Below are 55403 nucleotides of genomic sequence, written 5' to 3'. Positions count from 1 at the left end.
ACGTGGAACACGTCGGGCGCAACGTCAGTCACCCGGCCGACGCAGGAGGGACCCAGGATGAGCGGCACGGGCAGGCCGCCGCGGTTGCCCTTCACCACCATTTTCGTGTACGCCGGCAGGTGCGCGGCGAGCACCTCCACGAGCACGCCACCGCCCTGAAGGGTCGGCGAGGCAACATCGGAAAGCTGTACGTCGTCGTCTTCTGAAGCAACAGTCCAAGCACGCATGGGACAAGCCTGACGACTCGTTAGAGTGGTATCCAGAGCCGCTTTATTCTGGTATTGGAGGTCCCAGGGTGAGCAAGGAGCTGGGCACGTTCCTTCGCAGCCGGCGCGAGCGGATAGCCCCAGCCGATGCGGGTCTGCCGGTCACGCGGCGCCGCCGCACACCAGGGTTACGCCGGGAGGAACTGGCCCTGCTGGCCGGTATCAGTGCCACCTGGCTCACCTATCTCGAGCAGGGCCGCGATGTCCGCCCCTCCGGCCAGGTGCTCGACGCCCTCGCCCGAGCGCTGCGGTTGACCGACGCCGAGCAGGAACACCTGCACCACCTCGCCGGCGCAGGAGCCGCGCCGGAGCAGGACGTCTCCGAGGAGGCGACACCCGAGATCGCCGGTGTTCCGGCGTTGCTCGGCAACAACCCCGCGTACGTCACCGGCATCTGCTACGACGTACTCGCGACCAACCACGCCGCAGCGGAGCTGTTCCAGGGCGTGGGGCCGGGTGGCAACGTCGTACGCTGGGTATTCACCGAGCCCGCCGCCCGCCAGGTGCTGGTCGACTGGGAACAGGAGGCGCGCAGCATCCTGGCCCGGCTGCGGGCGATCGCCGGACAGCATCCCGGTCACCCGCGGGTAACCCGGCTCGTGGCCGAACTCACCGAGATCAGCCCCGAGGTACGCCAGTGGTGGCCGCAGTACGACATCCAGTTCAGCCACGCGGGCCGCAAACGCCTCCGGCATCCCCGACTGGGTGTGATCGCCGTATCGCACGCCGCGTTCCACGTCGCCGAGCGACCCGAACAGACGCTGGTGGTCTACCACCTGCCGGACAGCACCGACCTCTCTGCGAAAGCGACAGTTCCCGCGTGAGCCGTCATGTGTAGGCCGCCGACAGGACTTCAAGCCCGACCGGACCGGCGAGGCCGCCGGGCCTGGGACAACCACCCGAGGAACCTGGCGTGCATCGCCGGCAGGTTCGGGCGCAACCCCAGGCCGTACGCGTCGTCGACCGCATCGTGCATCGACGCGGCCAGGTAGAACGCCAAGGCGACGGAGTGGCCGTAGAACTCGGCCGCGAGAGTGAGCTGGGCCGGGCCGCACGGCCAGGGTGCGGCGCAGTTGCGGCACAGCCGCCTCGGACGCATCGGCAGGTGCGGGCGGGGGCGGGCGTTCATCCGATCCGCACCGTGCCTCGCCGATGTCCGGCCGGCAGGGCCTGCGCCCACCCGCCCGCCCGTCGCACGTACAACTCGCGCCGCGCGACCGCGTCGCCCGCCGCGTTGAGCTGGTAACCCTCGATCCAGACCCACCCGTCGTACGTGTGCCGCTCGGGCAACTCGCGGATCACGCATAAATCTGCCTGGCATCGTCGGCGTACGGGACAGCAAAGACCCTGCTGGTCCGGCACTGACCTTCGGTCCGTCGGCTTGGCGGGCGTTCGTCACTCAGGTCGCCGCGCGTCCGTAACCCGCGACCGTTTCAGGTCGCGCGATGCCGACGGATGTGGGCGCCGCATCGGCCGCCGTCTCAAGGTGCCGTGCGACCGTCAGCAGGTTGAAAGCCCGGTAGTAGGCGCGCGAGTCATCGCGCCACGTCTCAGGTCCCATCCGCTGCCGTAGCGCTTCGACGATTGCGCTCAACATTTCTCGTTGGGCGGGAAGCAGTGCGCCGCCGGCTTCCAGGGACGCGGTGACGCAGGCGGCCAGCTCCAAGGTGGTCGAATCCGGCTCTGCCAGCAGCGCAGGTGCCTCATGACGTTGCCAGTACCGCACGGCGTGCAGGGCAGCCGGTCCGGGGGCGCCGTACCAACAGCGAGGAGAGCCGTTCGGGTTCGGCTCAGTCGGACGAAGGCTCCGCTGGCCCCGGTGCTTGGCGAGCTTCCGTTCGGCGGTGTAGTCGCGGAGATCGGCATGCCAGCCCGCACGGCTCGCCACGAGAGCGTCCAACGCGCGCAGCAACGCGGCCTCGTCGCGGTGAAACGGTCCAGCGATCTCCTCGAGAAAACTCAGCGTGGCGTGGAAGCCGATCGGTCGGTACAACTGCACGCACGACCTCAACGCGCCAACCCGGTGCCGGTACGGCAGCGCAGCGTCGCGCACGCGGCGGGCGTAGGTGCCGAAGCTCACCCCGGGACGCTACCGCCCTCACGTCGAATACGCCGACATCACTACTTCCGACCAGGTGCTCTTCTAGTTTCGTCGACGTTGTTGTTAAACCTGTCCCGGAGTCGGGTTCCAAACTTTTCATCGCCGTCGTAGGACAAATGGGCCGTCCCAGTCATTTGCATCGAGGCCAATTCCACGAAGGCGGATGTTCCGATCTTGGCCTTCTCGCGCAAGCCGACCCTACGGCCGAGGTCTCCGCTGGCGGCAGCCTCACCTTGCGACCGCGACGGCTCGATATCGTGCTGCGCCGACGGTCGGTGATATTTGTCGTGGACGAGTTGTGGAGAGTGCAGTTTATAGAACGCTTCAATCTTCTGGAACGTTGGCCCACTCGTCGGGTAATCACGCACGTTGACGCGAAGGTACCACATCATGTTGAATGCATGATCAGCATTCCGTGGAGGCGTTCCCGCATCCATCTTTCCCACTAGCCTACCCAGATCATTCCGTTGATATTCTTGCAGCCCTGGATCCGAACCCCTCTTGACCGCGTCCTTCAACTCTTTCAGGGCTTTCCGGTACTCACGCGATTTGATGGGCGGGGCCGAGAATCGGATGGCCGCGCCCATCTCGACGGGACGATAGAACGTGCTGGGGTTCGAAACAAAATCAGAAGGCCCGTTGTACGAGTCGGCATTTGACATGTATTCAAGGCCGACAGTTCCCGAGTTGTTCATCAGCGCTGGCCCTCCCGGAGACTACCGATGCAGATGCCTGTCGGCACTCCAACGGGACGAGCGGCGTTATGGTTCACCGGCCGGGCGACCTTTTTCCCTGGAGCGTTGAGCTCAGAGCCTCGATCACGGCCCTGAGCTGGTGGGCGACGGACGAGTCGACCCTGTACGCCGGTTTATGAACGCGAAACGTGCCCTGAGCAGGCGCTTCGTTCGCCTGACACCTCGTTAGGGCGTGGCCAGGGCGTCCGAGTCGATGGCCGGACGATCGCGCAATCCCGGGGGAAGGGCCGGCCAGGACTCGTCGCCCAGCAGCCCTCGCACCCGCGCCGCGGCGCGCTCATCACCCTTGGTGGCCGCCGCGATCAGCCTCTCAATCTCGATAAAACGCACGTAGGCATCACGCATCAGCTTGGCCTTGAAGGGAGGGTTAGGGAAACCGGCGCTTGCCCCAAATGCCCCATCGGTATAGAACTGCCACCAACTATTCTTCCGCACACCATCGCGAACATAGGAGATCGCCGACTGCCTGCACGAGAACTCCGGCATGATGTCGTGGCATTGCCGGCACAGTGGCACCAAGTTGTACGGCTCATTTGATCCACCGAGCGCCCAGTCGTGCAGATGCGCTCTCTCCAGCCATCCACCTGCCGAACCCCATACCGCAGCAAGGCTCCCCTGCGTGTCGTCAACGGGTGCTAGCCAGCTGCACCTGAAGCAGAACGGCTCACCCCAACCGATGTAGGTGGCGTAGAGATCAGGGAAGACGACCTCGTATCGCGACATCCAGTACTCCGCTACCCGGTAAAGGCTGGGCATCACTCCGCGACTCTGCCCCATCCAGTCCTCCCCATGTGCGTCCATCGCCCGGCGGGAGGTTAGCCCACGCCTACGACGAAATTCGGCCAGCGAACATCCTGTGGCAGTGGCCGGCGGGAGCGCGCCTGCTCACAATCCGTTACCGAACAGAGTGTCGATCGCGTTTCGGGTGCGTTCCTCGCTGACCGGCATCAGGTGCGTGTAGACCCGGAGGGTGAACCCGGGATCAGCGTGGCCGAGGTACGACGCGAGCGCCTTGATGCTCTCCCCTGCGTCGAGCAGCGACGAGGCGTAGCGCGTGCATGCCGCTGGCCCGGGTCGGCGTGATGCTGGCCGACACCACGGCGGGGCGCCAACTCTTGTTGTCGAAGGTGCGCCGGTTGATCGCACCTCGCCGGGTGCTGGTAAACAGAAGCGGCCGCTGACCCGCTCGTCGTCGGCTGGGTTCTCCCACGGCAGGGTGAACGTCACCGGCTCGCAGTCCTTGATGTGCTGCCGCAGCACCTGGGCGACGGAGTCCGGCAGCGGCACCCGGCGGTCCCGGTCGTTCTTGGGTAGGCCGAGGACGAGCCGGGAGCGGCCGCTTGACCTGATGTGAGACGTGTACCCATCCCGCGTCGAGGTCGATGTCGTCGACACCGAGCCCCAGAATCTCGCCCCGCCGCAGCCCGCAGCCGGCGCCCAGGTCAACCATCGCGCGATACCGCTGGACAAGGCCACCGCGGATTGCCGAAACCTCGTCGTACGTCCACGGCACCACCCGGCGCTGCACCGGTCGCGGAGGCTTGACCGACTTTGCCGAACACGGATTCTTGACGATCCGCTCGTCGTCGACGGCCGCACCAAGGATGGCCCGCAGGTGGGCGAAGACCACGGCCCGGGTCGCCGGGGCCAGCTTGCCGACCATGTTCGCGTCCCACTCACGGATGTGGCCCGGCAGAGTCCTACGGTCACAGCATGGACGACCCGATCGAGCTGCGTCTCGACCTCGCCACCGCCGAGGACCTTCGCATCGCGCTCTACGACCTGGGCGAGCATCAGGCCGCAGGCAGACCGATCCCCTCCATGGACGCCGAGACCAGCAGACGGCTCGGCGCCCTCCTGCGAGACCTGGACATCCGGTTGGGCGGCACCGGGAGATTCGCGTAGCCGGTTTGCCAGCGAGCGGTACGGAAGCCGGCACCTCGACTGCCATCGGGGGCAGGGCTTCCGACTGCCGCGCCAGTCCAACCCCGGGACAGGCTTGCCACCGCATCACCGGGTCGCGGCACCGGCTCCACCGCCAGGACGTGCTCGCCCCTCCCCACAGCCGCCGGCCCCAACCTCAGGACCACCGAGCGCCGGCCGCTTCGGCCGCTGGTGGCGCGCCGCTCGCGGGCCCGTGGTCCGGCCGGATCGGAGCCACCCGCTCCATTGAGCGTGATGCCTGTGAGTCATCTTGATGACTCACAGGCATCACGCTCAATGTGGTGTCCGCCCTCGGCCGTCAGCGCCGTCCGCCGTCGACCCGCAGGGGCGCGGCCCGCCCCCGCGAGGCCCCACAGCGGCACAGCCAGCCCAACGCGAAAGGGGGTCAACTGAGCTCGCGCTCAGGGCGTCTCCAGGGCGTCAAACGCCGCCCGATGTTGACCATGAATGACCATCGACGCCCGAACATAGAACCAGCTCAGAGCCTTGATCAGGCCTCTGAGCTGGTGGGCGACGGACGAGTCGACCTGTACGCCGGATTTTGTGCGCGGCGCGTACCCCGAGGGGTTTCACGCCGGCGGCGGCCATCCATCTCGGCCTGCCGTTGCCGGCAGGCTCTAGCGGCCTACCCGCAGACATTGGGCGGGCAGCCCTCAAGCGTCTGCGCCGGGTCGTCATCTTGCGGTGACGGCCCTTGCTTGGCCTTGCTCCGGGTGGGGTTTACCGAGCCACCCCGGTCGCCCGGGGTGCTGGTGGGCTCTTACCCCACCGTTTCACCCTTACCGTCCCCAATGGGGTCGGCGGTCTGTTTTCTGTGGCACTGTCCCGCGGGTCGCCCCGGGTTGCCATTAACAACCACCCTGCCCTGTGGAGTCCGGACGTTCCTCGGCGGCGGGCCGAAGCCCGCCGACGCGACCGCCCGGTCGACTCGTCCGTCGCGCCCCCATCCTAACGGCGTGGCGGGGATACCCTGTTCCGCCCCGGCTCAGCCGATGACGCTGGCGGGCCGGTGCGGCCGACGAGGGCGAGACGGCGGCGCTCAGGCCCCCAGGCGCGCCGTCCATGACACCACGTCGGCGACCGTCGAGTTGCCGCCGCAGAGCACGAGACCCAACCGGGCGTCGTCACCTACCCGCTCCCGTACCTGGCGGGCGGCCGGCAGCAGGCATCCGGCGGCCGGCTCGGCCCAGACCTTCGCATGCTCGGCCAACTCCACCGTCCCCCGTACCGCCTCGGCGTCGGAGACCACGAGCACGTCGCTGACCAGGGCGACCACGTGGTCGTAGGTGAGCGGCGAGACGGTCGGCGCGCTGAGCGTGGTGACGATCGACGACAGCGGCACCTCGACCGGCCCACCCTTGGCCAGGGCCAGCGACATCGCCTGCGCGCCCTCGGTCTCCACGCCCCAGACGCGTACCCCCGGTCGGCGTGCCCGTAGCGCAGCAGCCACTCCGGAGATCAGCGCCCCACCGCCGACGCTGACCAGCACGTCGGTCAACTCACCGGCGTCGTCGGCGAACTCCAGTCCGACCGTGCCCTGCCCGGCGAGCACCACCGGGTCGTCGAACGGGTGCAGCAGGGTCAGTCCGTCCTCCCGCAGCCGGGACATGAGCGCGAACGCGGCGGACATGCCGTCGGTCAGATGGACGTCGGCACCGGCCGCGCGGGCCACCTCGATGGCACGCGCCGGCGCCGTCCGGGGCATCACGACGGTCGCCGCCACACCCAGGGCGCCGGCCATCACGGCGACCGCGATGCCGTGGTTGCCACCACTGACCGCCAGCACGCCCGCCGCCCGCTCGGCATCGTCCAGGACGAGCAGCTTCGCCGCCGCGCCGCGCGCCTTGAACGACCCGGTACGTTGCAGCAGCTCCAGCTTGGCGGTGACAGGCACGCCGAGCAGCTCGGACAGGCCGGGGCTGGGAACGGTGGGTGTGTGAATCACGTGGCCGGCGATCCGGCCGGCGGCCGCCTCGATGTCCGCGAGTTCGATCATCGCTGAAGCGTGCCACAGCGGCGGCACGCTACCCCGGTCGCCCGGGGTGCGCGCCGGGCTGACCTGCTGAACGGGGTCACGACGGCCAACCCAGTGAGGTTTGGCGTCGGCGAGCGGGCGATTAGCCAGCCGATCGTGCGGGGGTTAAGTCGGCCGGGCTAGCCTCGTGGGGCTATGGATCTCTCCCACGCCGCGCTGCTGCTCGCCGCCGGTCTCGCCGCGGGCACTGTCAACGCGGTGGCCGGCGGTGGTTCGTTGATCACGTTTCCGGCGATGATCGCGGTCGGGTTGCCGCCGGTGCCGGCGAACGTCAGCAACTCCGTCGCCGTCTTTCCCGGGTACGTCGCCAGTGTGGCGGGCAGCCGCCAGGACCTGCCGCGCCCCCGCGCGCTCGCCACGTTGGTGCCCACCACGATCGTCGGCACGATCGTCGGGGCGCTGCTGTTGCTGGCGACCCCGGCCCGTGCGTTCGAGCTGGTCGTACCCTTTCTGGTTCTCGGCGCGACCGCGGTCCTGGCCTTCCAGGACCCGCTACGCCGGCTGGTCGGTCACCCCCGGGACCTGTCGCCACGCCAGCGGACGGTCGCGGTCCAGACGATGGTCGCGCTCGGTGCGGTGTACGGCGGGTACTTCGGCGCGGCGCTCGGGGTGATGCTGGTCGCCGGCCTGGCGCTGGTGCTCGACGCGACCCTGGCGCGGGTGAGCGCGATCAAGAATCTGCTCTCGGCCGTGGTGGGGTTGACCACGCTCGTGATTTTCGCCCTGTTCGGCCCGCTGAACTGGGCGGTGGTCGCGGTGGTCGCGCCCGCCACTCTCCTTGGGGGGTACGTGGGCGCCCGGCTGGTCCGCCGGCTGCCGGCGGTGGTGCTCAAGACGCTGATCGTGGTGTTCGGTACGACGATCGGCCTCTACCTGCTCTACCGCGCCCTGCGCTGACCCGCCGGACGCCAGCCCTCAGTACGCCTCGCCCACCGGCTCCTCGGGGGCGTGCTCGGTGTCGACGGCGGCGCGGTTCCAGCGGGACCAGAGGACCCGCTCGCCGTAGCCGGCGGCCATCATGTGCGCGAACGCCAGGTACACCAGCACCCCGACGGCGAGCACCCCGAACCCGACCCAGAACGGCAGCGCCAGGGACTGCTCGGCGAGCTTGCCGGAGATGATCGGGGCGGGCGCGGCGGCACCCCAGCGGACCAGGTTGAACGCGCCGGTGGCGAGCCGGCGGTCGCTGGAGCCGAGGCCGAGCGCCAGGTCGGTGAGGTTGGCGTTGGCGAGGCCCATGCACAGGCCGGCGAGCACCAGCACCACGAGCGCCTCGGCGGTGCTGGTCGAGGTCGCGAAGAGGACCATGCAGACCAGCAGCCCGGCGATGGCCACGCCGACGGTCTGCACCGCGCCGATCCGGTGGGCGAGCCGGTGGCCGATCACCAGGATGCCGGTGGCCAGGCCGAGGCCCCAGCCGGTGAAGGCGAGCCCCAGCGGGACGACGTCCAGGCCGAGGAAGAGCGGCGTGTAGCCGAGCACGACGAAGAACACGAAGTTGTACGCGGCGGTGACCACGCAGAGCGCGATGAACGCCGGGCGGCGGTAGGTGGCGAAGATCTGGCCGACGCGTACCGGGGCCTGGCGGTTGGTGGGCTCGCGCAGCTTGCGGGCGGCGACACCGAGGGCGAGGACCATGAACACGCCGCAGACGAAGAACGGCAGCCGCCAGGAGACCTGGCCGAGCAGGCCACCGATCAGTGGGCCGACGGCGAACCCGAGGCCGAGGGCGGTCTCGAAGAGGCCGACCACCCACTCCCGGTCGACGGCCAGGTTGACCAGCACCACCATGGCGGTGGCGAAGAACATCGCGTTGCCGAGGCCCCACACGCCGCGCAGCACGGAGAGCTGCACGATGTTGCCGCTGAACGAGGCGAGGATGGCGGCCAGGCCGACCACCGAGACACCGGCGACCAGCACCGGCTTGAAACCGAACCGGCCGCTGGCGAGCGTCGCCGGGATCATGCCCAGAGCCATGACCGCGATGTACGCGGTGAACAGCAACTCGACCTGCCAGGCGGTGACCCCGATCGCCTCGCCGATGGCGGGCAGGATCGGGTCGACGACGGCGATGCCGGCGATGGCGAGGAACGCCACCAGCGTGGTGGCGTAGATGGCACTGCGGTTTGGTTCGGATGACCGATCCACTCCGACTCCCCAATTAGCTGTATCGTACAGGTATTTACCCTGTATCCTACAGCTATGAGCGACGACGACGAGAGCACCCTCGGACTGATCGAGACCGAGGTGGCCCTGCTGATGCGCTTCGGCGAGGCCACCCGGCGGGCCACCGGGTCCGCCGAGCACCGGGTGCTCGACCGCGCGGCGTACGTCATCCTGCGGCACCTCGACGCCGCCGGCCCGCAGAACGTCTCCGCGCTCGCCGCGCGGCTCAACCTGGACGGCTCGACGGTGACCCGGCAGGTCTCCGCCCTGCAACGCGACGGCCTCATCGCCCGCGCCCCCGACCCCAGCGACGGGCGCGGCACGGTCATCTCCCCCACGACCGCCGGCCTCCAACGGATGGCCGCCGTGCAGGCCGCCCGCACCCGGCTCTACGGCGACATGCTCTCCGACTGGAGCCAAGAGGACCGCTCCACCCTGGCAGCCCTGCTGGGCCGCCTCAACCAGGCCCTGGTAAACCGCAACCGCCCCCGCTAACCCGCCAAGCGCCGCACCCGCTCAACGTCAAGATCCACGCAACTTCACCGATACTGCGGTCTCCGACGCAGTTGAGGCAGCAACATCCCTGATGTTGCGCACACCCCACCCCGGCCTGACCTGGGCGGACCCCGGCCCACCCCTCCCTACCCTGCCCCTCCGACCCGACCCTGCCCAGCCCGCCCCTGCCCGTCCCGGCCCAGCCCAGCCCGGCCAGGCCAGACCCGACCCGACCCGACCCGACCCGACCCTGTCGATCATGGAGTTGTGGTGGAGTACGAACCGGCGCAGTTAGTCATCATCCGGGCACCAGAACTCCATGATCGACGCGGGAGGTCGGGGCGCGGCCCCTTTCACCGCCACCGCCCGGCCGCGGGCGCTGCGCCGCACCCGTTCGCCGCCAAGATCGCGCAACATCCTGGATGTAGTGGCATCCCCGCCGCCCGACACCACTACAACAAGGATCGAGCACGATCTTGATGGTGGTAACGCGCGACCGGCGCACACAACAGGCGACGGGCAAGTGCGACCCGCGACCGGCGAGGGGCGAGGGGCGACGGGCAAGGGGCGACGGGCAAGGGGCGAGGGGCGGCAGGCGAGGGGCGGCGGGCGGGACTGCTGAGCGGCCCCGGGCGCCGGCCTCGCGGCGGGCGCCCGGGGAACGGGAACGGCAACGGGAACGGGAACAGGGAACGGGGGTCAGGCGACTGGTTCGCGGGCCGCCTCGGCGTCGCGGTCGGCGCCGGGGGTGACGCGCGGGTCGCCCTCGTCGGCGAAGTAGTCATCCGGTTCGGTGCCGTCGACTCCCTCGGGCGTCTTGACGGCCCGCAGGATCAGCGTCAGCAGGGCGGCGACGGCCAGGTTGACCAGCACCGCCACGATGCCCACGTAGATCGTCTTGGGCGTGTCGAAGCCGAACTTCTCCAGCGGGAAGTTAGAGCCGGCGAAGTGCGCCTTACCGGTCTGCTTGTTCCCGACCTGGTACAGCATCCACATGCCGAGGCCCATGCCGGCGACCCAGCCGGCGATCAGGGCGGTCCGGTGGAACCAGCGGGTGTAGAGGCCCAGGGCCACCGCCGGCAGCGTCTGGAGAATGATGACGCCGCCGATGAGCTGGAGATCGATCGAGAACTGCGGGTCGAGGAAGACGATGCAGGCAACCGCGCCGACCTTGACCACCAGTGAGGTGATCTTCGAGACGTTCGCTTCCTGAGCCGGGGAGGCGTCCTTCTTCAGGTACTCCTTGTAGATGTTGCGGGTGAACAGGTTCGCCGCCGCGATCGACATGATGGCCGCCGGCACCAGCGCGCCGATGCCGATGGCCGCGTACGCGACGCCGGCGAACCAGTCCGGGAACTGCTGGTCGAACAGCAGCGGCACGATCGTGTTGTTGTCCACGCTGCCGGCCGAAGCCCCCGGCAGCGGCTTCACGCCGGCCGCGATGGCCATGTAGCCGAGCAGCGCGATCAACCCGAGCAGCAGGCTGTACGCGGGCAGCGCCGACATGTTGCGCTTGATCACGTCACGGTTCCGGCTGGCCAGGACGCCGGTGATGCTGTGCGGGTAGAGGAACAGGGCCAGCGCCGAACCGAGCGCCAACGTGACGTACTGCAACTGGTTGTTGCCGTTGAGCAGGATGCCGTCGTTCGGGTTCGGTGACGCCTGGAACTTCGCGTCCGCCGCGTCGAAGATGTCGCCCCAACCGCCGAGCTTGTACGGCAGGTAGATGACCGCCACCAGGATCACGATGTAGATCAGGCTGTCCTTGACGAACGCGATCAGCGCGGGCGCGCGCAGCCCCGACTGGTAGGTGTACGCGGCGAGGATGGCGAACGCGATGATGATCGGCAGGTGCCGGGCCAGGGTGCTGTCACCCGTCACGCCCATCGTCTTGAGCACGGCCTCGATGCCCACCAGTTGCAGCGCGATGTACGGCATGGTGGCGACGATCCCGGTGATCGCGATGAGCAGCGCCAGCACGGGCGAGTCGAACCGCCGGCGGACGAAGTCGGCCGGGGTGACGAAGCCGTGCCGGTGCGAGACGGACCAGAGCCGGATCAGCACCAGGAAGACCAGCGGGTAGATGACGATCGTGTACGGCACGGCGAAGAACCCGGCCGCCCCGGCCCCGAACATCAGGGCCGGCACCGCCACGAAGGTGTACGCCGTGTAGAGGTCACCGCCGACCAGGAACCAGGTGATCCAGCCGCCGAAGCTGCGCCCGCCCAGGCCCCACTCGTCGAGGTGCGCCATGTCCTTTGGCGCGCGCCAGCGGGCGGCCACGAAGCCCATCGCGCTGACCAGCAGGAACAGCAACGAGAAAACGATGATCTCGGTGAGATGGTCGCGCCACATCAGCAAACCCCCTTCGTTCGCGACTGCGGGGCTCGCAAAACCGGCTCACTCCTCGCGCTCACCGCACACCCCGCTTCTTCGTCATCTGGTAGACGAGCGTCGTGGTGGCGACGCCGAGCAGGATCCAGGCCAGTTGCAGCCAGTAGTAGCGCGGGAATCCGAAGATCCGGGGCGCGTCACTGTTGAAGAACGCCGGGACCAGCGGCACCACGATGGGGATCAGGAGCAACCAGTTCCAGGGGCTGTGGTCCTTCGCCCTGGATGACGCCGTGGTAGGCGCCTCCGGTTCGGGTGCAGCCATCTGACACACCTCCGGGGAGTCGAGGCACTCGATGTAACGGCCGGAGGCTACGACTCTGTGACCGCCGTCACGATCAGGGCGCGGACGGCTCTGCGCCGAACGGCGCATCGGCTGCGCCGAACGGCGGGGGGCGCGCTGCTCAGGCGGCGGGCAGGTGCGCGGTGTCGTTGACCGTGCGGACGGCGATGCCGCCGTCGGGCCACAGGTCGAGCACCGAGATGCCGGCCGCGTCCAGGAAGAGCCGGTGCAGGAAGCCGTCGGTGGCGGCGAGGGCGTCGCGCAGCGCCAGCTTGATCGGCGAGACGTGCGAGACGACCACCACGGTCTCTCCGGGGTACGCCTTCGGCAGCGCCTCGACGACCCGACGCACCCGTTCGGCCACCTGGGTGAACGACTCGCCGCCCGGCGGGGCGATCCGCGCCGACGCGAGCCAGGCGTCCATCTCCCCCGGCCACTGCTGGCGTACCTCGGCGAAGGTACGCCCCTCCCACTGCCCGAAGTCGCACTCGATCAGGTCGGCCTCGGTGCGGACCGGCACGTCGCCGATCGCGTCGGCGATCGCCGCCGCGGTGGCCGTACACCGGGAAAGGGGTGAGCTGAGCACGGCCGCGACGGACGGGGCCAGCGCGGCCACGCGCGTGCCGGTGGCGGCGGCCTGGGCCCGGCCGCGCTCCGAGAGCGGCACGTCGCCGCGGCCGGAGTAGCGGCCCTGCTCGGTGTACGCGGTCTCGCCGTGCCGCACGAGGATCAGCCGGGTGGCGGTGAAGCTCGGACGGGGCTCCCAGGAGGCCGGCGCGGTCGCCGGGTCGCTGCCCGTCGACGTGCCTCCGGCCGGTGCGCTGGCCGAGGCCGGTGCGCTCGGGGACGCCGTTGGGGTGGGTCGGCCGGCGGCGGCGTCCATCGCGGCGTTGGCGAGCGCGTCGGCGTGCCGGTTCTCCTCGCGGGGGATCCAGGTGAAGCGGACCGCGCCGAAGCGGCCCACCAGCGCGGCCGCCTGCGCGGCGAGCGGACGCAGGCCGGGGTGCTTGATCTGCCACCGGCCGCACATCTGCTCGACCACCAGCTTGGAGTCCATCCGGACGTCCACCTCGGTGGCGGCCAGCTCGGCGGCGGCCCGCAGACCGGCGATCAGGCCCTGGTACTCGGCGACGTTGTTGGTCGCCGTACCCAACGACTCGGCGCGCTCGGCGAGCACCTCGCCGGTCTCCGGGTCGCGCACCACCGCGCCGTAGCCGGCCGGCCCGGGGTTGCCCCGGGACCCGCCGTCGGCCTCGACGACGACCACGCGCGGCGCCACGACCTACAGGCCCGACTCGTTGGTACGGACCATGATCCGCCGGCAGTCCTCGCAGCGGACCACGTCGTCCGGGGCGGCCTTGCGGATGCGGGCCAGGTCGGCGCCGGAGAGGTCCAGTCGGCAGCCGCCGCAGCGGCCGGCGGTGAGCAGCGCCGCGCCCAGCCCGGTGTCCTCGCGGATCTTGTCGTAGAGGGTGACCAGTTCGGCGGGGAGGTCGGCCGCGAGCGGCTGCCGGGCGCCCCGCTTGAACTCCTCGTCCTTGGCGATCTCGGCCAGCGCGTCGTCCCGGCGCTGCTCGGTGGCGGCCCGCTTCTCCCGGGCGTCAGCCAGCCGCTGCTCCACACCGTCGAGGACGCCCTGGGCGGTCTCCCGCTGCTCCATCAACTCCAGCTCGGCGTCCTCCAGGTCACCCTGACGCCGGTTCAGTGAGGCCAGCTCGTGCTGGAGCGCCTCCAGTTCCCGGGCCGGACCGGTGCCGGCGGCGAGCCGGTTCTGGTCCTTCTCCTTGCGGGCGCGGACCTGCTCGACGTCCTTTTCCAGGCGGGCGATGTCCCGGTCCAGGTCGTCGACCGCCACCTGGGCGCGTACCCGCTCGTCCTCCAGCGACGACAGTTCCCGGGCCAGTGCCTCCAGTTCGGCCCGCTCCGGCAGCGACCGGCGGCGGTGCGCGAGCTGGGCGAGGTTGGTGTCGAGCGCCTGAAGGTCGAGCAGGCGGCGCTGGACCTGGGGGTCAGCCTTCACGGTCGGGCTCCTTGTCGTCCACAACGGGTGCGGCGGCGTGCACGGTCCACGGGTCGGTGTCCAGGTCGGACACCAGCGTCTCGACGCCCGGCGCCTCCCGCAGGAAGGCGGCCAGGTCGTCCAGCCACGGTCGTTCGGTCGCCCAGTGGGCGGCCTCGATCAGGGCGGGACCATCGGCGGCGACGTGCTCGCTGGCCGGGTGGTGCCGCAGGTCGGAGGTGAGAAACGCGTCCACCCCGGCGGCGGTCGCGGCGCCGAGGAAGCTGTCTCCCGACCCGCCGCTGACGGCGAGGGTACGAACCATACGCCGGGGATCGCCTGCGGCGCGAACTCCCCAGGACGTGACGGGAAGCACGGCGGCGGCGTGCCGGGTCAGCTCGGCGAGGGTCATCGGGTGGGGCAGGTCGCCGATCCGGCCGAATCCACGGTCGTCACCGTGGGCGGGAGAGCCGGGCGCGGGCCGTTGCAGCGGGCGCAGCCCGGTCAGGCCGAACCGGGCGGCGAGCGCGTCGGAGACGCCCGGGGAGGCCACGTCGGCGTTGGTGTGCGCCGCGTAGAGCGCCACGCCGGCCCGGATCAGGTCGTGGACGATCCGCCCCTTGACGGTGGTCGGCGCGACCGACGACACCCCGCGCAGCAGCAGCGGATGGTGCGCGACGATCATGTCGGCCTCGACGGCGAGCGCCTCGGCGACCGTCTCGGGCACCACGTCGACCACGCACAGCACCCGGCGGACCGGGGCGGTCGGCTCACCGAGCACCAGGCCGACACGATCCCACTCTTGCGCCCAGACGGGCGGATAGCGGCGCTCCAACTCGGCCACCACGTCGCTCACCGTGGCGGCGGATCGGCTTGTGCTCACGGCGGGCCAGCTTACCGGCGTAGTGGCCATCGGGCGGTGACACCCGGCCCCGGCCGCGTCGGCCAGCGGTCCGGCCGCCCCTCGCCGGCCGCGAGCTGGCGACGCCGTGCGAGCCGCAGGTCTGACCGCGCGGCGCGCACCGCCGGTTGGGCGACACCGCGCCGGCTGCCGGTGCGGCAGCGCCGTCGACCCGCCGCCAACGCGCCGGGCCGGCTCAGGCCGCGCGGTACGCGACGGTCCGCAGCGCGGCGAGCGGCATCGCCCAGGGGAAGGCGTGCATGTGCTGCTCCCCCGTACCGGGTGGGTGCAGGGCCACCACGTGGTCACCGAAGAGCACGGTGATCCCCCAGTCCGCCAGCCGGGCCACGCCGGCCCGGAACGCCGGGTGGGCGGCCATCGCGACGTTGGTGTACGGCACGGCGACGATCGGGATGCCCTTGCCCTGTGCCTCGACGAGGAGGCCGAGCGCGAGGGTGTCGGCGATGCCGGCCGCCCACTTGTTGACCGTGTTCACGGTCGCCGGGCAGACGACCATGGCGTCGGCGGGCGGCAGCACGTCCGGGTCGCCGGGGTTCTTGTAGTGCGTCCGTACCGGGTGGCCGGTCTGTCGGTGAAGGGCCGCCTGGTCGACGAACTTCGCGCCGTCCGGCGTGGTGACCACGCAGACGTCCCAGCCGTCGGCCTGGGCCAACTCGACCAGGCGGCCGACGTGACGGGCCAACGGCGAACCGCAGGCGATGACGTAGAGCACCGCACGGTGCTCGCTGGTGTGTGGTTGGCCGGTCGTCACACCGGCTCCGCGCTCATACCCCTACTCCCATCTGCTCAGCCAACTCCGCTACCGGAGAAGGCGGCGCACCCCGTGTGCGACGAAGGACGTCGGACATCACCTCGTGGGCGATCGGCCGGCAGCGGATCTCCGACGGCGCGAGCCGGTCGCCGAGCAGCAGCATCTCGCCGGCGTTGGCCACGTCGCCGATCTGGGCGTACCCGCGGGCGATGTCGAGCAGGTGGTGGGCCCGGCGTTCGGGCAGCAGCGCGTTGAAGTCGGGCTCGGCGATGCGCAGTTGGTGGACCTCCACGGCGCGGCCCCCGTCGCCCAGCTCGACGGCGGCGGCGGCCCGGTGCAGCTCGACGTTCGTCGGGCCGAACGACGTCCAGTAGTGGTTGTGGTCGCCGCCGAGCAGGGTGGCGGCCTCCTGCGCACAGTTGATCAGGTCGTCGACGCTGGCCGAGTCGCCGATCCGGGACGCGGCCATCGCACCCTGCAACAGCAGCATCCCGTAGACGGACAGCCGGGCCGGCGAAACCTCGTTGCTGCCGCCCGGGGCCAACCGGTTGGCGATCTGGACGTTCAGCTCCAGCGCCGGCCGGGCCCGACCCATGGCGACCAGGGCGTTGCAGACGCGGGTGGTGGCGATGCCGGCCAGCAGCGGGTCGTCGGCGCGCTGGGCGACCGCCATCGACCGGTCGGCGGCCAGCCAGGCCAGCTCGAACTCGCCGAGCTTGCGCAGCACCGAGGAGGCGATCTGGTAGACCTGCCCGAGCAGGTGCGCCGCCTCCGGCGCCTGCGCCCCGCTGTAGGCGGCGTCGGCGGCCTGCGCGTCCCGCAGCAGCTTGGGCAGCGCGCGGGTGAGCATCCCGTAGCGGCCGTACTGGTAGGTGAGCCAGGCGTGGTTGACGGCCTTGCGCATGTCGTCCAGCGGCGGCGGGTACGGCACGGCGTCGAAGTACGCGCTCATCGAGTCGTACCGCTCCAGGGCGGCCCGGATCTCCTGCACCTCGATCTGGTCGATGCAGTTCAAGGCGTCCGTACGCCGCTCCGGGTCGCGGCCCAGCAGAAGCTGCACGTCCATCTGCAGGATGTCGGCGATCTCGTAGAGGACCGAGAACTTGTCCAGCCGGCGGACGCCCCGCTCGACCTTGTCGACCCAGCTCTTCGACTTGCCCAGGCGGTCCGCGAAGACCTGCTGCGACATCTTGCGTCGCCCCCGCCAGTAGGCCACTCGCCGGCCAATGGGTAGCTCGTCCATCTCCCCATCCCTCCCCTGCCACCGCCGAAGGGCGGGGCGCTGTCCGCGGGTGCGGCGATCAGTCGTTCGTCTTGCAGTTTTCGCTGGTCGCACAGCCTGTACGTCAGCCGGACAGCCAGTCCTCGTACTTTTCGTGCAAGTTGCATGAGCCGTTCGTCAACCTCAACGATCGTGGGTTACGGCAGTGACGGCGCTCGAACTGCGACCTGGCGTCCGCCGGGCCCGACCGAGGGGAGATGGCACACATGTGGGGGAACGTCGGACCACGCGTCGCCGAACTGTCGCCGCTGGAACGCGTCCGGCTGCGCCGGGTCGCCATCCGGTACGCCGTACACGGGTGGGAGGTGACGCCCGGCGCCTGCCTCGCCCGCAGCAGGTTCGTGTGCGGTCGGGCCGGCTGTCCCACCGTGGGTTGCCACCCGGCGCTGGAGAACTGGGAACTGGCGGCCACCACCGACCCGGCCCGGGTGGCCACCTGGTGGCGGACCCGACCACACGGTGTGCTGCTGCCCACCGGGCGGACCTTCGACGTGCTGGAGGTGCCGGCGCACCTCGGCCGGCACGTGCTCGACGCCGTGCAGACCCATCCCGCCGGCACCGGCGTACGCGGGCCCGTGCTGGTGACCCCCACCGGCCGGTGGATGTTCCTGGTGCGTCCCGGTGACCCGCTGCGGCCCGAGTTGGAGCACTGCTTCCACGTGGTCCGGCACGGGCCGGGCTCGTGGATCCCCGCGCCGCCGACCCGGCTGCCGGAGGGGACCGTCCGCTGGGCGGTCGCGCCGGAGCAGGCCCGCTGGCAGCTCCCCGACTCGTACCTGGTGCAGAACACCCTGATCGAGGCGCTGCGCGCCAGCGGGGTGACGCTCACCCACGACCTGCTCCCCGGGCACCTGCCGCTGCCCCGCCGGGGAAGGTGAGCCGGGGCCGGCCGACGATCCGATCCGGTGACCGACAGCGTCGCCGGGCCACCGGTCCTCGTTGAGCAGGTGACCGCGCGAACGCGCGCCACGAACGGGGGAACGATGTCCACACACGACCGGTCGCCGTATCCCGGCGGCACCGAGCCGCCCCGGCGCGGCCAACGAGGGCACCGCTGGGCCGGCACCCGCCCAACCAGCTCGCGCCCCGGCCGCCCCCGCCCCACCGGCACCCGCCCCGCCACCACCCACCGCCCCCTCCGCTAGACCCGTCACCCCCCCACCCCCGCCCCACCCAACCTCGTCGATCTTGCACTTTGTGTCGCGGCATTCCCCATCACAAGGGGCGGATCGGCAACCGAAACTGCAAGATCGCGGGGGCAGGGCGCGGGCGCAAGATCGCGGAGAGTGGTGCGGGGCGGGGTCCGGTCAGGCCGTTTGCGGGAGGGCGGCGGAGTGGAACTGGCGGGCGTCGTCGGTGACCACTGCGTAGGTGTGGTCGGTCAGCCGGTCCAGCCAGCCGATCCCGGCCGCGCCCATGGCCAGGGCGGCGGTGGCGTAGGCGTCCGCGACACCCAGGTCGCTGCCGACCACGGTCACCGAGCGCAGTCCGGTGGCCGGCGCGCCCCGGCGAGGGTCCCGCACGTGCCGGCCCCGCTCGTAGACGCCGGAGGTGGCCACCGCCAGGTCGGTGCCGGCGAGCACCAGGCAGGTCGCCATCTCGTCCCACGGGTGCCGGATGCCGATGCGCCACGGCTCGCCGGTGGGCGAGAAGCCGCGTACGCGGACGTCGCCGCCGGCGTTGACGCAGTGGTTCGCCGCCCCGGCGGCGAGGAGCCGGTCGGAGGCGACCTGCGCTGCCCAGCCCTTCACGTACCCGGACGGGTCGAGCCCGCCGGTGGCGTACGCGTCGAAGAACCCGTCGGTGACGCCCCACAGGTCGGCGCAGGCCTCCAGCACGAAGCGTAGGTCCGCCGACGCCTCGGAGAGCAGCACCTCGCCCCGGTCGAACCGGCACACCTCGCTGTCCGACTGGTACGTGCTGAACCGGGCGTCCACCTCGTGCATCCAGGTGAAGACGTCGTCGGCCAGCTCCCGCAGTCGCGCCGGAGACAGGTCGTCGGCGAGGTCCAGGGTGATCGTCGTACCCATGATGTGCTCGACCCGGCACAACCCGGGCCGGGTCATCGCGGCCGGCACGTCAGAACGCCTGCTCGATGGCGGCCCGCAGGGAGGTCTTGTACGCGTTGCTGGTGGCGGTGGCGCCGGAGACGGTGTTGAGGTTGGCGCTCTGCTTCCGCACCACCTCACTGGGGGTGCCGGGAGCGCCGGTGCCGTTGTACGCGTCCCGCACGTCACCGCTGTGGATGTCGGACTCGCCGCCGCTCGGCAACGCCAGGGTGGTGGCTTCGATGATCTTGTTGCCGGAGACCACGATCTGCACCTGCACGTACCCGTAGTCGTCCGCCGTGTCCACCGGCGGCCCGGTGACCCGTCGGGTGGTCGACTGCGGCGCCTTGGTGGTGGTCTTCGGCGCGGTCGGCGCCTTCGCGGTGGTCTTCGTGCCGGACGGCCGGGCGGTGGTCTTGCCGGGCTTGGGCGACACCGACGCGTCGGCGGTCACCGACGGCTTCGGCGCCGCACCCGACGGGTCGGCGGCCGGGGCGACGCTCGGGTCGACGCCCGGCCCGCTGGGGTTGACCGGCTGCGCGGTCGGCAGGTTCTGGGCGACCTGGGTGGTGCCCGGCGAGCCCTTGAGCACCACCAGGGCGGTGGTGCTGGCGGCCAGACCGGTGATCGCGAGCAACGCGCGACGCATGCGATGCCTTCCTACAGTTCGAAGGTGGCCAGGTGGATCTGCCGGCGGGGCACGCCGGCGCGGCGCAGCGCGCGCACCGACTGCTCGACGAGCCCGGACGGTCCGCACAGGTAGACGTCCCGTCGGGCCACGTCGGGCACCAGTTGGCGCAGCCCGTCGGGGCTCATGAGCTGGCGGGGGCCGGGGTCGTCGCGGGAGCCGATGACGTACCAGATCGACGTGTCGCGTTCCTGGGCCAGCCAGTCCAGCTCGCGGCTGAGCAGCACGTCGGCGGGGGTGCGGGCCCGGTAGATCAGGGCCGCGCCCGGCGGCAGCTCCTCGAGCATGGCCCGGATGGGCGTGATGCCGCTGCCACCGGCGATCAGCAGCGCCCGTTCGCGCACCCGGTGCGCGGCGGTGAAGGTGCCCGACGGGCCCTGCGCCCACACCCGGGTGCCCGGTTCGAGGTCGCGCAGGTCGGCGGTGTGCCGGCCGACGACCTTGACGGTGAGCCGCAGCCAGCGGCCGTTCGCGGCGGCGGAGACGGAGAACGGGTGCGACTGCCACCAGCAGCCGGGGGCGAGGAAACGCCAGCGGAAGTACTGCCCGCCGAGCATCGCGAGCCGGCCCAGCCGCTCGCCCGTGAGGTAGATGGAGATCGTGTCGGGGCTCTCGGCGACCACGTCGGCGACGCGCAGCTTGTAGCGCAGGTTGAACGCCAGCGGCGCGATCACCCGTCCCCAGAGCAGCGCGGCGACCACCAGCAGGTAGAGCGCGATCCAGCCGGTGCGTACCGGGCCCGGCTTGTAGAGCTGCGCGCCGTGGCTGAACTGGTGCCCGTAGCCCAGCAGCAGCACCAGGTAGCTGGACCGGTGCAGCAGGTGCCACAGCTCGTAGGGCAGCGCGCGCCGGATGGCCCGGACGCTGCTGAACCCGACCACCATCATGATGCCGGTGGCGACGAAGGCCGAGAGCATGTCCTCGTAGCTGCCGAGCAGCGTGCCCACCTCGGCGAACACCGAGTGGTTCCGCAGGTCGGCGTACCCGACGAGGATCAACGACAGGTGCGCCAGCACGGTGACCAGCAGCGTCGCGCCGATGTCGCGGTGCCAGCGGCCGATCTGCTCGCCGCCGATCCACCGTTCCAGCGCCGGCAGGCGACTCATCATCAGCACCTGCACGAGCAGCAGGTAACCGGCGATCAGGCCGGTGATCCGGCCCGCCGAGGTGAGGGTCGCGGCGCTGCTGCGCAGCGACCCGGCGGGGGTGCCCAGCCACCACGGCAGCACGCTGGCCAGCAGCCCGACCAGCAGCAGCGCGGCCAGCAACCGTCGGCCGCCGGCTCCGCGCCGGTCCGGGACCTGCGGGGGTACGGGAGCAGCCGACCGGCCGCCGTGCCGGGACGAGGTCCCGGTGCGGCGGCCGGCGGCGTGGGTGCCCGGGTAGGTCACGCGTACAGCTTCATGGGGGCGTACTTCATGCGCGGGAACACCTTCTGCACCTCGGCGTTGGTGAGCCCGAAGCGGCCCTGCGCCAGGGAGCCGTAGACGTTGAACATGTTGTTGTATTCCGGCACGTCGCCGGAGTCCAACTTGCTGAGCCCGTTCCAGGTGCCGAGCAGCGAACCGGCCAGCTTCTTGCCGGACAGCACGGTGACCACGCCGCCGTGGCCGTGGTCGGTGCCGCCGGTGTTCGAGCCGACCCGGCGGCCGAACTCGCTGGACACCATGATCGTCACGTCGGCGGCCTGCGGGCCGAGGTCGGTGAAGAACGCCGCCATCGCGCTGGCCAGCTCGTTCAGCCGGCGGTGCAGCTGACCACCGCTCTGGGTGCCCTGGTTCTCGTGGGTGTCGTAGCCGCCCATGCCGACGGTGGCGACCCGGACGTTGGCGCCGCCCTTGATGAGCTGGGCGAGCTGCTGGAACGCGTTGCCGACGCCCTCGTACTTGACGCCCGCGGCGGGCTGGTACGGCTTGGCGGCGAGCTTCTGGGCGGTGGCGAGCGCGCCCATGCCCTCCTGCACGGCCTCCTCCACCGGGTGGTTGATCCCGGTGAAGAGCCCCTTGATGGCCTTCTCGGTGGCGGCCCGGAACTTGTCGTCGCCGTTGAGGCGCAGCGAGCCGACGCTGTTGAGCGAGAGCGCGCCGTTGTTGCCGACCAGCGAGCGGGGCAGCGTGCTGCCGATGCCGACGCTGCGGAACGCGGTGCCCTTGCCGAGGTTGTCGACCAGGCCGTCGAGCCAGCCCCGGCCGCCGGTCTCGTTGGGCAGGCCACCCAGGTTGCAGGCGTCGGCGGCCTGGAAGTGGCTGCGGGACAGCCGCTCGTCGGAGACCGCCGGGATGAAGCCGAGCTGGCCGGCCTTGAGGAAGCTCTCCAGCGGCTTGAACGCGCTGGTCAGCTTGAAGCCGCGGCTCAGGGCCAGCGAGTCGTTGCCGAGCAGCAGGTCGGGCCGGGCCTTGGCGAGCACCGCGTCGCCGTCCGGCGCGACGAGGCTCAGCCCGTCGAGACCGCCGTAGAGGAAGACGTGGATCAGCGTGCCGGTCTTGGTGGCCGCGAACGACGCCGAGGTGGTGACGAACTGGGAGGTGGCCAGCGCGGTGGCGGTGGCCGCCGCGCCGGCGACGAACGTCCGTCGGGTGACGCCGCGCCCGTCCTGCTGGGCCTCCTCCAGGTCCTCCAGCCGGCGGTAGCGGTCGGCCTCGGCGGCGTTCTCGGCGGCCACGAGGTCGGCCTCGGCGCGCAGCAGCGCCTCGGCCGGGTTGTCGGCCAGCCGTCGTACGTCGGGGCATTCGGGGTGCAGGGGGAAAGAGTTGTACACAGTCTTCTCCATCGGGTGCCTCACCGGAGGTGGTGCTGGGGGGAAGCGAGGATCGCCCGCGCGACGGCGGTGATGGCCCCGTTGAACGTGGCGTCGACCTTGGCGGTCGCCGCCACACCGGCCACGCCGAGGATCAGGTTCTTCTCCCGGGTGCTCAGCTTCTGGCCCACGAGCCGCAGGGACAGCGCGTCCACGTACGCCCCGGCGGTGGCCGGCGCCTTGACCAGCTTCTCCGGCGCGGTGTACGTGAAGACGGTGCGGTAACCGGCCACGATCTCGCCGGCCTCGTTCCAGCCGTTGACCATCGTGCCCGCCGAGGTCCACGCGACGTAGACGTCGGGGTAGCCGTCCGGGGTGGGCTGACCCATCGGGTACTGGCCCAGCTCGCGCAGCTTGTCGTGGATCTGCCGCAGGCCCCGGGCGAACGGGGTGCGCTTGTTGTCGCCGTTGTTGTTCTTCGGCGACGCCTCGGGCGAGACGCCCAGCGTGCGGTACGTGGCGACCAGGTACTCCATGGGCCGGCGGACCTTCTGACCCACGGCCGCCCAGAACTCCGACGAGCTGAACAGCGTCATCAGCACCGGCTTGATCATGCCGTTGTTGCTGCTGTACGTCTTGGCCAGCCGGTCCACGAGGGACTTCGGCGGGGTGTCCGAGACGAACCGGGTCGCCAGGCTCTGCGCCACGTACTTCGCGGTCGAGGGGTGCAGCGCGATGTAGGTGATGTACTTGTCGATCGCCGCGTCGACGGCGGCGATCTCCTTGGCCGTCGGGTTGTTGACGTCCTTGATGCTGAACGTGTTGGCGTGGGTGAAGCCGAGGATCTTCACCTTGCCCATGTAGTGCTGGTTGACGCGCAGGACGTACTGGCCCTTGTCGTCGACGGCACGGCCGGTCTGGAGCATGGCGGCCTGCCGGACGTCACCCTCCTTGTAGCCGCCGTCGACGCCGACCGAGTACAGCTCGAGGTTCTCCCGGGCGAGGTTCTCGTTGATGGCGTCCTTGCGGGAGTCCTTCTGGTTCAGGTAGATCAGCAGCGCGGGGTGCTTGTTCGCCGCGACCAGCATCTCGGGGTAGCTGCCCAGCGCGTGCTTGCGCACGACGTCCTTGTCGAACGAGGTCCGGTAGACCTCCCCGCCGTCGAAGTCGGCGGCGACGTGCAGGAAGTCGTTCCAGAAGTCGACCATCACCTCGAAGAGCTGACGCTTCGACCAGATCTGCCGGGCCAGGGTGGCGTCGACCACCTCCCGCTCGGGCTGGGCGCCCTGGTCGTTGAGCTTGTCCCGCTGGTCACGGAGCTGCTGCACGGAGAGCGACTGGGTGGGCAGCTCGGCGAGCTTCAGCTCGGCCTTGCTCGGCTCGATCTTGTCCGGGTCGAGCTGCGTCCGGATCCAGGCGTCGATGCCCTGCTTCTTGATGTCGGCGACGACGGCGGGCGTCGCCCCGAAGGTGGCCCGCCGGGCCAGGTGCAGGATCGGGTCCTTGGCGAGCACCGTCTTGACGGTCACCTCGGTCGCCGCGGCGGCCGCCGCCGGGCCGGAGAAGGTACGGCCACCGGCGGGCGCGTTCTTCTTCAGCGCCTCACCGGCGCGCGAGCCCATGTAGCTCTCGTTCTGCTCGGTGTAGGTACGCACCGTGCTGGGCTGCTGGCCGCTGGGGCGCGCCGCGGTCCCGTCGGTCACCGTGCTGCCGGTCGCGTCGGCCGCCGCCTCGTCACCGAAGAGGTCGCGGAACTGCGGGGTCATGGCGAGCGCCGCGCCGCCGGCCACGACGGCGGCGGTGCCACCGAGCGCGGCCATGGCCTTACGCCGGCCGACCTTGCGGCCCGGCTCGCTGTCGTCGTCCAGGGTGGGCAGTCCGACGCCGGCCGGGCCGGACGGGGCGGGCCGACCGAGGCCCTCGGGGCCGACCCACTGCGGCCCACGCGGGGCGGGGGCGGGCTGCGCGTTGTACGCGTACCCGTCGACGTACTGCTCGCGCGGGTCGCCCTGCGCCGGGTAGCCGCCCTGGTAGGGGTGGGGCGAGTCGTATCCGTACGACGCGGGCGCGGTGGGGTCGCCGTACGTGTCCGAGGTGTGGTGCTGGCGTCCGTCCCAGCCGCGGTCGTCCCGCGGTCGACGTGGTGGCACATTCTGGTCGGCCATGTACCAATCCCGATTTCTGATGAGCGCCGGAAAGCTGCGACCGGGCAGGTGCGGCAGGTGCGGCGACTGTTGCCTGAGGGGGTTGCTACGGCAAGGTAACCAAGCGCTCAGGTGCCTTCAAGGTGGGCCGAACACGCCCGTGAGGGCACTTAAGACAGCCCTCACCACGGCATTCAAGGCCGACGGGTCGGCGCGGGCGGGTTCCAACCTTCCCAGCAGGGCGGACGCGCGTCAGCCGGGTACGGATCGGACCACGCGGCCGTACGCGCCACGTTCACCGCTGCTCACCACCACAGGCAAACTTAAGGTTCGGATAAGCCGGACGTGAAGTGCTCTCACGCTGGGGAAAAGTAGGAAGAGCAGGAGCGTGAGCCGCCGTCGCAGCGGGTATGCCGCCGAACCGCTGAACGCGTGAGGGGAAGGCAGCGCCATGCTCAGCAAAGAGGATCAGCGCAGGTTCGACCAGATCACCCGTCAGCTCCGGGAGAGTGACCCGGCGTTCTTCGCCCGGCTCGACCATCGGGTCCGGGCCCGTCGGGGCCGTTATCTGATGTTGTTGACCATCGTGCTGTGGGCGTCGCTCCCGGCGATGGCCGTGTTCGCCGGCCGGCTGGCCGGCGCGATCTGCGCGGTGGTGCTGGTCGCCAACGCGGCGATCATGTGGCGGTTCCGCCGCCGCTGGACGTGACGACTCACCCCGGGCCGAAGGCCCGGTACGCGCGGCGCAGCCGCTCCAGCAGGCCCGGCCCACCGATGGCCGGTGCCGGCGGACCGAGCTGGCGCAGCAGGAGGTCCGGCCCGGTCGCCAGCCGGGGTGGCCGGTCGGGCAGCGGCACGGGCGCCGTCCAGAAACGGTCCACCGCGTCCGCGACGGGCGTGGCGGCCAACCCGGCGAGCGCCCGGGACGCGCCGGCCGGTGGCAGCACGTCGACCGCCGACGGGCTCGGGTCCACGATGGAGGCCGGCGCGGGCGACGCCGGTGTGCCGGCTGCCTCGGCGCGGCGGGCGCGCAGCCGGTCCAGCAGGTCCGTCCGGGATCGGCCACGCCAGTGCAGCAGCTCGAACGGGTCCGCGTCGAACGCCTCGGCGAGCAGGTAGAACGTGGCCGCCAGGTGCTTGCACGGGACCGCGAAGTCGGGGCAGTTGCAGCGCTGCGTCAGCTCGTCGACGGCGGCGGGAAAGAGTGGGGCGCCCGCCGTGGCGAACAACTCCTCCAACTCGTCGGGCAGGTCCCCGGCGAGCAGTCGGGCGCTGAAGAACGCCTGACCGGCCAACTCGTCCTCGATCCGGGACCAGAGCGCCTCCGGGAACGCCGCCAGCGCGATGGAGACCTCGTACGGGCGGGGCCGGGAGCCCTGCACCTGGGCGGTGACCCGGCCGGGCGTGACGTCGAGCCGGAGCACCTGACCGGCCCGCGCGTACGACCGGCCCCGGGTCAGCCGGGTGCCGAGCGCGAACGACTCCAGCACCTCCAGGAAGCGCCGGGACCACCAGGACCGTCCGATCGCGCCTCGGGCGCTGCGCGCCTTCAGCCCTCCGTCGACCTTGCGGGGGCGGCCGTAGTCGGCGAATCGGTCGGTCACTCCACCACCGCCCCGGCCTCCAGGGCGAACAGGTCCCGGAGCTGACCCGTGGACAGCTCGGTGATCCACTGCTCGCCGGTGCCGACCACGCGCTGGGCGAGGCTGCGCTTGTCGGCGATCAGCGCGGCCACCTTCTCCTCGACGGTGCCCGCGCACACGAACTTGCGGACCTGCACGCGTCGCCGCTGCCCGATCCGGAACGCCCGGTCGGTCGCCTGGTCCTCCACGGCCGGGTTCCACCACCGGTCCACGTGCACCACGTGGTTGGCGGCGGTCAGGGTGAGGCCGGTGCCGCCGGCCTTGAGGGACAGCACGAACAGCGGTGGACCGTCGGCGGACTGGAAGCGCTGCACCAGGGCGTCCCGCTCGGCCTTGCCGAGCCCACCGTGCAGGAACAGCACCTCCCGGCCGAACCGCGCCGACAGGTGACCGCGCAACATCGCGCCGAACTCGGCGTACTGGGTGAACAGCAGCGCCCGCTCCCCCGCTGCCAGCACCTCCTCCAGGATCTCGGTGAGCCGGGCCAGCTTGCCCGAGCGCCCGTCCAGCGGGGAGCCGTCGCGCAGCAACTGGGCCGGATGGTTGCAGACCTGCTTGAGTCGGGTCATGGTGGCCAGCACCAACCCGCGTCGCTCGATGCCGTCGCTGGTCTCGATCCGGGCGAGCATGTCGTCGACCACCACCTGGTAGAGGGCGGCCTGCTCCGCGGTGAGGTTGCAGAGCACCTCCATCTCCAGCTTCTCCGGCAGGTCCGAGATGATCGACGAGTCGGTCTTGAGCCGGCGCAGCACGAACGGGCCGGTGATCCGGCGCAGCCGCTCGGCGGCCTCGGCGTCGCCGTTGCGCTCGATCGGCTCGGCGAACCGCTTCCGGAACGTCGCGGCCGGACCGAGCAGCCCCGGATTGGCGAACTGCATGATCGACCAGAGGTCGGCGAGCCGGTTCTCCACCGGCGTACCCGTCACCGCCACCCGCTGTCGGGCGGGCAGCGCGCGGACCGCCTCGGCCTGCCGGGTGGAGGCGTTCTTGATCGCCTGCGCCTCGTCCACCACCACCCGGTGCCAGTCGATGCCGGCCAGGTCGACGGCGTCGCGGGCGGCCACCGAGTAGGTGGTGAGGACCAGGTCCGCGCCGTGCGCGGCCGTCGTGAACTCCGCCCCCCGCGCGCGCTCCGCGCCATGGTGTACGTGCACCCGCAGCCCCGGGGTGAACTTCGCCGCCTCCCGCTGCCAGTTGCCGACCAGCGACATCGGACAGACCAGCAGCGTCGGCCCGGCGTCCGGCGGATCTCCGGCGAGCAGCGCGAGCAACTGCACGGTCTTGCCCAGCCCCATGTCGTCGGCCAGCACCCCGCCGAGCCCCAGCGACCGCAGGAAGGCCAGCCAGGCCAACCCCCGCTGCTGGTACGGCCGCAGCGTCCCGACGAATCCCGGCGGCGGGTCGAGCGGGGTGAGCCGGTGTTCGACCGCCCCGGCCAGCAGGTCGCCCAGCGCGCCATCGGCGCTCACCTCCAGCACCGGCAGCGCGCCGGTGTCCTCGCCGTCGGTGAGCCCCAGGCGGAGCAGGTCGGCGACGGTCAGCTCGCCGGCCGAGCGGAGCAGCCGCAGACCGGCGGCGAGCCGTCCCGGGTCCAGCTCCACCCACCGGCCGCGCAGCCGTACCAGCGGGGTCTTCAGCTCGGTCAGCGCCGCCAACTCCTCCGCCGACAGCGGCTGGTCGCCCAGCGCGATCTCCCAGCGGTAGTCGACGAGCGCGTCCAACCCGACGCCGGCCTCGGTGCTGGCGACCGTGCCGGGCGCGGTACGGCTGCGCGCGCGCAGCCGAGCGCCGAGCCGCGCCGACCGGCGCTGCCACCACGAGGGCAGCAGCACCCCGAAGCCGGCGGCGTGCAGCACCGGCGCGCCTTCGCTGAGGAACCGGTGCGCGCCCTCGACGTCCAACTCCATCGCCTCGGGGGCGGCGGTGCGCAGCGCGGCGTCCAGGTCGGGCCAGAGCCGGCTGGCCCGGCCCAACTCGGCCAGCAGGGTCTCCTGCGGGCTGCCCGTACGGCCGGCCGGGTGCGCCCGCCAGACCTCGGCGGCGTCGACGTGCAGGCCCGGCTCGTCGGCGGCCTGCAACCCGAACTCCAACCGCCACCGCGCGGTGTCGGTCGAGGTTACGGGTGTGCTGTCGCCGGACGGGCGGGTGGCCAGGATCGGTTCGGTGACCTCGTCGGGGGCCGGCTCGACCAGTCGGAAGCTGGCCCGCACGGCCCCGCCGGCGGCGTCGCGCTGCCAGTCGTCCAGCTCGGTACGCAGCACGTCCAGCGCCGCCTCGTCGACGGAGAAGTCGCGGCGGGGCCCGGCCAGCGCGGCCAGCCAGGCCGGCGCGGGCCCGGCCGGGCGTACTCCCCGGGCCAGGGTGGTGTTCGCGAGAGCGGCCCGGGCGGCGGCGTCGGTGAGCCCGTCGAGCGCGTCCGCCACCAGCTCGGTGGCGGTCAGCTCGCCGTCGCCGCCCTCGGTGTCGACGGCGGCGGCGCGGGCGGCCGGCGGTAGGGCCAGCGCCAGCGAGCGGGCCCAGCCGGCGTCGGTGCCGGTCAGCAGCGGACGCCACACCGCCCGGGCGACCACCCGGTCCGCCGTCGAGCGGGCCGCGCCGGCACCCGCCGCGCCGGCATCAGCCAGGGCGACATCAGCCGCGCCGGCATCAGCGGCATCAGCCGGGCCGGCATCAGCCAGGGCGGTCGTGTCGATTCGCGTGTCAACGGTCGGCAGGACGCGGCCCCGGGCCACCAGGTCGGCGGCGAAGTCGGCCAGCTCGCCGAGGTGCCGCAGGGTCGCCCCGCACACCACGGGGAGGTCGTCCAGGGCGCGGAGCAGGGGCAGGGCGTCGTCCGGGGCGTACACCAGGGTGGGCACCCGCCACGCGGCGAGGGCGAGCCGGCCGCGGGTCGGGGGTGCGACGGTGGTGCGGATCAGCTCGGGCGAGTCGGTCGGCGTGCCCGCCCGGGTGGGCAGGGTGAGCAGCGCGGTGGCCGGGCGGGCCGGCGCTGCGACGTCGGTGAGGGCCGCGACCAGATCGGCGTGCCCGGCGGCGAACGGGTGCGGGCGGTCCCGGGGAGGGCGGCCGGAGCGCGCGACGGGTACCGGCGCGGCGCTGTCCTCAGCCCACACGGCGAGCCCGGAGCCGGGCAGCCACAGCCCGTGGATGACCAGCACGTACTCCCCCTTGTCGCCGCCCGCGCCCAGGATAGGCGGCCCCGCGCGGAAAGCTCCCGCCGATCTTGCGGTTTCTGTCGCCGACGTGGGTGGTAATGCCCCTTGTGCCGGGACAGAAAGTGCAAGATCGCGGGGCCGAGGGCTAGCGTCGCGTCGTGGTCGATCTCCTGGTTCTGGGCGGGTTGGGGGTGGACGTGCGGGTTCGGGTGCCCGCGCTTCCGCTGCCGGCCGCCGACTCGCACACCGTCGAGCCGATCGAGCTGCGAATCGGCAACACCGGAGCCGGGGTGGCGTTGGCCGCTCGGGCGCTGGGGCTGCGGGTGCGGGTGGTCGACACCCTCGGCGCTGACCCGGCCGGCGACGTGGTGCGGGCGGCGCTGACCCGGGCCGGGGTGCCGGCGACGCTGGCCGAGGACCGGGGCGGCACCCGGCGATCGGTGAACCTGGTGGACCCGGGCGGAGCACGCACCTCGCTGTACGACCCGCGCCCGTGGCGGGGCGCGGGCCCGCCGTTCTCCCTGACGCAGGTGGCCGAGCTGGTGGCCGACGCCCGGCACGTCCACCTCTCGATCATGGATTGGACGGTGCCGTTGCTGCCCGCCGTCCGGGCCGCGCTCGCGCCGGGTGTGTCGCTCTCCACCGACCTGCACGACTGGGACGGCGTCAACCCGTACCACCGGCCGTTCGCCGAGATCGCCGACCTGGTCCTGGTCAGCGGGGTACGGCTCGCCGACCGGGCCGGGACGCTCGCCGAGACGCTGACGCCCCGGACCGTGGTCGTGACCCGGGGCGCGGACGGCGCCGAGCTGTTCCCCGGCGACCGCACGCGGGTGCCGGTGCCGGCCGCCGCAGCGCCCGCGCCGGTGGTGGACAGCAACGGGGCGGGCGACGCCTTCGCCGCCGGGCTGATCGCCGGGCGGCTGCGGGGCGAGCCGCTGACGGAGGCGGCCCGGTACGCGGCACGGGTCGCCGCGGCGGCCTGCACCCACGACGGCATGGAATACCCGTCGGGCCGGCTACCTCCCCGATGAACGGCCGGGGTCAGAGGGCTCCGGTCGACCCGTCGGTCAGTTCGCGAAGGATGTCCGCGTGGCCGGCGTGCCGGGCGGTCTCCTCGATGAGGTGGACCAGGATCCAGCGCACCGACACCTCACCGAGCTGTGGGTGCGGCACCACGTGGTCGAGGTCGAAACGCGCGACGACCGTCCGGGACCGGTCACAGGCCCGCTCGTACGCCTCGACGAGCCCGTCGACCGTGTCCCGCTCGTCGAGGGTGAAGCTCGCTACCGCGTCCTGCTCCGAGCGGAGGTAGACGTCGCCGGGCTCGGGGGCCAGCAGCACCGGGAACCAGTTCCGCTCGACCAGGGTCAGGTGCTTGACCAGCCCGGCGAGCGTGGTCGCGGAGGGCACCAGCCGGCGGGCGGCCTCGTCGTCGGACAGACCGCGCACCTTGCGCACCACCATCGCGCGGTGGAAGTCGAGGAACGATTCCAGCACGGCGCGCTCGTCGCCGACGCGGGCGAGCACCGGGCCGAGCGTCGGATCGATGGTCTGCTCTGCCATCCGCCGACACTAACCACGCGGCCGGCTCCGCGCTGCCCCGCATCCCGCTGCGAGGTGGCCGCACGACGGGCAGGATGGGCGCATGGCCTCATCCGTGCAGATTCTTCTCGTCGGCGGCGCGGCGGACGGGCAGACCGTGACCGTCGAGCTGGACACCAACGGCCGCCCGCCGCTCACCCACCACCACCTCGGGTCCGGTGGGCTGGCCGAGGCGCAGATCTACGAGTTGGAATCCGCCCGCGAGGAGGCCCGCGAGTGGCGCTACCGCTGGACCGGCCCAGCGGTGTGAGCGTCGGTCAGGCCCGGGTGAGGGTCTGGCTGCGCAGCTGGTCCAGCACGCCACGGGTGACCTCGGAGGTGCCCCGGGCCTGCTCGCAGACCTCGGCGACCCGGCGGGCGGTGGCCTCGGCGCGCTGCTCGCGTTCGTCCCACAGACGGTCGACCTCGGCCAACAGCGGTCCCTCCACCTCCCGTTCCACCCCCCGCAGCGCCGGCACACCGAGCCGTTGGGCCAGGTCGAAGACCTTTCCGGCGTACGGCAGCGGCAGGAATGGCGTACCCACCATCGCCGCGAAGATCAGGAAGTGCAGGCGCATGCCGACGGCCAGGTCGAAGTGGCGCATCAGCCCGAGCACCTGCTCCGGCGAGTAGGTGCCGTGCAGGATCCGCCCCCGATCCGCGGCGACCATGTGCGACAGCACCCCGTGCGAGTGCCGGATGTCGTCGCGTTCCATCGGCACGAACAGCACGTACGCGTCGATGCGGTGCACCAGGAAGTCACCGATCTGGGCCAGCAGCCGGTGGTAGCCGTCGACGTCGAGGCGTTCGGCGGCCCGTCCCGGCTCCCGGACGCTGATCCCGACCAGCCTCTTGCCGACCGGCACCCCCTCCTCGCTGAGCAGGTGCGCGGGGAAGTCGGCCGGCTGCAACAGGAACGCCGGGTCGGCGGTGACCGTGATCGGGTTGAGCAGTCCGGCCTCCTCCAGGACCATCCGGGACTCCTGGTCCCGGACGGTCACCTGGGTGGCGCCGGCCAACGTCTCGCGGACCATGCCGGTGTCGACCGCGTCGCTGAGCGGTCCGACCCCCACCGCGTACGTGATCAGCGGTAGGCCGCGTTCCTGGGCGACCCGGACGACCCGCAGGTAGCGGCGGGCCTCCCGGTCGTAGAGAATCCCGCCGCCGCCCAGGATCAGCAGGTCGAGCTGGGCCAGCACCAACGCCGAGTCGGTACGGCTGACGCCCTCCCACGGCACCGCCTCGACGTCCGGGTGCGCGGCCCGGGTGTGCTCCGGGTGGCGGGAAAAGACGATGATCCGAGCATTCGGCTCCTGCGTGCGCAGATCGGTGAGCAGGCCGGTGAGGATCGCCTCGTCGCCGAGGTTCCGGCCACCGTACGAGCCGAGCACACCGATGGTCAGTCCGGCGCCGTGCGTCATCCGTCGCTCCTCCCCAGGTGCGGTCCGCGCGGGTTTCCCGCTGGGCAGGTGAACAGTCCCGGTTCAGCTCGGTGGGTCGATCCGCTTCGCCATCTGCTGCGCGGTGACCTCGAAGCCCAGGCTCCGGTAGAGGCCGATCGCCACGGTGTTCGTGCCGAAGACGTTCAACCCCAGCTCGGGTACGCCCAGTTCGCCCAGTTCGACCTCGATGAGCTGGATCATCCGTCGTGCGTGTCCGCGTCCCCGGTGCGCCGGATGTACCTCGATGTTGTAGATCCAGGCCTGTCGGGTGTCGGCGTTCGCCGGCAGGTTGACCCAGATCCAGCCGACCTCGGTGTCGTCGACCCGCCCCACCCGCAACAGTGCCCGCTCGGTGGCCGCGCCCGCCGGCAGCAGCTCCCGGAGCTGCTCGTCCGACCGCTCCCGGGCCGCCTGCGGGGTCAGGCCGCGGTGCGCGACGAGATCCTCGGCGTACCCGACCTCCAGGGGTTCCCGCAGCCGGGCCAGTTCCTGCTCGGTCATCGGCGTCAGAGTCAACTCCACCGCGGCCTCCTTCTTCTCGATCAATCGCGGCGACAAGTCCATCATGTCCACTCCGGCCGCGCCTCGTTCCGGCGGCGGAATTGAGTTGTTCGTCGCGACCGGCGGGTGCACCGTGGCGGGATGGCACAGGTGGCGGCGAGGCGGATCGGCTGGGGTGATCTGCCGGCAACGGTACGGTCCGCGGTCGAGGAGATCATCGGCGATCGGGTGGTCGAGGCGGTCTCCCAGTCGGGTGGTTACTCGCCGGGCACCGCCGACCGGGTCCGTACCGCGACCGGCCGGCGGGCGTTCGTGAAGGCGGTCAACCCGGCGTTGAACCCGGACAGTCCGGTCATGCACCGCGCCGAAGCCCGCATCGCCGGCGCGCTCCCGGCGACCGCGCCGACGCCCCGCCTGCTGGGTTGCCACGACGACGGCGACTGGGTGGCGTTGGTCTTCTCCGACGTGGCCGGAGACCACCCGCACACCCCGTGGCGGGCCGACGAGCTGACCCGGGTCATGGACGCCCTGGAGGCGATGGCCGTCGCGCTCACCCCGAGCCCCGTCGCGCACGTGCCGACCGCCGCCGAGCTGCTGGCGGACGACTTCGCGGGCTGGCACCGGATCGCCGCCGACCCGCCGCCACGACTCGATCCGTGGGCTCGCGCCCACCTGGACGAGCTGCGCGCGGCCGCCGACGAGGGCGTCGCCGCGCTCGCCGGGGACACGCTCTGCCACGTCGACGTACGGGCCGACAACCTGCTGTTCGACGCCGCCGGCACGGTGACCGTGGTCGACTGGCCGTGGGCCTGCCGGGGGCCCGCCTGGCTGGACACGGCGCTGCTGCTGGTGAACGTCCGGCTGCACGGCGGGCACGACACCGAGGCGATGCTGCGCCGGCTGCCGCTCACCGCCGACGTCGACCCGGCCGCGATCACCGGCGTGTACGCCGGGCTGGCCGGCTTCCTGGCCGACCGCGCCCGCCGCCCGCCACCGCCCGGCATCCCCGCCCTACGGGCGTTCCAGCAGGCCCAGGCCGACGCCCTGCTGCCCTGGCTGGCAGCGCGCCTCGGCTGACGCCCGATCGGTCAGCTCCCGGTGGTCGCCGCCTCGATCTGGCGGGCCAACTGCCCCAGGTCGTCCAGGCGTACGTCGCCGTCGAGTCCCTTGAGCGCGGCGGTCACCGCGCCGGCCGCGCGCCCGGCCCGCAACCCGACCTCGGCGTCCTCGACGACCAGGCAGCGCGCCGGTGGCACGTCGAGCAGCGCGGCGGCGCGGAGGTAACCCTCCGGCGCCGGCTTGCCCTCGCGGACGTCCTGGACCGTCACCAACACCGGTGGCGCGATGCCGGCGGCACCGAGCCGGGCCTCGGCCAGCCGCACGTCGGCGCTGGTCACCACCGCCCAGGGCACCCCCGTCCGGGCCAACGTCGACAGCAGCTCATGGGCGCCCGGGGTGGCGGTCACGTCGGACAGGTCGTCGTACTGCAACGCCAACTGCCGTGCCGCCGCCACGGCAACCGCCGTGTCGTCGAGGGCGGGAAGGAGCCGACGGATCGTCTGGTCGGCGGGCCTGCCGTGCGCGATCGCGAGGGCCGCCGCCGGTTCGACGGCGTACTCGGAAGCCCACCGCTCCCAGGCCCGCTCGACGGCGGCGTCGGAGTCCACCAGCGTGCCGTCCATGTCGAAGAGCACCGCGCCGATGCCGGACAGATCCACCTGATCACCCCCCCCTGTTCCCGCCCGAGCATAGGGGGCACGCGGTCACCCCTCGCGGTCGACGGCGGGACGGGCGACGTCGACGAACGCGACGCGGCGGTCCGTGCGTACCTCGATGGCCGCGAGCCACCGCTCCCGGTGCCGGTCGCGCAGCGACACCGCCGCGTCGCCCGGCTCGTCGGCGAGCCGGCGCTGCTCGGCGTACTCCGTCGTCAGGCTGGCCACCACCGACCGGCCCGCCGCCGCGACGTCCGCCGGGCCCTGCAGCAACACCAGGTTGTACGCCTCGTCCACGGCGCGCATCGCCGCGTACGTCTCGTCGTAGCCGGGCGTGACCGCGTCCGCGCCCGGCTCGATCCACCGCCGGTCCAGCCGCCGGTACGCCGCGTCGCAGGCGCCGAGGAACCCGACGTACGCGTCGCGCCGCAGCTCCTCGCGCCGGAGCGCGGCCCGGTCGGCGCTCTCCTCGCGGGCGACGGTGAGCTGGTGGGCGAGCTGCCGGCGGGTGCTGCGGGCGGCGATCAGCCCGGTCAGGGCGGCGGCGGTCAACGTGGACAGTGACGTGATCAGCGCGACGGCGACGGTATCCTGCACGCGCCCATTCTGGCGGTACGCCTGGCGGTCAGCGGGGCGGGTCCTCGCCGGTGAGCCCGTCCACCGACTCGCGGATCAGATCGGCGTGCCCGGCGTGCCGCGCGTACTCCTCGATGAGGTCGACCAGGACCCGCCGCAGGCTGGGCACCTGGCCGTCGGGCCACTCGCCCCGGGCCAACTGCTCCGGGCCGCCGTCGGCCAGCAACTCGGCGACGGTGGCCCGGGACCGCGCCACGGCCCCCTGCCACAGCGTGTAGAGCTGTTCCGGGGTGTCCTCGGCGGCCGAGCGCCACTCCCAGCCCGGGTTGGCGTCCCAGTCGACGGTGTCCCACGGGGGTCCCGGTGAACGCCCGGCCAGCTTGAAGGAGAAGTAGAGGTCCTCGACCAGGGCCAGGTGCTTGAGCAGCCCGCCCAGAGTGATCGACGACGGGCCGAGCGTCGCCCGCAGGCCGGCCGCGTCGAGCCCACCGGTCTTCCAGGCCAGGGTGGCGCGCTGCCGGTCGAGGGAGCCGAGCAGGGTGGCGGTCTCGTCGCCCGCGATCGGCGGCTCGGGGTGACCGTGGTGGTCGCCGCTGGTCATGGGGACCGAGGCTAACGGCGGACGGGGTACGTGCGCCACCCGTGGGTATGTTCAGCTCAGCGCCGCGCCAGGTGGCGAGGGCGAGGACCGTTCCGCCGATTACCGCTTCCGGCGCCATTCGAGACGACCTCGATACAACATCGGCGCGCCTTCACCTCGCGCGACGCACAGCGCGTCGTCCTCAACCCACCAGAAGTCACCGACCTGGACAAAAACCGGAGCGTCCAACGTCAAGGCGAGGAGACAGCCGTCTGAGCTGCCGGGCAGCCCTTCCAGGTCGTCGATGAGTTGCAGTCGGCGCGCGGAGACGGGCTCGGTCAGCACGGGACAATTGTGCGCGCGGCGCACTGGGCGGCGGGAGGCCGAACCACCGTACGACCGGGAGTCAGCGTCGGTTGCGCTTGCGGAGGACGGCCCAAACTCCGCCCGCGACTGCGGCCGTGAACGGCAGCAGGCAACAAAGGCTGAGGACCGCAAGATGCCATGGTTTGATCGCGCCCATAGCCGCGAAGGCTATCGGGTGCGGTCAAATGGCTCCGCGCGGCGGCATGGCCTGTGCGCGAAGCCCACACGGACAGGAGCGCGAGCGATGTCGAAGACGCCGGCCGCGAGCCGTACGGCGGTTCTCGTCTGCCAGGGCCGCGCGGCGGCGGATGGCCTGGTCGCTCCCGGCCGGTTCGCCGACCCGACGGCCATGCGCCTGCTCCGCGCCGCCGAGCGGGAGGCCGTGGATTGGGTACGCGACGGTGCCGTGCCCCAGTCGTGGCGGCAACGGGTCGACTACGAGACGGTACGGGCCTGCGCCGACATGATCGTGCCGCGCACGGTGGCGATCGACGACGCCGTACGCGCCCACCACAGCGCGCAGGTGGTGATCCTCGGGGCCGGGCTCGACGGTCGGGCCTGGCGGATGCCGGAACTCGTGGGCAGGACGATCTTCGAGGTCGACCAGCCGAGCAGCCAACGCGACAAACGCGAACGCGCCGAGGTACTGGCCGGCACTCCCCCGACGTTCGTGACGGTGGACTTCGCCCGTGACCGGCTAGCCGAGGCGCTGGCCGTCGCCGGTCATCGCCCCGACGAGCCGACGACGTGGATCTGGGAGGGCGTCGTGCCGTACCTGACCACGACGGAGGTGTCTACGACGGTCGCCGCGCTCGCCGCCTGCTCGGCCCCGACGAGCCGCCTCGTTGTCAACTTTCAGCTACCCGGGACGACCCTGACGCTGGGTCGGCTCGTCGCACGGGTGCTGATGGCGTCCACCGGCCGGCGCAGCTTCTGGGCGACCGAGCCGTGGCGCTCGACCTGGACGCCGGCCGCCATGGCCGCGTTGCTCTCCCGGTACGGCTTCACGGTCACCGGCGACCACGACCTGCTCGAGACGGCGCGAGAGCTGTCCCTGCCGATCCGTCGGACCACGTCCCTGGCACACAGCCGGGTGATGGTCGCCGATCGCGCGTGACGCCCGTCCCGGGTCAATCCACCAGCCGAGCCACCAGCGCGGCGAGCGTGTCGGGGTGTTCGTCGGTGACGAGGTGACCGGCGGCGGGGACGATGTCAACGCCGGCCTGTAGCCGCTGTTCCGCCGCCGCGCGCAGCCGGTCCGGGGGCAGGAACACGTCGTGGTCGCCGCTCGCGAGCACGACCGGCGTCCTGCGCGTCGCCGCCGACAGGAACTCGTCGGTACTCACCGGACGGGCGTGTCGGGCGACGAGCGTCATCCACTCCACCAGCTCGGCGCGCGGCGTGCGGCCGGGCGCGGACAGCAGGCGCAGCAACCGGAGGCTCGACGCCGGCCGGGGCCGCGCGAGCCAGCCCAGGAACGCCAGCAGGACACCAGGGGTGACCCTGAGCCGGCACAGTCCACCCGGTGCCACCGCGACCGTGCCGCTAACCCGGGGGTGCTCGGCGGCGAGCGTCACCGCGCCACCGAACGAGTGCCCGAACGTCACGACCGGCCCGCTGGTGGCCTCCTCGACGACCTCGGCAAGCCACCTGCCGTACCAGGCGAGCCCGCCGTCGGCGACGTCCGCCGCGTCGGCGCTCAGGCCGGGCTGGCCCGGGATGTCGGCGGCCACCACCCGGTACTGCCGGGCCAGGGCCGTGAGCAGCGGCAGGTAGGCCGCCGTGCTGAAGCGGTCACCGGCGACGAAGACGACCGTCACCGTCCCCGCGCCGGCGCTGAGGAGGTGCGTGTCGTGGCCGTGGGCCCGGATGATGCGTCGCTCGTGCGGGGTCGACCACCCGTTGAGCTGCTGCGCACACCACCGGCGGATGGTGTCCCTGCCCGCGGGGGTGCGGTAGATGGACGTCACCGCTGCATCCTGCACCACGCTACCGGTGATCGTTCTCGACCTGCACCAACGACAATCGATGTACATTGATGGACGGTCGCCGCCCGCCCACGGAAGGACGAACGTAGTGAGACGCAACAGACTGCTTCCATCCCTGGTGGCGGCGCTCACCCTGGTCGGAGCGGCGATCGTCGCGGTCACCACCCTGGCCGCCGCCCCGGCCCAGGCCGCGCCGGTCACGATCCCCAACGGCACGCAGTTCACCGACACCACCGGCAACCTGCTGCACGCGCACGGTGGTGGGGTACTCAAGGTCGGCGACTACTACTACTGGTTCGGTGAGAACCGCAACGCCAACAACACGTTCCGGGCGGTCTCGGTCTACCGCTCCACCAACCTGCGCGACTGGGAGTTCCGCAACAACGTGCTGACCCAGTCGTCGGCGGCGGAACTGCAGTCGGCCAACATCGAGCGGCCGAAGGTCATCTACAACGCCAGCACCAACCGGTACGTGATGTGGATGCACAAGGAGAACGGCACCGACTACGGCGAGGCCAGGGTCGCCGTCGCCTCCTCGGCCACCGTGGACGGCACCTACACCTACCACGGCAGCTTCCGGCCGCTGGGCAACATGTCGCGGGACATCACGCTCTACAACGACGGCGGTACCGCCTACATGGCCTCGGCCGGCGACGAGAACCGCGACCTGCTCATCTACCGCCTCAGCGCCGACTACCTCAGTCCGGCCACGCTGGTCGGTAACTTCTGGAACGACGGCAACCGCGAGGCACCGGCCCTGTTCAAGCGCGGCAGCACCTACTTCCTGCTCACCTCGGGCCTCACCGGTTGGAGCCCGAACCAGGCCAGGTACGCCACGGCGTCCAGCATTTCCGGTCCGTGGACCGGCATGACCAACGTCGGGGACTCGACCACCTTCCGCTCCCAGTCGGCCTTCGTGCTCCCCATCCAGGGCACGTCGACGACGAGCTACCTCTACCTCGGCGACCGCTGGGCCGGGGCCTGGGGCGGGCCGGTCAACGACTCCCAGTACGTGTGGTTGCCGATCGCCTTCCCCACCGCCACGACCATGAGCCTGACCTGGTATCCCACCATCACCATCGACGCCGCCGCGGGCACCGTCACCGGAGAGGCGCCACTCTCCTACCGCATCACCAACCGCAACAGCGGCAAGGTGGTCGACGTGCTGGACCATGCCGTCACCGACAACGCCGAAGTCAGACAATGGTCCTGGAACGGGGGCGCGAACCAGAAGTGGGAGTTCCGCGACGCCGGTAGCGGCTACTTCCGGATCGTCAACCAGAACAGCGGCAAATGCCTCGACGTCGCCAACGCCTCCACCGCCAACAACGCCAACGTCGTCCAGTACACCTGTGGCGAGGGCGCCAACCAGCAGTGGCAGTGGGTCGCCACCGGCAGCTATTACCAGTTGCGCGCCCGACACAGCGGCAAGTGCCTGGACGTGGTGAGCAGCGGCACGGCAGACGGCACCGACATCACCCAGTACACCTGCGGAAGCGGCGCCAACCAGCAGTGGACCCGCACCCAGTCCTGACGCTGCTCTCGACACCGCTGGACGGACTTTGAGGAGGAGTTGGCGCTAGTGCCGCAGGCCACTCCGATTGAGAAGCCGCCAAGCCGCAGCGTTGACGACATGATGCGAGAGTTGCTTGAGCGCGCACGGGAGATGCAGCGATCGATAGTGGCGAGCGATCGCACCTTACCCGATCAGAGAGAGTCTTTTGCAGAGCGCAGTTATCAGGAAGCAGTACGACGAGCAATTGCGAGGCTTGGCTGGAGCTTCTTCCCCCTCCAGCAGGATCGGGGAATTGATGGCATCCTCGTCATTGACTCTCTAACGCTGAATGTAATTGTCACTCGACGTCTAGGACTCGCCGGTAACCATCGGATTACTGATAGTCGTAGAATCGGTGCCAAATACGAAGGAAGCTGCCGAACTTACCGCATCAACTGATTCTTTCACAATCGTCACCTGGCACGGGAACCCAGATGATGAAAGGATCCGTGAGGCGGTTGCCCGCCTACTGCCACAAACAACCGAGGAAGAGCAGGCGAACGCGGAGAACGCATAGATCGCTCATGGGCACGATTTGAGGCACAGCCCCTACAGGGACTCACCCCGGAGGACCACATCCAGCAGTCACGCCCACACAGCGACCGGCCCGAGCTTTCACAGAACCTAGACCAACTGTCAAGCATGTCGTGGGACGGATTCATCAAGCATGTGGTGGGACTAGACACGCCGGCAGTCGGCCTGACCTCCGTCGAGTGAGGTGCGACAGTCGTCCGCCAGGTGCTCTGGGTCAGCCGAGAGTGCGCGTCGCGGCTAGATCAGTGTGCTCGACCAACGTGTGCGCTAGGTTACGTCGTTCAATCTGTCGAGCGTGCCATCGTGCTGGTCGTCGTATCGGTACAGGCGCGCCTTGCAAGCGGCCGGCGCGAGCCACAGGAGGCGGCATGTCCGACGAGATCAGGCTCAGCGCGGTCACCCTGGACTGCCCGGACGCCGTCGCCTTGGCGGAGTTCTACGCCAGCATCACCGGTGGAACCCTGACACACGCCGGGGGCGGCTGGGCATGCGTGCTGAGCCCGACCGGGCGGATCAACTTCCAGACTGTGCCCGGATACACGCCACCCACCTGGCCCGACCCCACCTCGTCGATCATGATGCATCTCGACTTCATGGTCGTGGACCGAGACGCCGCCGAGGCCCGAGTGCTCGCTGCCGGAGCAACAAAGTACGACTTCCAGCCCAACAGCGAACAGTGTTATGTCTACGCCGACCCGGCGGGCCACCCGTTCTGCCTGACCACCTGGGAGGCCACGGCCACACCAACGCAGCTCGGCTGATCGAGCCGCGCAGACGAAGGAATCCCGCTGTCAACCCTAGGCAAACAACGGGATCGAGGCTCGGCTGGCCGGTTGCGGTACTTCGCTGCCGTCAGACGGCTGCGCCGAGGTGAGCTGCACGGCCTGCGGTGCACGTGCCTTCGTCGCGGACAGCGCCGACTACTGGGGGGACGCCGAGCCGGGCGACTGTGCGTGCCCATGTGGCGGCGAAGTCTTCCACGTCGCCGTCGGCTTCGCCCGGTACGCCGACGGTGAGGTTCGCTGGATCAGTGTCGGACTGCATTGTGTCCAGGACGGCACGATGGGCGTCTACGCCGACTGGAAGATCAACTACAGCCCCACTGATCATCTTCTTGATGGTGCCGTCTGACAATTCGCGGCAGGTTGCGGACCCCGCATGCCAGCCCGGACGCACCGCCAGCGTCGACGGTAGCGTCCGAGCGTGCGATATCTCAGCCGGTCGTCGACCTGTTCGGCCAACAGCTCGGACTCTGGCGCGCGCCCGGTAGCTTCGATGGCATGACGAGTCTGGTGGTGTCTCTCGGAGCGCTCGTCGTGTTGCTGGTGGCGGCGTTCGTCTTTGTGGGTTGGCGCGATCGGAAGCGCCTCTCGTCGCCTGAGGACTCGGCCGCGGGGCGCGATGCGAGATCGGCCCAGGAGCGGCACGCGGCCGAGCGACATGGCGCACAGGGCGACGTGTGGCGGCGGGGCCAGAACTCCAGCAGCACGTGAGTAGGACCTGCTCGGGCTACGGGCGGGTGGGACGGCATCACCTGGACCTGGGATTTCGTCCAAGCGGCGTGGGCCGAGCCGATCGTCGACGATCTCCGGCGAGGAATCCCACCCCCGGGTCACCCGGGTGAAGCCCTTCACGGCTAGCGCTGGTGCATCAACTCAGGGATGATCAACGTCATGTCGGAACAGGATCTGGCCGGAGTTTGGCGTCGCATCATCCAAGGGGATGGCAAATCCTGGGTCGTGTTCGCCCACGGCACGTGCGTCGTACTACCCACTCCCGGACCCAGCGCCGACCTCGCCGCTCAGGCCATCGAGATCCTGCGCGAGTACGGCCCTGTTCACGTCGGCTCATCTGCCGGAGACTTCAGCACCATCGCTCTCGATCCCGGTCCCGGATGGGTGGTCTACGGCCACCACAACGACGTGCTGACCTACGTGGGGCCCGACGAAGTCCAGGACAGCAGCGACCTGGCCGTTGGTCTGTATGGACGCCACAAGCGCGACCAGGACGGCCATGAGCTCGACGTCGTACACGTCGAGGACAAGCGGCCCCGATAGCTGGCTGACGTCGCTCGACTAGGCACTACAGGTTGCCCTTCGACGGCTGGAGACGGCATGTTCTTGTCCGCGCCGGTGCCGCACCTAAGACGCCCAGGTGGCATGGCCACACGGTTAGGAATTCTCGGCGCCGCAAGGAGAGCAGCCTCGCTACCTGCCGTCACCGCTGGCCAGGCACTCGTCACCGACCGCGAGATCGGGCACGCAACGGGCACGAATGTCACCCGCGGCCGCCTGGCCGGTACCCCCCGTTCGGATGGGACGCAGGTAATCTTCGCCGGGTGGTTCAGGTGCATTGGCGACCACTCCTCCCGGCAACGGCCGACGATCTTCTGGACGGGGTGGAGTTTGGCGACGGTTACCTCAGAGAGTTGACCTTCAGGTCAAGCTGTGGGGAAGGCGCTCAGCAGTCTGCGGTCGCACTTCTGGACGTCCGGCGGGTCGGTCAGACTCGATGGGTACAGCTCCACATCGAGTTCTCGCGCCTTGCCCGTTGGAAGGTCGTGGACCTCGGCACCTTCTCCTGGGTGCTCGACGACAAACCCCAGCTCGTTCAGGACGAAGCCGGACTCCTCCACCTCGACTTGGACAACCCCGGCGAGGAGCGCACAGTCGATGAGATGGCAGAGCGCTCCCACCTCTACCTCGCCGCTCGTCAGATCCGGTGGGCAATCACCGACACAGGATGATCCTCGGCTCGCGCGTGGAGCGACTCGTCATCCCGACGCTGCGCTACATCGCCCGCGAGACCTACCCTTGCCTGACGCTGACGACCACAGCGAGATCAGGACTACGGGATGCATGATCACGACGAGCTAGCGCCCGGGGTCTGGTCCTGGCTCCAGGCCTGGTACGCGACTCAGTGCGATGGCGAGTGGGAACACGAGTACGGCATTCGGATCGAGACGCTCGACAACCCCGGGTGGTCGGTCCGCATCGACCTGGGCGATACGGCACTGTCGGGAATGGCCTACGAGCGGCAGGAACTCCGTAGAGGCGAGCACGATTGGGTGCTGACCCGGGTCGAGGAAGACCAGTTCAGGGCAGCGTGTGGGCCACTCAACCTCGGCGAGGCGCTACACCTGTTTCGGCAGTGGGTCGAGACTACGACCCGCGTGGCCCGGCCGCAGGCCTGACAGGAATAGGAGCGTCCACTTCGCCGGTAGCCCGGTGTCGGGGGCTCAGGACGTGCGTGACAGATCGGTATCAGAACCTGCATGACGCTCGTGCTGGTCCGCGGGTAGGCAAATCAGTAGCTGTCGGCGCTGATCTCGTGCACCGCTCCGTCTGGTCCCAAGCGGTACCTCCGAGGCGGTCCCATAGCCTGTAGTGCCCCCGCGTATGCGGCCTCACGGGCTGCCTGGTCCTCGTTGGACGGGTCGGTCACGCGAAAGCCGTGCAGATGAACGGCGTCAGCGTCGATGTCGTCGGGGGAAGGATGGCCCTCGATGATGAAACCGAACAGCGCGCGTAACGCTTCCTCGCCGAGGTCGAGGGGATGGAACGGCAGCGGGTAGGGGTCCTGGTTGTGCCAGCCTGGTACGGGCTCGACGGGATGTTCGCCGGCCCAGTACGGCAACTCGAAGTCGTAGGGCTTGCCGATGTTCTCCTGGATGCCACTATCGGGCGACAGGCTCAGCGATCGGATCAGCACGCCGTCCTCCCACACCGCGAAGCCGAGCCAGTCCACGACCGAGTGCATCCCGTGGACGATGATTCGACGGCCTGCTCCAGTTCGGCGCAGGTGCTCCGGTAGCTCAGACGGGCGATCGAGCATGAGCCGCCGGTCGCAGTACAACTCTGCCCCGGCCACGACCGTCGCGTACATGAAGTCATCTGGCGGGTAGGTGCCCTCGAGCAAGGTGTTGTCATCAGCGGGTTCGACCACGTAGCCGGGGTGGACTTGACGTACCAACGCCTCGGTCTCGGCTCGCTCCGACCGCGTCGCGCCGCGCAGCGCCGGACGGATGTCGCCGTCGGCGAACGCCAGAAGGGCTGTCTTCGCGCCCACGTCGCTTCCTCCAGTTCTGTGGCAGGCCACCTTTCGCACGCCACCTGGCGGACATGATCATCTAGCCAAAGGGGTCACCGACGTCCTGGAGACCGATCTGCAACCAAGGTCGCCGGGCCGTGATCCGGGCGGTTTTGGCTGTTGGTGATGGGTGGGCGCGGCAGGTTTCGAACCTGCGACCCCTCGCTTGTAAGGCGAGTGCTCTCCCGCTGAGCTACGCGCCCCGGAACGCCCCGTGTGCGGCGGGCCGGTGGCTGGCAAGCCTACCTGTTCGCCGCCGGCCCGACCGCATCAGGCCGTCAGGTCGGCGATGGCTTTGCGCCAGCCCTGCTGGTCGCGGGCCTCGCCGGGGCCGTTCATCTCGGCGAAGCGGACCACGCCGGCCTTGTCGATGACGAAGGTGCCCCGGTTGGCGATGCCGGCCACGTCGTTGAAGACCCCGTACGCCGCAGCGACGCCACCGTGCGGCCAGAAGTCGGCCAGCAGCGGGAACTGGTAGCCCTCCCGGTCGGCCCAGATCTTGTGGCTGTAGACCGAGTCGACGCTGACCGTCAGCACCTGGACGTCGTCGTTGGCGTACTCGTCGAGGTTGTCCCGCACCTCGGCCAGCTCGCCCTGGCAGGTGCCGGTGAACGCGAGCGGGTAGAAGACCAGCAGCACGGCGCGCTTGCCGCGGAAGTCCGAGAGCCGGACCTGCTGGTTGTTCTGGTCCTTGAGCGCGAAGTCCGGCGCCTCGGCGCCAACCTCGATCAGCATGCGAACTCCTCGGGTCGACTCGGGGGACGAGGTCAGCCCAGCACGCCCGACGGCGGACCGCCGGGGCGCGAGGGGACGAGGGTGGGTTACTTCTTGCCCTTGGCCCCTCGGCGCAGCACCAGGCGGGCGCCGCTCCAGTCCCGGCCGGCGTTGACGGTCGAGGTCTGCTGGAGGCCGGCGGTGGGCGCGGACTCCGCGACCTCGCTCGGCTCGACGTGCCCCTCGCGCCCCGCCTTCGGGGTGAGCAGCCACACGACCCCGTTGTCGGCCAGCGGCCCGAGGGCGTCGACGAGCAGCTCGAAGAGGTCACCGTCGCCGTCGCGGTACCACACGAGCACCGCGTCGACCACCTCGTCGGTGTCCTCGTCGACCAGATCTCCACAGCGGTCGGTCAGGGCGTCGCGGAGATCCTGGTCGACGTCGTCGTCGTACCCCATCTCCATGACGACCATCCCCGGTTCGATGCCGAACCGGTCCGCCAGGCTGCGTACCCCGTCGGCGGCCTGACCAGCGGTCGCGCTCACTGTCGCGTGCCTCCTCATCTCGTCCCTGCTCGCGGCGTCGGACCGACGCCGTCAGGCAAAGTCCACACAGTTGTGCGTCTGCGCGCAAGTGGCGCACCGGGTGGAACGGAATTTACCGTGCCAGCAGCGTACGGGCACCGTCGGTAATGGCTTCCGGGGAGACCAGAACATGACGTGCCGCCGGACCTAATGGTACAAACGAGTCAACTCCGGCCACCCGCCGCGCTGCGCCCACATATCCGCCGTCAACCAGCGCGGCGATGACGCCCTCGCCAACCCCGCCTGACCGGCGTGTCTCGTCCACCACCAGCACCCGGCCGGTCGCCGAGGACTCCCGGATGATGTCGGCCACGGGCAGGGGCGCCAGCCAGCGCAGGTCCACCACGCGGGTGCCGACGCCCTCCTCGGCCAGCACGGCCGCGGCCCGCAGCGACATCCGCACGCCGTTACCGAAGGTGATGATGGTCAGGTCGTCGGCCGAGCCGACCCGGTAGACCCGGGCCCGGCCGATCGGCACGTGCCCGGCCACCCACGAGCCCGGCTCGGGATAGCCGGCGAGCCACTCACCGTCGCCATCGGCGTACAGGTCGCGGGTGTGGTAGAGCGCGATCGGCTCCAGGAACACGCAGACGCTGCCGTCCACCGCCGCGCTCGCCAGACAGGTCCGCAGCATGGGCGCGGCGTCGTCCGGCCGCGCCGGCACCGCCACCACCAGACCGGGAACATCCCGGAGTACGGCCACCGAGTTGTCGTTGTGGAAGTGCCCGCCGAACCCCTCCTGGTACGCCAACCCGGCCACCCGCACCACCATCGGGTTGCGGAACGCGCCCCGCGAGAAGAACTGCATGGTGGCGGCCTCGCCACGGAGCTGGTCCTCGGCGTTGTGCAGGTACGCCAGGTACTGGATTTCCGGCACCGGCAGCATCCCGGCCAGCCCGGCGCCGAGTCCCAGGCCCAGCACCGACGTCTCGTCCAGCAGGGTGTCGAAGACGCGGGCCGCCCCGAACCGGTCGCGCAGGCCCTTCGTCACGCCGTACACCCCGCCCTTGGCGGCCACGTCCTCGCCGAAGACGGCCATCTGGGGATGGTCGAGCAGCCCGTCGGCGAGCGCGGCGTTGATGCTCTGCGCCAGGGTCATCGGGCCGACCAGCTCGGGCGGCTTGCCGCCGAACGCCTCCTCCCGGGCCGCCGCGCCCGGCCCGCTGGCCCGGGCCGCCGCGTCGGCCACGGCCCGCGCGACCCGCACCGGGCGGCGGGGCGCCAACGCCGACACCACGTCGGCCGCGGAGGCCAGCTTGGGCTCGCCCAGCACCTCCTCGGCGAGCCGGCGTACCTGCCAGCCCGTCTCGTCGTACCGGGCCAGCAGCTCGTCGGCGGTCGCCACGCCGGCGTCGACGAGCAGCCGCGCGGTGGCGACCACCGGGTCCCGGTCCAGGTCCTCGGCCAGCTCGGCCGGGCTGCGGTACGCCGACTCCGCGTCGGCCCCGGCGTGCCCCATCAGCCGGACGGTGCTCAGGTGCAGCACGGCGGGCCGCCGGTACCGCCGCACCCAGGCCGCCGCCTCCCGCGCCACCGTGTACGTGCGCACCGGGTCGGCGCCGTCGGCGCTGAAGTAGCGGATGCCCGGCTTCGCGCGCAGCGTCGCCTCCACCCAGCCCTCCGGCGAGCGGACGCTGATCCCCAGCCCGTTGTCCTCGCAGACGAAGAGCACCGGGATGCGCAGGCCGGCGTGGTCGTACCAGCCGGCGGTGTTGAAGGCGGCGGTGGCGCTGGCGTGGTTGACCGACGCGTCGCCGAACGAGCAGACCACGATGGCGTCCGGCGGCCACGGGACGTGCGCCGCGCCGGCGCCGCTGCCGACCCGTACCCCTGTCCCGGTGCGCCGCCCGGCGGTGTCCAGCCGGCGCAGCCGCTCCACGGCCAGTCCCATCCCGACCGCGCGGGGCAGGTGCGAGGCGATGGTGGAGGTGGTCGGCACGACGGCCAGGTCGGCCCGGCCGAACACCTTGTGCCGGCCACCGGCGATCGGCTCCTCGCTGGAGGCGACCATGCCCCGCAGCACGTCCCGGGCCGCCTCCGCGTACCCCGCGAACCCACCCGTGGGGGTCGCGGCCTCGGCATCGGAGGCCGGCTCCGGGGCCTCGGCGGCGGGCTCCGGATCGTCCACGGCGGGCATCGGGGTGTCGGCGGCGGACGCCGGAGCGGCGGCGGCGACCTGGGCCGCCCGCAGGCAGTAGAACGCCCCGGAGCGGTAGTGCAGCAGCGCCGGATCGGTGGGGCGCAGCGCGGCGGCGACCGCCGCGTTGCCCTCGTGCCCGGACGAGCCGATGGTGTAGAAGCCCTCCCCGAAGCTGCGCAGCCAGCGCCCGGCCAGGTCGAGCTGCCGGCTGGCCACCTGCGCGTCGAACAGGTCGAGCAGTTGGGCACCGGTCAGCGGGGCGTCGTCGGTGACCGGATCGGCGAGGTCACGCCGTTGCGGTGCGGCGGGCAGCGCCGCCAGCGTCTCGCGGAACCGGTCGTCGAGATCTTGCGGGGTGGTCACGTCCGACAGCATTACCGACGCGGGCCACCGTCGCCCAGTGGGACACGGCCGGCACGGCTCGACTCACTGCGGGTCGCACGGCTCCGGACAACCGCCGTCGGACACCTTCCACACCAGATCACGCAGGGTGGACAGCTCTTCGTCGCGCAGGCCGGCGAGGAGTCGGGAGTCGGACATCACCTCGGCCACCCGGTCCCGTACGACGCGACCGTCCCCGGTCACCACGAGCGTCTTCTGCCGGCGGTCGGCCGGATCGGTCCGACGCTCGACCAGGCCGGCCTGCTCCAGCTTGTCGACCAACGCGGTCACGTTCGACCGGTCACAGCTCAGCCGGTCGGCGAGGTCACGTGCCGGCAGGGGACGGTCCGGGTCCAGCTCGTGCAACGCCCGCGCCGCCGCCGGGGTGAGCCCCAACTCGGCGAAGGCCGTGCCCTGCCGATGCCGCAGGGACGCCGTCAGGTGCGCCATCCGACGCACCACGTCGGCGGCCAACCCGGCGCGGTCCACCTGCCCGTCCGCTGGCGTCACGGTGACATCGTACGCACCGGGTCCGCCCCGGCCGGCTCAGCGTTCGAGGTCGCTGACCGCGGCCGGCGCGGCGACGGACGATGACCCCGGATCGGTCGCGGCGCACGACGGTCCCGTGGGCTGGCGCAGGGCGCGGGCGCACCGCCCGGCAGCCACCGGGGCGGTCGCCAGCAGGACGGCCGTCACCAGGGCGGCGGCAGGTGTGTCGGGCCGTGCCAGGTGCAGGCCACCGATGACGGCCACGCCGAGCACCGCAGCCAGCAGGGTGCCGGTGGAGATCAACGCGGAGAACGCGGTCGCCGCGCCGGTCGGCAGGGCGGTGGCGAGCCGGTCGACCAGCGGGGTGAACCCGGCGGCGTGTGCGGCGCCGCCCACGAGCAGCAACAGGCTTCCGGGCAGCCAGGGCCAACCATGCCGGGTCAGCATCGCGACCAGCAGCACGACGGCCGCCAGCAGCGGCGGGCCGAGCAGCGGCAGCGCGTCGCGCAGTCGCGCGGGCAGGCGGGACACCGCGAGGCCGCAGAGCGCGAACCCGGCGGTGTAGGGCAGGAAGGCCAACCCGGCGGCGAGGGCGGTGAATCCGAGCCCCTCCTGCAACCGCAGGGTGAGGGTGAACAGGAAGCCGGCGTAGCAGCCCATCACCAGGCACGCGGCGAGCAGCCCGGCCGGCACGCCGGCACGGGTCAGCACCGCCACGTCCAACAGTGGGGTGCCACCGCGCCGGATCACGCGGTTCTCGTGGCGCAGGAACACGCCGACGCCGATCACGCCCGCCGCCACCCCCGCCGGCGTCGACCAGTCCGGCCAACCGAGGTCCCGACCGAGCACCGCCGGCGTCACCAGGGCCAGCATCGCGCCGGCCAGCAACAGCACCCCCGGCAGGTCGAGCGCCGCGGGCCGGACGGCCGCCGTCGGCACGGCTGCCAGCGCCCGCCGACCGGCCACCAGCAGCACCGCGCCGACCGGCACGTTGACCAGGAACGCGGTACGCCAGGCCAGCCCGCCGGCATCCAGGGTGACGAGCAGGCCGCCGGCCACCTGCCCGGCCGCGACCCCGAGCGCCAGGATCAGCGAGTACGCCCCGATCGCCCGACCTCGGGCAGCGCCCAGGTACGTGGCCTGGATGAGGGCGAGGACCTGCGGCACCATGAGCGCCGCCATGGCGCCCTGCACGACGCGCGCGCCGACCAGCATCACCGGACCCGGCGCGAGGCCGCAGGCCAGCGAGGCCACGGTGAACCCGGTGAGGCCGAGCAGGAAGACCCGGGCCGGCCCGTGCCGGGAGCCGAGCCGGGCGCCGGTGACGACCAGCACGGCGAAGGCCAGGGTGTATCCGGCCAACACCAGCTGGGCCAGTGCCGGCGGCCCAGCCAGGTCGAGCCGGATCGTCGGGGCGGCGACCGCCGCGATCGAGGTGTCCATCGAGGCCATCGCCTGCCCGGTGAGCAGGACGACGAGCGGGGCGCGGCGTCCCTGAGTGGTCGTGGTGGAAGACATGCCGGCCACCCTGCCGACCTGGGCGGGCGGCTGTCTTGACGATCCTTGCGGCCGCCGGATCCGACGTACGACGTCGGGTGTCGTGTCGGCGGGTGGGCCTAGCCTGACGGCATGCGCAGCAGCCACCCCCTCGTGCGCCAGCCCGACTTCGTGGTCCACGCGGTGCGCTGCCGGGACGACCACACCGGCTGGTCGCGCCCGGAGCCCGCCACGGCGCACGGCATCGTGTTGGCCCGCCGGGGCGGCTTCCGGCGGCGCGGTCGGGGCGGGGAGGAGTTCGTCGACCCGACCGTGGGCTACCTGACGGTGCCGGGCGAGGAGGAACGGTTCGCCCACCCGGCCGGCGGCGACGACTGCACCTCCGTGCATCTCTCGCCCCGGCTGTGGCGGGAACTGCTCGCCGGCCGGTCCGCCATGTCGGTGCTGCACCTGGACGCCCGCATCGACCTGGCACACCGGCGACTGCTGCGGGCGGCGCGCCTCGGCGACGCGGGCTTCGCCGCCGCCGAGCGCCTGGTTCGACTGGTCGGCGCCGCCACCGGTCCGGCGGTCGACGCGCCGCCCCGGGACCGGGCGATGGTGGAGGCGGCCCGCTCGGCGCTGCACGACGGTGGGCCGCACACCGACGGCCTCGTCCCGCTGGCCCGCTCGCTCGGCGTGTCGCCGTACCGGCTGAGCCGGTCCTTCCAGGCGCTGGTCGGTGTGCCGCTGACCCGCTACCGCAACCGGCTGCGGGTGGGGCGTGCGCTCGACCGGCTGACCGAAGGGGTGCCGAGCCTCGCCGTACTGGCGGTCGAGCTGGGCTTCGCCGACCAGGCACACCTGACCCGGACGCTGCACGCCCACCTGGGCCACCCGCCAGGGCAGCTACGTCGAATGCTGGCTGAGGTCTGATCCCAGCGGGCCGGACGACGACCGGGCGCGATCTCGGGGGCGGGCCGGGCGTCAGGCGGGCAGGAACGAGAAGCGGACCTGGCGGGTGGGGTTGTCGCCGTTGGTGTCGACGAGGCAGATCGACTGCCAGGTGCCCAGGGCCAGCCGGCCGTCGAGTACCGGCAGCGTGGCGTACGGCGGGACGAACGCCGGCAGGACGTGGTCCCGTCCGTGGCCCGCCGAGCCGTGCCGGTGTCGCCAGCGGTTGTCGGTGGGCAGCAGCGCGTCGATCGCGGTGAGCAGGTCGTCGTCGGAGCCCGACCCGGTCTCGATGATCGCCAGGCCGGCGGTGGCGTGCGGCACGAAGACGTGCAGCAGACCGTCCCCCTCGCCGGAGACGAAGCTCTGGGCCTCGGCGGTGATGTCCCGGACGGCCGGCCGGGACCCGGTCTGGACGGTGATCACGTCACTGCGCATACATCGCATTCTGCCGCAGTCGACGATCAGGAACCGCCGCCACCGCCACCGGAGTCACCACCACCGCCGGAGAAGCCACCGCCGGAGTCCCCGCCGCCGAAGAAGCCGCCACCGGAGTCGCCGCCGAAGAAGCCGCCACCGCCGGAGTCGCCGCCCCCGCCGCCGTCGGACCGGTCCCCGCCGCCCGAGTCGCCGTAGTACATCAGGGGCACGCTGGTGTCGGCGTGCCGTCGGCGCGGACCGGGCACCCGACGGGGCCCCCGTCGGGGCGCCGACGCGCGCAGACCGGCGCGGAGCTGGACCGCGCCGAGCGCCATCGCCACGACGCCGAGAATCGTGATCGGCAGCACGGCAGTCTCCCCGGCCCGGAGCGCCGGCACGGAGAACAGCGCCCCGAGCGCGCCGACCAGGACGATCACGCCGCCGCTCATCACCCGCCGCCCGTTCATATTCGGGACCGTAGCGAGCCGGGGCAAGCGGGCGGGCCCGGCCGCCGTAGCGCTAAGTTACCGGCGAGTACCTGTGTTCAGCATCGCGTCCGGGGGACCTAGACGTGACGACGGGTGCCACCAGGGGGCAGGATGGCGCTAGAGACCTATCCCACACACAACCGAGGGAACGCCTGTGGCTACGGAACGCAAGCGCCCGGTGATCAGCGACGGCCTACCGAGCCAGCTTCCGGACATCGACCCTGAAGAGACCAGCGAATGGGTCGAGTCGCTTGACGGTGTCATCGACGAGCGGGGAGCCAAACGCGCCCGCTACGTCATGCTGCGCCTGCTGGAGCGGGCCCGTGAGCGCCAGGTCGGGGTTCCGCCCCTGACCACCACCGACTACATCAACACCATCCCGTCCGAGCGCGAGCCGTGGTTCCCGGGAGACGAGCACGTCGAGCGGCGCATCCGGGCGTACGTGCGGTGGAACGCCGCGATGCTCGTACACCGTGCGCAGCGCCCGGAGATCGGCGTCGGCGGACACATCTCCACCTTCGCCAGCTCGGCGTCGCTCTACGAGGTGGGCTTCAACCACTTCTTCCGGGGCAAGAACCACCCGGGCGGCGGCGACCAGATCTTCTACCAGGGCCACGCCTCGCCCGGCATGTACGCGCGGGCGTTCCTGGAGGGGCGGCTCAACGAGCACGAACTCGACGGGTTCCGCCAGGAGCTGTCGCACCCGGGCGGCGGTCTCCCGTCGTACCCGCACCCGCGGCTCATGCCGGACTTCTGGGAGTTCCCCACCGTCTCGATGGGTCTCGGCGGCCTGAACGCGATCTACCAGGCGCGGTTCAACCGGTACCTCCAGCACCGCGGCATCAAGGACACCTCGCAGCAGCACGTGTGGGCGTTCCTCGGCGACGGCGAGATGGACGAGCCGGAGACGCTGGGCGCGATCGGTGTGGCCGCCCGCGAGGAGCTGGACAACCTCACCTTCGTGATCAACTGCAACCTGCAGCGGCTGGACGGCCCGGTCCGGGGCAACGGCAAGGTCATGCAGGAGCTGGAGGCGTTCTTCCGGGGCGCCGGCTGGAACGTCATCAAGGTGGTCTGGGGCCGCGAGTGGGACCCGCTGCTCGCCGCGGACACCGACGGCGCGCTGGTCAACCTCATGAACACCACGACCGACGGCGACTACCAGACCTACAAGGCGGAGTCCGGCGCGTACGTGCGGGAGCACTTCTTCGGCCGTGACCCGCGTACCCGCAAGATGGTCGATCCGCTGAGCGACGACGAGATCTGGAACCTCAAGCGGGGTGGGCACGACTACCGCAAGCTCTACGCGGCCTACAAGGCGGCCACCGAGCACACCGGTCAGCCGACGGTCATCCTGGCCAAGACGATCAAGGGCTGGACGCTCGGCTCGCACTTCGAGGGCCGCAACGCGACCCACCAGATGAAGAAGCTGACGCTGGAGGACCTGAAGACCTTCCGCGACCGGCTCTACCTGGACATCCCGGACAAGGCGCTGGAGGACAACCCCTACCTGCCGCCGTACTACCACCCGGGCGAGAAGTCCGAGGAGCTGGCGTACCTGCAGGAGCGTCGGGAGCAGCTCGGCGGCTACCTGCCGTCGCGACGGACCAGCACCAAGCGGCTGACCATCCCCGGTCCGGAGCGGTTCGCCGACGTCAAGCGCGGCTCGGGCAAGCAGAAGGTGGCCACCACGATGGCCTTCGTCCGCCTGCTCAAGGACATCATGAAGGACAAGGAGTTCGGCAAGCGCTGGGTGCCGATCATCCCGGACGAGGCACGCACCTTCGGTCTCGACTCGATCTTCCCGACCGCGAAGATCTACTCCCCGCACGGTCAGCGGTACACCTCCGTCGACCGGGAGCTGTTCCTGTCGTACAAGGAGTCGACGACCGGGCAGATCCTGCACGAGGGCATCAACGAGGCCGGCTCGGTCGCCTCGTTCACCGCCGCGGGCTCGGCGTACGCCACCCACGACGAGCCGATGATCCCGATGTACATCTTCTACTCGATGTTCGGGTTCCAGCGGACCGCCGACGGGCTGTGGGCCGCGGCCGACCAGATGGCGCGGGGCTTCCTGCTCGGCGCGACCGCCGGGCGCACCACGCTCAACGGTGAGGGCCTGCAGCACGAGGACGGGCACTCGATGCTGATCGCCGCCACCAACCCGGCGGTGGTCGCGTACGACCCGGCGTTCTCCTTCGAGATCGCGCACATCATGGAAGCCGGCCTGCACCGGATGTACGGGGACGCGCAGGAGAACGTCTTCTACTACCTGACGGTCTACAACGAGCCGATCCTGCAGCCGGCCGAGCCGGCGGGCGTGGACGTCGAGGGACTGCTCAAGGGCATCTACCGCTACTCGCCGGCGCCGCAGGTCGACGGCCCGAAGGCCAACGTCCTCGCCTCCGGCACGGGCATGCAGTGGGCGCTCAAGGCCCAGCAGCTGCTCGCCCAGGACTGGGGCGTGGCCGCCGACGTCTGGTCGGTGACCTCCTGGACCGAGCTGCGCCGCGACGCGGTGGAGACCGAGGAGTACAACCTGCTCAACCCGGGCGCCGAGGCCAAGGTGCCGTACATCGCGCAGAAGCTGGCCGACGCGGACGGGCCGAAGGTCGCGGTCAGCGACTGGATGCGTGCCGTACCGGACCTGATCGCCCGCTGGGTACCCGGCGACTACACCTCGCTCGGCACCGACGGCTTCGGGATGTCGGACACCCGGCACGCGCTGCGCCGGCACTTCCACGTCGACGCCGAGTCGATCGTGGTCGCCACGCTGCGGCAGCTCGCCCGCAGCGGCGCGGTCGAGGCCACCGTGCCGGCCGAGGCCGCCAAGAAGTACGCGATCGACGACGTCAACGCCGCCCCGGTCGGCGAGACCGGCGGCGACAGCTAGAACCGCACGACCAGAGAAGGGCCCCGCGCGGGGCGCCGCGGCCGGGCCCCGGGTGACCCCCCCCCCCCCCGGCCCCCCCCCCCCCCCCCCCCCCCCCCCCCCCCCCCCCCCCCCCCCCCCCCCCCTACC

General features: G+C 71.3%; 59 protein-coding genes, 1 tRNA gene, 1 other RNA gene and 1 pseudogene (1 of these 62 cut by a window edge). 21 read left to right on the top strand and 41 right to left on the bottom strand.

The features are described from left to right. Positions 1–227 carry the start of a zinc-binding dehydrogenase gene (locus AB0I89_RS27495; RefSeq protein ID WP_357132680.1) on the bottom strand. Its footprint begins 826 nt before the window's first position, so the window shows 227 of its 1053 coding nt (coding positions 1–227); its start codon is at positions 225–227; the stop codon falls past the left edge of the window. 68 nt (positions 228–295) lie between these two features. Here AB0I89_RS27495 and AB0I89_RS27490 point away from each other — a divergent pair, with 68 nt between their 5' ends. After that, complete coding sequence (locus AB0I89_RS27490) at positions 296–1090, top strand: helix-turn-helix transcriptional regulator (RefSeq protein WP_357132677.1); 795 nt, start codon at positions 296–298, stop codon at positions 1088–1090. A 29-nt stretch (positions 1091–1119) separates the two neighbouring features. Here AB0I89_RS27490 and AB0I89_RS27485 read toward each other — a convergent pair whose 3' ends face one another. Then, positions 1120–1395 (bottom strand): hypothetical protein, encoded by a 276-nt coding sequence (locus AB0I89_RS27485; protein WP_357132674.1) that lies wholly within the window; start codon positions 1393–1395, stop codon positions 1120–1122. After that, the gene (locus tag AB0I89_RS27480; RefSeq protein WP_357132671.1) at positions 1392–1568 is read right to left on the bottom strand and encodes a hypothetical protein; all 177 of its coding nucleotides are present in this window, start codon (positions 1566–1568) and stop codon (positions 1392–1394) included. Before AB0I89_RS27480 ends, AB0I89_RS27485 begins: the two co-directional genes overlap by 4 nt. A gap of 5 nt (positions 1569–1573) precedes the next feature. Here AB0I89_RS27480 and AB0I89_RS27475 point away from each other — a divergent pair. Continuing rightward, positions 1574–1687, top strand: a pseudogene (locus tag AB0I89_RS27475) (DUF397 domain-containing protein); the annotation flags it as partial. On the opposite strand, the gene AB0I89_RS27470 reads toward AB0I89_RS27475, so the two are convergent. The 4 genes from AB0I89_RS27470 to AB0I89_RS27455 all read right to left on the bottom strand — a co-directional run bounded on the left by AB0I89_RS27470 (position 1666) and on the right by AB0I89_RS27455 (position 4409). Next, positions 1666–2346 carry a hypothetical protein gene (locus AB0I89_RS27470; RefSeq protein ID WP_357132668.1) on the bottom strand — a complete coding sequence of 227 codons (681 nt, stop codon included), beginning with the start codon at positions 2344–2346 and terminating at the stop codon, positions 1666–1668. The pseudogene AB0I89_RS27475 and the gene AB0I89_RS27470 overlap by 22 nt on opposite strands. A 41-nt stretch (positions 2347–2387) precedes the next feature. Then, complete coding sequence (locus tag AB0I89_RS27465; RefSeq protein WP_357132665.1) at positions 2388–3062, bottom strand: hypothetical protein; 675 nt, start codon at positions 3060–3062, stop codon at positions 2388–2390. A gap of 225 nt (positions 3063–3287) precedes the next feature. Continuing rightward, on the bottom strand, positions 3288–3845 hold the full coding sequence (locus tag AB0I89_RS27460; RefSeq protein WP_357132662.1) for an HNH endonuclease: 558 nt from the start codon (positions 3843–3845) through the stop codon (positions 3288–3290). A 162-nt stretch (positions 3846–4007) separates the two neighbouring features. Then, complete coding sequence (locus tag AB0I89_RS27455; RefSeq protein WP_357132659.1) at positions 4008–4409, bottom strand: hypothetical protein; 402 nt, start codon at positions 4407–4409, stop codon at positions 4008–4010. A 426-nt stretch (positions 4410–4835) separates the two neighbouring features. On the opposite strand from AB0I89_RS27455, the gene AB0I89_RS27450 reads away from it, so the two are divergent. Then, a complete protein-coding gene (locus tag AB0I89_RS27450; RefSeq protein ID WP_357132656.1) occupies positions 4836–5027 on the top strand; it encodes a hypothetical protein in 192 nt (63 codons plus the stop codon). Between the two features lie 553 nt (positions 5028–5580). Here the strand turns inward: AB0I89_RS27450 and rnpB are convergent. Together rnpB and AB0I89_RS27440 are read right to left on the bottom strand one after the other, a co-directional pair. Then, positions 5581–5997: RNase P RNA component class A (gene rnpB, locus AB0I89_RS27445), an RNA gene on the bottom strand. 108 nt (positions 5998–6105) lie between these two features. Next, positions 6106–7062 (bottom strand): threonine/serine dehydratase, encoded by a 957-nt coding sequence (locus tag AB0I89_RS27440; RefSeq protein ID WP_357132653.1) that lies wholly within the window; start codon positions 7060–7062, stop codon positions 6106–6108. A 174-nt stretch (positions 7063–7236) separates the two neighbouring features. Between AB0I89_RS27440 and AB0I89_RS27435 the strand changes: the two genes are divergently transcribed. Continuing rightward, positions 7237–7998: a sulfite exporter TauE/SafE family protein gene (locus AB0I89_RS27435; RefSeq protein WP_357132650.1), complete on the top strand. Its 762-nt coding sequence runs from the start codon at positions 7237–7239 to the stop codon at positions 7996–7998. An 18-nt stretch (positions 7999–8016) separates the two neighbouring features. On the opposite strand, the gene AB0I89_RS27430 is transcribed toward AB0I89_RS27435, so the two are convergent. Beyond that, positions 8017–9249, bottom strand: a complete 1233-nt coding sequence (locus tag AB0I89_RS27430; RefSeq protein WP_357132647.1) for an MFS transporter — start codon at positions 9247–9249, stop codon at positions 8017–8019. A 54-nt stretch (positions 9250–9303) separates the two neighbouring features. Between AB0I89_RS27430 and AB0I89_RS27425 the strand changes: the two genes are divergently transcribed. Next, entirely contained in the window at positions 9304–9762 is a 459-nt protein-coding gene (locus AB0I89_RS27425) for a MarR family transcriptional regulator (protein ID WP_357132644.1), read from the top strand. A 699-nt stretch (positions 9763–10461) separates the two neighbouring features. On the opposite strand, the gene mctP is transcribed toward AB0I89_RS27425, so the two are convergent. From mctP to AB0I89_RS27390, 7 genes are all read right to left on the bottom strand, one after another. Then, a complete protein-coding gene (mctP, locus tag AB0I89_RS27420) occupies positions 10462–12117 on the bottom strand; it encodes a monocarboxylate uptake permease MctP (protein ID WP_357132641.1) in 1656 nt (551 codons plus the stop codon). 58 nt (positions 12118–12175) lie between these two features. After that, positions 12176–12418 (bottom strand): DUF3311 domain-containing protein, encoded by a 243-nt coding sequence (locus AB0I89_RS27415; RefSeq protein ID WP_357132638.1) that lies wholly within the window; start codon positions 12416–12418, stop codon positions 12176–12178. 139 nt (positions 12419–12557) lie between these two features. After that, positions 12558–13715 (bottom strand): bifunctional RNase H/acid phosphatase, encoded by a 1158-nt coding sequence (locus AB0I89_RS27410; protein ID WP_357132635.1) that lies wholly within the window; start codon positions 13713–13715, stop codon positions 12558–12560. 3 nt (positions 13716–13718) lie between these two features. After that, positions 13719–14456: a C4-type zinc ribbon domain-containing protein gene (locus AB0I89_RS27405; RefSeq protein ID WP_357132632.1), complete on the bottom strand. Its 738-nt coding sequence runs from the start codon at positions 14454–14456 to the stop codon at positions 13719–13721. Next, complete coding sequence (locus tag AB0I89_RS27400; protein ID WP_357132746.1) at positions 14446–15282, bottom strand: Nif3-like dinuclear metal center hexameric protein; 837 nt, start codon at positions 15280–15282, stop codon at positions 14446–14448. The genes AB0I89_RS27405 and AB0I89_RS27400 overlap by 11 nt, the downstream gene beginning before the upstream one ends. 250 nt (positions 15283–15532) lie before the next feature. Further along, a complete protein-coding gene (locus AB0I89_RS27395) occupies positions 15533–16108 on the bottom strand; it encodes a flavoprotein (RefSeq protein ID WP_357132629.1) in 576 nt (191 codons plus the stop codon). Between the two features lie 13 nt (positions 16109–16121). Next, entirely contained in the window at positions 16122–17351 is a 1230-nt protein-coding gene (locus tag AB0I89_RS27390; protein WP_355241353.1) for a helix-turn-helix domain-containing protein, read from the bottom strand. 245 nt (positions 17352–17596) lie between these two features. On the opposite strand from AB0I89_RS27390, the gene AB0I89_RS27385 reads away from it, so the two are divergent. Next, a complete protein-coding gene (locus AB0I89_RS27385) occupies positions 17597–18268 on the top strand; it encodes a bifunctional DNA primase/polymerase (RefSeq protein ID WP_355051440.1) in 672 nt (223 codons plus the stop codon). A gap of 429 nt (positions 18269–18697) precedes the next feature. Here AB0I89_RS27385 and AB0I89_RS27380 read toward each other — a convergent pair whose 3' ends face one another. The 5 genes from AB0I89_RS27380 to AB0I89_RS27360 are packed head-to-tail and all read right to left on the bottom strand — an operon-like array spanning position 18698 to position 25028. Then, positions 18698–19420 (bottom strand): FAD:protein FMN transferase, encoded by a 723-nt coding sequence (locus AB0I89_RS27380; RefSeq protein WP_357132624.1) that lies wholly within the window; start codon positions 19418–19420, stop codon positions 18698–18700. Between the two features lie 49 nt (positions 19421–19469). After that, positions 19470–20087 carry an FMN-binding protein gene (locus tag AB0I89_RS27375; protein WP_357132621.1) on the bottom strand — a complete coding sequence of 206 codons (618 nt, stop codon included), beginning with the start codon at positions 20085–20087 and terminating at the stop codon, positions 19470–19472. Between the two features lie 11 nt (positions 20088–20098). Beyond that, positions 20099–21517 (bottom strand): ferredoxin reductase family protein, encoded by a 1419-nt coding sequence (locus tag AB0I89_RS27370; protein WP_357132619.1) that lies wholly within the window; start codon positions 21515–21517, stop codon positions 20099–20101. Then, a complete protein-coding gene (locus AB0I89_RS27365; protein WP_357132616.1) occupies positions 21514–22896 on the bottom strand; it encodes a DUF1501 domain-containing protein in 1383 nt (460 codons plus the stop codon). Before AB0I89_RS27365 ends, AB0I89_RS27370 begins: the two co-directional genes overlap by 4 nt. Positions 22897–22904: 8 nt before the next feature. Beyond that, positions 22905–25028: a DUF1800 domain-containing protein gene (locus tag AB0I89_RS27360; RefSeq protein WP_357132613.1), complete on the bottom strand. Its 2124-nt coding sequence runs from the start codon at positions 25026–25028 to the stop codon at positions 22905–22907. A 430-nt stretch (positions 25029–25458) separates the two neighbouring features. Here AB0I89_RS27360 and AB0I89_RS27355 point away from each other — a divergent pair, with 430 nt between their 5' ends. Then, entirely contained in the window at positions 25459–25716 is a 258-nt protein-coding gene (locus AB0I89_RS27355) for a DUF3040 domain-containing protein (protein ID WP_234586377.1), read from the top strand. A 4-nt stretch (positions 25717–25720) separates the two neighbouring features. On the opposite strand, the gene AB0I89_RS27350 is transcribed toward AB0I89_RS27355, so the two are convergent. Then, positions 25721–26611 (bottom strand): SWIM zinc finger family protein, encoded by an 891-nt coding sequence (locus AB0I89_RS27350; protein ID WP_357132609.1) that lies wholly within the window; start codon positions 26609–26611, stop codon positions 25721–25723. Further along, positions 26608–29808, bottom strand: a complete 3201-nt coding sequence (locus tag AB0I89_RS27345; RefSeq protein WP_357132606.1) for a DEAD/DEAH box helicase — start codon at positions 29806–29808, stop codon at positions 26608–26610. Before AB0I89_RS27345 ends, AB0I89_RS27350 begins: the two co-directional genes overlap by 4 nt. A 155-nt stretch (positions 29809–29963) precedes the next feature. Here AB0I89_RS27345 and AB0I89_RS27340 point away from each other — a divergent pair, with 155 nt between their 5' ends. Beyond that, a complete protein-coding gene (locus AB0I89_RS27340) occupies positions 29964–30839 on the top strand; it encodes a PfkB family carbohydrate kinase (RefSeq protein WP_357132603.1) in 876 nt (291 codons plus the stop codon). A gap of 10 nt (positions 30840–30849) precedes the next feature. Here AB0I89_RS27340 and AB0I89_RS27335 read toward each other — a convergent pair whose 3' ends face one another. Beyond that, a complete protein-coding gene (locus AB0I89_RS27335; protein WP_357132600.1) occupies positions 30850–31371 on the bottom strand; it encodes a DinB family protein in 522 nt (173 codons plus the stop codon). Between the two features lie 82 nt (positions 31372–31453). Between AB0I89_RS27335 and AB0I89_RS27330 the strand changes: the two genes are divergently transcribed. Beyond that, entirely contained in the window at positions 31454–31660 is a 207-nt protein-coding gene (locus AB0I89_RS27330) for a hypothetical protein (RefSeq protein ID WP_355051431.1), read from the top strand. A 7-nt stretch (positions 31661–31667) separates the two neighbouring features. Here the strand turns inward: AB0I89_RS27330 and AB0I89_RS27325 are convergent, their stop codons facing one another. Continuing rightward, positions 31668–32810, bottom strand: a complete 1143-nt coding sequence (locus tag AB0I89_RS27325) for a polysaccharide pyruvyl transferase family protein (protein WP_357132596.1) — start codon at positions 32808–32810, stop codon at positions 31668–31670. 63 nt (positions 32811–32873) lie between these two features. Beyond that, positions 32874–33353, bottom strand: coding sequence for an N-acetyltransferase (locus tag AB0I89_RS27320; RefSeq protein ID WP_357132593.1), 480 nt, complete (start codon positions 33351–33353; stop codon positions 32874–32876). A 120-nt stretch (positions 33354–33473) separates the two neighbouring features. Between AB0I89_RS27320 and AB0I89_RS27315 the strand changes: the two genes are divergently transcribed. Then, positions 33474–34409 (top strand): phosphotransferase, encoded by a 936-nt coding sequence (locus tag AB0I89_RS27315; protein ID WP_357132590.1) that lies wholly within the window; start codon positions 33474–33476, stop codon positions 34407–34409. Between the two features lie 11 nt (positions 34410–34420). On the opposite strand, the gene AB0I89_RS27310 is transcribed toward AB0I89_RS27315, so the two are convergent. The 4 genes from AB0I89_RS27310 to AB0I89_RS27295 form a co-directional block, all read right to left on the bottom strand. Then, on the bottom strand, positions 34421–35050 hold the full coding sequence (locus AB0I89_RS27310; protein ID WP_357132587.1) for an HAD-IA family hydrolase: 630 nt from the start codon (positions 35048–35050) through the stop codon (positions 34421–34423). A gap of 45 nt (positions 35051–35095) precedes the next feature. Continuing rightward, on the bottom strand, positions 35096–35644 hold the full coding sequence (locus AB0I89_RS27305; protein WP_357132584.1) for a hypothetical protein: 549 nt from the start codon (positions 35642–35644) through the stop codon (positions 35096–35098). A 28-nt stretch (positions 35645–35672) separates the two neighbouring features. After that, on the bottom strand, positions 35673–36224 hold the full coding sequence (locus AB0I89_RS27300; protein WP_357132581.1) for a DinB family protein: 552 nt from the start codon (positions 36222–36224) through the stop codon (positions 35673–35675). A 99-nt stretch (positions 36225–36323) separates the two neighbouring features. Beyond that, a complete protein-coding gene (locus tag AB0I89_RS27295; protein ID WP_357132578.1) occupies positions 36324–36548 on the bottom strand; it encodes a hypothetical protein in 225 nt (74 codons plus the stop codon). Positions 36549–36813: 265 nt separating this feature from the next. On the opposite strand from AB0I89_RS27295, the gene AB0I89_RS27290 reads away from it, so the two are divergent. After that, positions 36814–37686 carry a class I SAM-dependent methyltransferase gene (locus tag AB0I89_RS27290; protein WP_357132575.1) on the top strand — a complete coding sequence of 291 codons (873 nt, stop codon included), beginning with the start codon at positions 36814–36816 and terminating at the stop codon, positions 37684–37686. Positions 37687–37699: 13 nt separating this feature from the next. Here AB0I89_RS27290 and AB0I89_RS27285 read toward each other — a convergent pair whose 3' ends face one another. Further along, positions 37700–38539, bottom strand: a complete 840-nt coding sequence (locus AB0I89_RS27285; protein ID WP_357132571.1) for an alpha/beta hydrolase — start codon at positions 38537–38539, stop codon at positions 37700–37702. A 106-nt stretch (positions 38540–38645) separates the two neighbouring features. On the opposite strand from AB0I89_RS27285, the gene AB0I89_RS27280 reads away from it, so the two are divergent. The 8 genes from AB0I89_RS27280 to AB0I89_RS27245 all read left to right on the top strand — a co-directional run bounded on the left by AB0I89_RS27280 (position 38646) and on the right by AB0I89_RS27245 (position 43839). Then, positions 38646–40091, top strand: a complete 1446-nt coding sequence (locus tag AB0I89_RS27280; protein WP_357132568.1) for an RICIN domain-containing protein — start codon at positions 38646–38648, stop codon at positions 40089–40091. Between the two features lie 48 nt (positions 40092–40139). Further along, positions 40140–40511 carry a hypothetical protein gene (locus tag AB0I89_RS27275; protein WP_357132565.1) on the top strand — a complete coding sequence of 124 codons (372 nt, stop codon included), beginning with the start codon at positions 40140–40142 and terminating at the stop codon, positions 40509–40511. A gap of 503 nt (positions 40512–41014) precedes the next feature. Beyond that, the gene (locus AB0I89_RS27270; protein WP_357132562.1) at positions 41015–41407 is read left to right on the top strand and encodes a VOC family protein; all 393 of its coding nucleotides are present in this window, start codon (positions 41015–41017) and stop codon (positions 41405–41407) included. Positions 41408–41516: 109 nt separating this feature from the next. Beyond that, entirely contained in the window at positions 41517–41777 is a 261-nt protein-coding gene (locus tag AB0I89_RS27265; RefSeq protein WP_357132559.1) for a hypothetical protein, read from the top strand. A 149-nt stretch (positions 41778–41926) separates the two neighbouring features. Next, entirely contained in the window at positions 41927–42139 is a 213-nt protein-coding gene (locus tag AB0I89_RS27260; protein WP_357132556.1) for a hypothetical protein, read from the top strand. A gap of 168 nt (positions 42140–42307) precedes the next feature. After that, entirely contained in the window at positions 42308–42703 is a 396-nt protein-coding gene (locus AB0I89_RS27255) for a hypothetical protein (protein ID WP_357132553.1), read from the top strand. Between the two features lie 281 nt (positions 42704–42984). Further along, the gene (locus tag AB0I89_RS27250; protein WP_357132550.1) at positions 42985–43392 is read left to right on the top strand and encodes a hypothetical protein; all 408 of its coding nucleotides are present in this window, start codon (positions 42985–42987) and stop codon (positions 43390–43392) included. A 108-nt stretch (positions 43393–43500) separates the two neighbouring features. After that, entirely contained in the window at positions 43501–43839 is a 339-nt protein-coding gene (locus AB0I89_RS27245) for an immunity 53 family protein (protein ID WP_357132547.1), read from the top strand. 113 nt (positions 43840–43952) lie between these two features. Here the strand turns inward: AB0I89_RS27245 and AB0I89_RS27240 are convergent, their stop codons facing one another. From AB0I89_RS27240 to AB0I89_RS27210, 7 genes are all read right to left on the bottom strand, one after another. Then, positions 43953–44714, bottom strand: coding sequence for a hypothetical protein (locus AB0I89_RS27240; protein WP_357132544.1), 762 nt, complete (start codon positions 44712–44714; stop codon positions 43953–43955). Between the two features lie 152 nt (positions 44715–44866). Further along, a tRNA-Val gene (locus AB0I89_RS27235) sits at positions 44867–44938 on the bottom strand. Between the two features lie 67 nt (positions 44939–45005). Then, positions 45006–45470 (bottom strand): peroxiredoxin, encoded by a 465-nt coding sequence (locus tag AB0I89_RS27230; protein ID WP_357132541.1) that lies wholly within the window; start codon positions 45468–45470, stop codon positions 45006–45008. An 86-nt stretch (positions 45471–45556) separates the two neighbouring features. Beyond that, positions 45557–45994 carry a DUF3052 domain-containing protein gene (locus AB0I89_RS27225; RefSeq protein WP_132237238.1) on the bottom strand — a complete coding sequence of 146 codons (438 nt, stop codon included), beginning with the start codon at positions 45992–45994 and terminating at the stop codon, positions 45557–45559. A gap of 112 nt (positions 45995–46106) precedes the next feature. Next, entirely contained in the window at positions 46107–48548 is a 2442-nt protein-coding gene (locus AB0I89_RS27220) for a thiamine pyrophosphate-dependent enzyme (protein WP_357132537.1), read from the bottom strand. A 51-nt stretch (positions 48549–48599) separates the two neighbouring features. Beyond that, entirely contained in the window at positions 48600–49004 is a 405-nt protein-coding gene (locus AB0I89_RS27215; RefSeq protein ID WP_357132744.1) for a MarR family transcriptional regulator, read from the bottom strand. 96 nt (positions 49005–49100) lie between these two features. Beyond that, a complete protein-coding gene (locus tag AB0I89_RS27210; RefSeq protein WP_357132534.1) occupies positions 49101–50561 on the bottom strand; it encodes an MFS transporter in 1461 nt (486 codons plus the stop codon). A gap of 111 nt (positions 50562–50672) precedes the next feature. Here AB0I89_RS27210 and AB0I89_RS27205 point away from each other — a divergent pair, with 111 nt between their 5' ends. Further along, positions 50673–51455 carry a helix-turn-helix domain-containing protein gene (locus AB0I89_RS27205; protein ID WP_357132531.1) on the top strand — a complete coding sequence of 261 codons (783 nt, stop codon included), beginning with the start codon at positions 50673–50675 and terminating at the stop codon, positions 51453–51455. 51 nt (positions 51456–51506) lie between these two features. Here the strand turns inward: AB0I89_RS27205 and AB0I89_RS27200 are convergent, their stop codons facing one another. Continuing rightward, the gene (locus tag AB0I89_RS27200; protein ID WP_355051416.1) at positions 51507–51911 is read right to left on the bottom strand and encodes a secondary thiamine-phosphate synthase enzyme YjbQ; all 405 of its coding nucleotides are present in this window, start codon (positions 51909–51911) and stop codon (positions 51507–51509) included. 26 nt (positions 51912–51937) lie between these two features. Beyond that, positions 51938–52360, bottom strand: a complete 423-nt coding sequence (locus tag AB0I89_RS27195; protein ID WP_357132527.1) for a hypothetical protein — start codon at positions 52358–52360, stop codon at positions 51938–51940. Between the two features lie 175 nt (positions 52361–52535). Here AB0I89_RS27195 and aceE point away from each other — a divergent pair, with 175 nt between their 5' ends. After that, a complete protein-coding gene (gene aceE, locus AB0I89_RS27190) occupies positions 52536–55274 on the top strand; it encodes a pyruvate dehydrogenase (acetyl-transferring), homodimeric type (RefSeq protein ID WP_357132524.1) in 2739 nt (912 codons plus the stop codon). The last annotated feature ends 129 nt before the right edge of the window (positions 55275–55403 follow it).

It is taken from the genome of Micromonospora sp. NPDC049801, assembly GCF_040656575.1.
Lineage (GTDB): Bacteria > Actinomycetota > Actinomycetes > Mycobacteriales > Micromonosporaceae > Micromonospora.
Note: the sequence above shows the minus strand (reverse complement) of the source record. Positions and strands in the feature narration are given on the sequence as shown.

Coding starts and splice junctions, on each gene's coding strand:
- AB0I89_RS27485 (WP_357132674.1), bottom strand. CDS start 1,395: ATGAACGCCCGCCCCCGCCCGCACCTGCCGATGCGTCCGAGGCGGCTG.
- AB0I89_RS27465 (WP_357132665.1), bottom strand. CDS start 3,062: ATGAACAACTCGGGAACTGTCGGCCTTGAATACATGTCAAATGCCGAC.
- AB0I89_RS27460 (WP_357132662.1), bottom strand. CDS start 3,845: ATGTCGCGATACGAGGTCGTCTTCCCTGATCTCTACGCCACCTACATC.
- AB0I89_RS27450 (WP_357132656.1), top strand. CDS start 4,836: ATGGACGACCCGATCGAGCTGCGTCTCGACCTCGCCACCGCCGAGGAC.
- AB0I89_RS27440 (WP_357132653.1), bottom strand. CDS start 7,062: ATGATCGAACTCGCGGACATCGAGGCGGCCGCCGGCCGGATCGCCGGC.
- AB0I89_RS27435 (WP_357132650.1), top strand. CDS start 7,237: ATGGATCTCTCCCACGCCGCGCTGCTGCTCGCCGCCGGTCTCGCCGCG.
- AB0I89_RS27425 (WP_357132644.1), top strand. CDS start 9,304: ATGAGCGACGACGACGAGAGCACCCTCGGACTGATCGAGACCGAGGTG.
- mctP (WP_357132641.1), bottom strand. CDS start 12,117: ATGTGGCGCGACCATCTCACCGAGATCATCGTTTTCTCGTTGCTGTTC.
- AB0I89_RS27415 (WP_357132638.1), bottom strand. CDS start 12,418: ATGGCTGCACCCGAACCGGAGGCGCCTACCACGGCGTCATCCAGGGCG.
- AB0I89_RS27390 (WP_355241353.1), bottom strand. CDS start 17,351: ATGGACGAGCTACCCATTGGCCGGCGAGTGGCCTACTGGCGGGGGCGA.
- AB0I89_RS27385 (WP_355051440.1), top strand. CDS start 17,597: ATGTGGGGGAACGTCGGACCACGCGTCGCCGAACTGTCGCCGCTGGAA.
- AB0I89_RS27380 (WP_357132624.1), bottom strand. CDS start 19,420: ATGGGTACGACGATCACCCTGGACCTCGCCGACGACCTGTCTCCGGCG.
- AB0I89_RS27375 (WP_357132621.1), bottom strand. CDS start 20,087: ATGCGTCGCGCGTTGCTCGCGATCACCGGTCTGGCCGCCAGCACCACC.
- AB0I89_RS27365 (WP_357132616.1), bottom strand. CDS start 22,896: ATGGAGAAGACTGTGTACAACTCTTTCCCCCTGCACCCCGAATGCCCC.
- AB0I89_RS27360 (WP_357132613.1), bottom strand. CDS start 25,028: ATGGCCGACCAGAATGTGCCACCACGTCGACCGCGGGACGACCGCGGC.
- AB0I89_RS27355 (WP_234586377.1), top strand. CDS start 25,459: ATGCTCAGCAAAGAGGATCAGCGCAGGTTCGACCAGATCACCCGTCAG.
- AB0I89_RS27335 (WP_357132600.1), bottom strand. CDS start 31,371: ATGGCAGAGCAGACCATCGATCCGACGCTCGGCCCGGTGCTCGCCCGC.
- AB0I89_RS27330 (WP_355051431.1), top strand. CDS start 31,454: ATGGCCTCATCCGTGCAGATTCTTCTCGTCGGCGGCGCGGCGGACGGG.
- AB0I89_RS27325 (WP_357132596.1), bottom strand. CDS start 32,810: ATGACGCACGGCGCCGGACTGACCATCGGTGTGCTCGGCTCGTACGGT.
- AB0I89_RS27315 (WP_357132590.1), top strand. CDS start 33,474: ATGGCACAGGTGGCGGCGAGGCGGATCGGCTGGGGTGATCTGCCGGCA.
- AB0I89_RS27300 (WP_357132581.1), bottom strand. CDS start 36,224: ATGACCAGCGGCGACCACCACGGTCACCCCGAGCCGCCGATCGCGGGC.
- AB0I89_RS27290 (WP_357132575.1), top strand. CDS start 36,814: ATGTCGAAGACGCCGGCCGCGAGCCGTACGGCGGTTCTCGTCTGCCAG.
- AB0I89_RS27270 (WP_357132562.1), top strand. CDS start 41,015: ATGTCCGACGAGATCAGGCTCAGCGCGGTCACCCTGGACTGCCCGGAC.
- AB0I89_RS27260 (WP_357132556.1), top strand. CDS start 41,927: ATGACGAGTCTGGTGGTGTCTCTCGGAGCGCTCGTCGTGTTGCTGGTG.
- AB0I89_RS27255 (WP_357132553.1), top strand. CDS start 42,308: ATGATCAACGTCATGTCGGAACAGGATCTGGCCGGAGTTTGGCGTCGC.
- AB0I89_RS27245 (WP_357132547.1), top strand. CDS start 43,501: ATGCATGATCACGACGAGCTAGCGCCCGGGGTCTGGTCCTGGCTCCAG.
- AB0I89_RS27230 (WP_357132541.1), bottom strand. CDS start 45,470: ATGCTGATCGAGGTTGGCGCCGAGGCGCCGGACTTCGCGCTCAAGGAC.
- AB0I89_RS27220 (WP_357132537.1), bottom strand. CDS start 48,548: ATGCTGTCGGACGTGACCACCCCGCAAGATCTCGACGACCGGTTCCGC.
- AB0I89_RS27215 (WP_357132744.1), bottom strand. CDS start 49,004: ATGGCGCACCTGACGGCGTCCCTGCGGCATCGGCAGGGCACGGCCTTC.
- AB0I89_RS27210 (WP_357132534.1), bottom strand. CDS start 50,561: ATGTCTTCCACCACGACCACTCAGGGACGCCGCGCCCCGCTCGTCGTC.
- AB0I89_RS27205 (WP_357132531.1), top strand. CDS start 50,673: ATGCGCAGCAGCCACCCCCTCGTGCGCCAGCCCGACTTCGTGGTCCAC.
- AB0I89_RS27200 (WP_355051416.1), bottom strand. CDS start 51,911: ATGCGCAGTGACGTGATCACCGTCCAGACCGGGTCCCGGCCGGCCGTC.
- AB0I89_RS27195 (WP_357132527.1), bottom strand. CDS start 52,360: ATGAACGGGCGGCGGGTGATGAGCGGCGGCGTGATCGTCCTGGTCGGC.